57 protein-coding genes and 4 tRNA genes (1 of these 61 cut by a window edge) are annotated in these 57337 nt (G+C 63.2%); 50 read left to right on the top strand and 11 right to left on the bottom strand.

The genetic code is table 11. The features are described from left to right. Window positions 1-112 precede the first annotated feature (112 nt). The 31 genes from GT613_RS07745 (at window position 113) to GT613_RS07895 (ending at window position 26985) form a co-directional block, all read left to right on the top strand. Window positions 113-4435, top strand: coding sequence for a hypothetical protein (locus GT613_RS07745; protein ID WP_009306360.1), 4323 nt, complete (start codon window positions 113-115; stop codon window positions 4433-4435). Window positions 4436-4639: 204 nt separating this feature from the next. Next, on the top strand, window positions 4640-5077 hold the full coding sequence (locus tag GT613_RS07750) for a hypothetical protein (RefSeq protein WP_009306359.1): 438 nt from the start codon (window positions 4640-4642) through the stop codon (window positions 5075-5077). A 1-nt stretch (window position 5078) separates the two neighbouring features. Then, a complete protein-coding gene (locus GT613_RS07755; RefSeq protein ID WP_009306358.1) occupies window positions 5079-5864 on the top strand; it encodes a hypothetical protein in 786 nt (261 codons plus the stop codon). Continuing rightward, the gene (locus GT613_RS07760; protein ID WP_009306357.1) at window positions 5861-6124 is read left to right on the top strand and encodes a PqqD family protein; all 264 of its coding nucleotides are present in this window, start codon (window positions 5861-5863) and stop codon (window positions 6122-6124) included. Before GT613_RS07755 ends, GT613_RS07760 begins: the two co-directional genes overlap by 4 nt. Then, entirely contained in the window at window positions 6121-6576 is a 456-nt protein-coding gene (locus tag GT613_RS07765) for a S24/S26 family peptidase (RefSeq protein ID WP_009306356.1), read from the top strand. The genes GT613_RS07760 and GT613_RS07765 overlap by 4 nt, the downstream gene beginning before the upstream one ends. Then, window positions 6576-8339: an ABC transporter ATP-binding protein gene (locus GT613_RS07770; protein ID WP_009306355.1), complete on the top strand. Its 1764-nt coding sequence runs from the start codon at window positions 6576-6578 to the stop codon at window positions 8337-8339. Before GT613_RS07765 ends, GT613_RS07770 begins: the two co-directional genes overlap by 1 nt. Further along, the gene (locus GT613_RS07775) at window positions 8336-9643 is read left to right on the top strand and encodes a nucleotidyltransferase family protein (RefSeq protein ID WP_009306354.1); all 1308 of its coding nucleotides are present in this window, start codon (window positions 8336-8338) and stop codon (window positions 9641-9643) included. The genes GT613_RS07770 and GT613_RS07775 overlap by 4 nt, the downstream gene beginning before the upstream one ends. A 369-nt stretch (window positions 9644-10012) precedes the next feature. Beyond that, complete coding sequence (gene rplB, locus GT613_RS07780; RefSeq protein ID WP_009306353.1) at window positions 10013-10843, top strand: 50S ribosomal protein L2; 831 nt, start codon at window positions 10013-10015, stop codon at window positions 10841-10843. 22 nt (window positions 10844-10865) lie between these two features. Further along, window positions 10866-11141, top strand: a complete 276-nt coding sequence (gene rpsS, locus GT613_RS07785) for a 30S ribosomal protein S19 (RefSeq protein WP_009306352.1) — start codon at window positions 10866-10868, stop codon at window positions 11139-11141. A gap of 15 nt (window positions 11142-11156) precedes the next feature. After that, window positions 11157-11498, top strand: a complete 342-nt coding sequence (gene rplV, locus GT613_RS07790) for a 50S ribosomal protein L22 (protein WP_009306351.1) — start codon at window positions 11157-11159, stop codon at window positions 11496-11498. Between the two features lie 5 nt (window positions 11499-11503). Beyond that, window positions 11504-12217 carry a 30S ribosomal protein S3 gene (rpsC, locus tag GT613_RS07795; protein WP_009306350.1) on the top strand — a complete coding sequence of 238 codons (714 nt, stop codon included), beginning with the start codon at window positions 11504-11506 and terminating at the stop codon, window positions 12215-12217. After that, window positions 12217-12639 (top strand): 50S ribosomal protein L16, encoded by a 423-nt coding sequence (gene rplP, locus GT613_RS07800; RefSeq protein ID WP_009306349.1) that lies wholly within the window; start codon window positions 12217-12219, stop codon window positions 12637-12639. The genes rpsC and rplP overlap by 1 nt, the downstream gene beginning before the upstream one ends. Beyond that, a complete protein-coding gene (gene rpmC, locus GT613_RS07805; protein ID WP_009306348.1) occupies window positions 12640-12834 on the top strand; it encodes a 50S ribosomal protein L29 in 195 nt (64 codons plus the stop codon). Between the two features lie 27 nt (window positions 12835-12861). Beyond that, complete coding sequence (gene rpsQ, locus GT613_RS07810; RefSeq protein ID WP_009306347.1) at window positions 12862-13122, top strand: 30S ribosomal protein S17; 261 nt, start codon at window positions 12862-12864, stop codon at window positions 13120-13122. A 51-nt stretch (window positions 13123-13173) separates the two neighbouring features. Beyond that, window positions 13174-13542: a 50S ribosomal protein L14 gene (rplN, locus tag GT613_RS07815; RefSeq protein WP_009306346.1), complete on the top strand. Its 369-nt coding sequence runs from the start codon at window positions 13174-13176 to the stop codon at window positions 13540-13542. A gap of 23 nt (window positions 13543-13565) precedes the next feature. Next, window positions 13566-13877, top strand: coding sequence for a 50S ribosomal protein L24 (rplX, locus tag GT613_RS07820; protein ID WP_174262984.1), 312 nt, complete (start codon window positions 13566-13568; stop codon window positions 13875-13877). A gap of 125 nt (window positions 13878-14002) precedes the next feature. Beyond that, on the top strand, window positions 14003-14554 hold the full coding sequence (gene rplE, locus GT613_RS07825) for a 50S ribosomal protein L5 (protein ID WP_009306344.1): 552 nt from the start codon (window positions 14003-14005) through the stop codon (window positions 14552-14554). Window positions 14555-14660: 106 nt separating this feature from the next. Next, entirely contained in the window at window positions 14661-14846 is a 186-nt protein-coding gene (locus tag GT613_RS07830; RefSeq protein ID WP_009306343.1) for a type Z 30S ribosomal protein S14, read from the top strand. A gap of 106 nt (window positions 14847-14952) precedes the next feature. Then, window positions 14953-15351, top strand: a complete 399-nt coding sequence (gene rpsH / locus GT613_RS07835; protein ID WP_009306342.1) for a 30S ribosomal protein S8 — start codon at window positions 14953-14955, stop codon at window positions 15349-15351. 17 nt (window positions 15352-15368) lie between these two features. Further along, window positions 15369-15908 (top strand): 50S ribosomal protein L6, encoded by a 540-nt coding sequence (rplF, locus tag GT613_RS07840; protein ID WP_009306341.1) that lies wholly within the window; start codon window positions 15369-15371, stop codon window positions 15906-15908. Window positions 15909-15945: 37 nt separating this feature from the next. Continuing rightward, window positions 15946-16314 carry a 50S ribosomal protein L18 gene (rplR, locus tag GT613_RS07845; RefSeq protein WP_009306340.1) on the top strand — a complete coding sequence of 123 codons (369 nt, stop codon included), beginning with the start codon at window positions 15946-15948 and terminating at the stop codon, window positions 16312-16314. Window positions 16315-16329: 15 nt separating this feature from the next. Then, window positions 16330-16857, top strand: a complete 528-nt coding sequence (rpsE, locus tag GT613_RS07850) for a 30S ribosomal protein S5 (protein ID WP_009306339.1) — start codon at window positions 16330-16332, stop codon at window positions 16855-16857. Beyond that, on the top strand, window positions 16857-17048 hold the full coding sequence (gene rpmD, locus GT613_RS07855; RefSeq protein ID WP_009306338.1) for a 50S ribosomal protein L30: 192 nt from the start codon (window positions 16857-16859) through the stop codon (window positions 17046-17048). The genes rpsE and rpmD overlap by 1 nt, the downstream gene beginning before the upstream one ends. Before the next feature lie 143 nt (window positions 17049-17191). Then, entirely contained in the window at window positions 17192-17641 is a 450-nt protein-coding gene (rplO, locus tag GT613_RS07860; RefSeq protein WP_009306337.1) for a 50S ribosomal protein L15, read from the top strand. Beyond that, complete coding sequence (gene secY, locus GT613_RS07865; protein WP_009607815.1) at window positions 17635-18915, top strand: preprotein translocase subunit SecY; 1281 nt, start codon at window positions 17635-17637, stop codon at window positions 18913-18915. The genes rplO and secY overlap by 7 nt, the downstream gene beginning before the upstream one ends. 306 nt (window positions 18916-19221) lie before the next feature. Continuing rightward, entirely contained in the window at window positions 19222-20355 is a 1134-nt protein-coding gene (locus GT613_RS07870; RefSeq protein WP_114519568.1) for an Abi family protein, read from the top strand. Between the two features lie 149 nt (window positions 20356-20504). Then, window positions 20505-21131 (top strand): adenylate kinase, encoded by a 627-nt coding sequence (locus tag GT613_RS07875; RefSeq protein WP_009306335.1) that lies wholly within the window; start codon window positions 20505-20507, stop codon window positions 21129-21131. A gap of 93 nt (window positions 21132-21224) precedes the next feature. Then, a complete protein-coding gene (locus GT613_RS07880; protein WP_161172577.1) occupies window positions 21225-23402 on the top strand; it encodes a cytochrome C oxidase Cbb3 in 2178 nt (725 codons plus the stop codon). Window positions 23403-23462: 60 nt separating this feature from the next. Beyond that, entirely contained in the window at window positions 23463-24191 is a 729-nt protein-coding gene (gene nagB, locus GT613_RS07885; RefSeq protein ID WP_009306333.1) for a glucosamine-6-phosphate deaminase, read from the top strand. Then, a complete protein-coding gene (gene nagA / locus GT613_RS07890) occupies window positions 24182-25321 on the top strand; it encodes an N-acetylglucosamine-6-phosphate deacetylase (RefSeq protein ID WP_021410436.1) in 1140 nt (379 codons plus the stop codon). The genes nagB and nagA overlap by 10 nt, the downstream gene beginning before the upstream one ends. 251 nt (window positions 25322-25572) lie before the next feature. After that, entirely contained in the window at window positions 25573-26985 is a 1413-nt protein-coding gene (locus GT613_RS07895) for an L-cystine transporter (RefSeq protein ID WP_114547985.1), read from the top strand. Window positions 26986-27055: 70 nt separating this feature from the next. Here GT613_RS07895 and GT613_RS07900 read toward each other — a convergent pair whose 3' ends face one another. The 5 genes from GT613_RS07900 to GT613_RS07920 all read right to left on the bottom strand — a co-directional run bounded on the left by GT613_RS07900 (window position 27056) and on the right by GT613_RS07920 (window position 30697). Further along, on the bottom strand, window positions 27056-27730 hold the full coding sequence (locus tag GT613_RS07900) for an N-acetylmannosamine-6-phosphate 2-epimerase (protein WP_009306330.1): 675 nt from the start codon (window positions 27728-27730) through the stop codon (window positions 27056-27058). Further along, the gene (locus GT613_RS07905; RefSeq protein WP_009306329.1) at window positions 27727-28677 is read right to left on the bottom strand and encodes an ROK family protein; all 951 of its coding nucleotides are present in this window, start codon (window positions 28675-28677) and stop codon (window positions 27727-27729) included. Before GT613_RS07905 ends, GT613_RS07900 begins: the two co-directional genes overlap by 4 nt. 12 nt (window positions 28678-28689) lie before the next feature. Then, entirely contained in the window at window positions 28690-29682 is a 993-nt protein-coding gene (locus GT613_RS07910; RefSeq protein ID WP_021410433.1) for a dihydrodipicolinate synthase family protein, read from the bottom strand. A 136-nt stretch (window positions 29683-29818) separates the two neighbouring features. Then, a complete protein-coding gene (locus GT613_RS07915) occupies window positions 29819-30256 on the bottom strand; it encodes a hypothetical protein (protein WP_114519573.1) in 438 nt (145 codons plus the stop codon). Between the two features lie 60 nt (window positions 30257-30316). Then, the gene (locus GT613_RS07920; protein ID WP_114519574.1) at window positions 30317-30697 is read right to left on the bottom strand and encodes a hypothetical protein; all 381 of its coding nucleotides are present in this window, start codon (window positions 30695-30697) and stop codon (window positions 30317-30319) included. Window positions 30698-30780: 83 nt separating this feature from the next. Here GT613_RS07920 and GT613_RS07925 point away from each other — a divergent pair, with 83 nt between their 5' ends. Further along, window positions 30781-31011 carry a helix-turn-helix domain-containing protein gene (locus GT613_RS07925; RefSeq protein WP_114513391.1) on the top strand — a complete coding sequence of 77 codons (231 nt, stop codon included), beginning with the start codon at window positions 30781-30783 and terminating at the stop codon, window positions 31009-31011. Window positions 31012-31096: 85 nt separating this feature from the next. On the opposite strand, the gene GT613_RS07930 is transcribed toward GT613_RS07925, so the two are convergent. From GT613_RS07930 to GT613_RS07950, 5 genes are all read right to left on the bottom strand, one after another. Next, window positions 31097-31957, bottom strand: coding sequence for an ABC transporter ATP-binding protein (locus tag GT613_RS07930; RefSeq protein WP_009607794.1), 861 nt, complete (start codon window positions 31955-31957; stop codon window positions 31097-31099). Then, window positions 31954-33981 (bottom strand): dipeptide/oligopeptide/nickel ABC transporter permease/ATP-binding protein, encoded by a 2028-nt coding sequence (locus tag GT613_RS07935; RefSeq protein WP_015760981.1) that lies wholly within the window; start codon window positions 33979-33981, stop codon window positions 31954-31956. The genes GT613_RS07930 and GT613_RS07935 overlap by 4 nt, the downstream gene beginning before the upstream one ends. A gap of 4 nt (window positions 33982-33985) precedes the next feature. Next, entirely contained in the window at window positions 33986-34942 is a 957-nt protein-coding gene (locus tag GT613_RS07940) for an ABC transporter permease (protein WP_009306325.1), read from the bottom strand. A gap of 190 nt (window positions 34943-35132) precedes the next feature. Continuing rightward, window positions 35133-36017 (bottom strand): SGNH/GDSL hydrolase family protein, encoded by an 885-nt coding sequence (locus tag GT613_RS07945; RefSeq protein ID WP_114556843.1) that lies wholly within the window; start codon window positions 36015-36017, stop codon window positions 35133-35135. An 84-nt stretch (window positions 36018-36101) separates the two neighbouring features. Beyond that, entirely contained in the window at window positions 36102-37715 is a 1614-nt protein-coding gene (locus GT613_RS07950) for an ABC transporter substrate-binding protein (protein WP_009607829.1), read from the bottom strand. 341 nt (window positions 37716-38056) lie between these two features. On the opposite strand from GT613_RS07950, the gene GT613_RS07955 reads away from it, so the two are divergent. From GT613_RS07955 to GT613_RS07975, 5 genes are all read left to right on the top strand, one after another. Continuing rightward, window positions 38057-38470, top strand: a complete 414-nt coding sequence (locus GT613_RS07955) for a very short patch repair endonuclease (RefSeq protein WP_233671044.1) — start codon at window positions 38057-38059, stop codon at window positions 38468-38470. 298 nt (window positions 38471-38768) lie between these two features. Beyond that, window positions 38769-42311 (top strand): pyruvate:ferredoxin (flavodoxin) oxidoreductase, encoded by a 3543-nt coding sequence (nifJ, locus tag GT613_RS07960; protein WP_009306321.1) that lies wholly within the window; start codon window positions 38769-38771, stop codon window positions 42309-42311. 134 nt (window positions 42312-42445) lie between these two features. Continuing rightward, window positions 42446-42745, top strand: coding sequence for a type II toxin-antitoxin system RelB/DinJ family antitoxin (locus GT613_RS07965; protein ID WP_009306319.1), 300 nt, complete (start codon window positions 42446-42448; stop codon window positions 42743-42745). 1 nt (window position 42746) lies between these two features. Then, window positions 42747-43211 carry a PIN domain-containing protein gene (locus tag GT613_RS07970; protein ID WP_009306317.1) on the top strand — a complete coding sequence of 155 codons (465 nt, stop codon included), beginning with the start codon at window positions 42747-42749 and terminating at the stop codon, window positions 43209-43211. Window positions 43212-43432: 221 nt separating this feature from the next. Then, window positions 43433-48559, top strand: a complete 5127-nt coding sequence (locus GT613_RS07975; protein ID WP_192935120.1) for a DEAD/DEAH box helicase — start codon at window positions 43433-43435, stop codon at window positions 48557-48559. 122 nt (window positions 48560-48681) lie between these two features. Here the strand turns inward: GT613_RS07975 and GT613_RS07980 are convergent, their stop codons facing one another. Beyond that, window positions 48682-49968 (bottom strand): aminotransferase, encoded by a 1287-nt coding sequence (locus tag GT613_RS07980; RefSeq protein ID WP_009306310.1) that lies wholly within the window; start codon window positions 49966-49968, stop codon window positions 48682-48684. A gap of 181 nt (window positions 49969-50149) precedes the next feature. Here GT613_RS07980 and GT613_RS07985 point away from each other — a divergent pair, with 181 nt between their 5' ends. The 13 genes from GT613_RS07985 to nusG all read left to right on the top strand — a co-directional run. Next, window positions 50150-50332, top strand: coding sequence for a hypothetical protein (locus tag GT613_RS07985; RefSeq protein WP_009306308.1), 183 nt, complete (start codon window positions 50150-50152; stop codon window positions 50330-50332). Window positions 50333-50475: 143 nt separating this feature from the next. Beyond that, a complete protein-coding gene (locus GT613_RS07990) occupies window positions 50476-52062 on the top strand; it encodes a sodium/proline symporter (RefSeq protein ID WP_161172579.1) in 1587 nt (528 codons plus the stop codon). Between the two features lie 273 nt (window positions 52063-52335). After that, entirely contained in the window at window positions 52336-53502 is a 1167-nt protein-coding gene (locus tag GT613_RS07995; RefSeq protein WP_114516336.1) for a C40 family peptidase, read from the top strand. 91 nt (window positions 53503-53593) lie between these two features. Further along, window positions 53594-54106, top strand: a complete 513-nt coding sequence (locus tag GT613_RS08000; protein ID WP_114516335.1) for a YbhB/YbcL family Raf kinase inhibitor-like protein — start codon at window positions 53594-53596, stop codon at window positions 54104-54106. A 10-nt stretch (window positions 54107-54116) separates the two neighbouring features. Continuing rightward, complete coding sequence (locus tag GT613_RS08005; RefSeq protein WP_114516334.1) at window positions 54117-54638, top strand: DNA-deoxyinosine glycosylase; 522 nt, start codon at window positions 54117-54119, stop codon at window positions 54636-54638. Window positions 54639-54835: 197 nt separating this feature from the next. After that, a tRNA-Tyr gene (locus tag GT613_RS08010) sits at window positions 54836-54920 on the top strand. Window positions 54921-54926: 6 nt separating this feature from the next. Beyond that, window positions 54927-55002 (top strand) — tRNA-Thr (locus GT613_RS08015). A 13-nt stretch (window positions 55003-55015) separates the two neighbouring features. Further along, window positions 55016-55092: transfer RNA gene (locus GT613_RS08020), tRNA-Met, on the top strand. Between the two features lie 83 nt (window positions 55093-55175). Beyond that, a complete protein-coding gene (tuf, locus tag GT613_RS08025) occupies window positions 55176-56378 on the top strand; it encodes an elongation factor Tu (RefSeq protein WP_009306296.1) in 1203 nt (400 codons plus the stop codon). Between the two features lie 108 nt (window positions 56379-56486). After that, entirely contained in the window at window positions 56487-56636 is a 150-nt protein-coding gene (gene rpmG, locus GT613_RS08030) for a 50S ribosomal protein L33 (RefSeq protein WP_009306293.1), read from the top strand. Between the two features lie 24 nt (window positions 56637-56660). After that, window positions 56661-56737 (top strand) — tRNA-Trp (locus tag GT613_RS08035). 106 nt (window positions 56738-56843) lie between these two features. Then, window positions 56844-57299, top strand: a complete 456-nt coding sequence (gene secE / locus GT613_RS08040) for a preprotein translocase subunit SecE (protein WP_009306292.1) — start codon at window positions 56844-56846, stop codon at window positions 57297-57299. Between the two features lie 4 nt (window positions 57300-57303). Next, window positions 57304-57337, top strand: the 5' end (the start) of a protein-coding gene (gene nusG / locus GT613_RS08045; RefSeq protein ID WP_009306289.1) for a transcription termination/antitermination protein NusG. 497 nt of this gene lie beyond the right edge of the window; 34 of the gene's 531 nt are visible here — the first part of the coding sequence; the start codon lies at window positions 57304-57306; the stop codon falls past the right edge of the window.

Below are 57337 nucleotides of genomic sequence, written 5' to 3' on the forward strand. Positions count from 1 at the left end.
GTATTCTATTTTCATTGCTCATCATTACCGAGCGATTACGTTTGCTGGAAGGCATACATGCATACGTACTAGCAAAAGACTGAGCAAAAGCAGACGAGAAAGGCGGGGCCGTATGAAGAAAAGAAAAGGAGCGGATCAGCTGCTAGCAGTGGCGCTTAGCGCATCCATGGTCGTTTCCATGAATGCGCCCATTGCCGCATGGGCTGATACGGGCGAGGAAAGTTCTGCCGTGGTCGGTTCGCAGGTGGCGGAAACCGAGCCGGTCGTACCTGTTGAAGAGCAGGTGACCGACTCGAGCGCAGAACCGACGGTTGAGTCGTCCGAGATCGTCGACGTTGTCAAGACGACGGAGACTCCGGTTGCATTTGCAGCTGGAGAAACGCAGAATGCAACTGCAGTGGCCACCATCGACGGCACCGCGTACGACACGCTCGCCGCCGCCATCGCCGCCGTTCCAGATTCGGGGGCCACGCCGACAACCATCACGTTGAACAGCGATGCCACCGGCGGAGTTAAAATCAACGGCGACAAGAACGTCATCCTCGATTTGAACAGCCATACGTACAACGTCGTGCAGGGAGTTGGCTCCACAGGCACCGAGACGAACGGCATGCAGCTTATCAAGGGCAGCACCGTGGTCATCAAGAACGGCACCATGACGGCCAGCGCGAACGCGGGCCTGCACTTCATGATCAAGAACTACGGTGACTTGACGCTCGAAAACGTTGTCGTGCAGGCTTCGGGCCTCGGCAATGGCGACTCGACCGTCAACAACTGCGGCAACCTGACCGTTCGGGGAGCCAATGCGAGTATCGCCGCTCCTCAAGGCGGCTATGCGGTGACTACCGGCAACTATGTCGTCGGCACGCATCCGCGCACCGTTATCGAGGCCGGCGCCATCGACAGCGTGTATACCGAGGGAAGCTTCTGGGAAGCGAGCGGTGCTGGTCAGGATCATAGCAGCTCTACGGTTTCCACCGAGATTACCGGCGGTACGATCGGATCGATCGGCATCAGCTATTGGGATGCGGCGAAAGATCTTGCATGGACGTTTGACGTGGGACCCGATGCTACGATTGGGACCGTCAACGATTTCGCAGCTAACGTGGGAACCGGTTACTACGCAAGCCTCAAAGACGCCATCGCGGCAGCTCAACCTGGTGATACGGTGACCTTGACGAACGACGTGCAGCTTTCTAGGAGCGGAGACGCCTTGCAGGTGTCGGGTGCGGACAAGAGCATCGTGCTCGATCTGAATGGGAAGTCGATCGTCGCCGATGAAACAATCGGCGCCAAAGTGACTGATGGCGCGAAACTTACGGTTAGGGACTCTGCCGAGGGTGGCAAGATCCAGCTCGTCAAATACGGCTTCGAGGTGGTTGGGGATACGAAGTACACCGACGGATCCAAGCCGGATCCGAGCAATGCGGTATCCTCTACGCTTACGCTTGAGGGCGGTACTATCGCGAACAGCGGTGGCTATGCAGCAACCGTGTATCCGTACGGCAACGGTGCGACCCTCAATGTGACCGGCGGTACCATCGAGAACACGTATGCGAACGGAGCCGTCGATGGCGGGTTCGCCGTTTCGGGCAACGGAACTCGCAACGGCTCTCTTGATTACGGCGGCATCGCCGTCAATGTCACGGGCGGCACGATCAAGAGCGCTCAGGATTGCGCCATGTACCTGCCAGGATATGGCGATGTGAGCATCACGGGCGGCACCGTCGAGGGCTGGACCGGAATCGAGATCGATTCCGGCAACCTCTCGATCGGCGGAGACGCGGTTGTGAAGTCGACGTATCAAGGCGACGGCACGCGCAAATACAAGACCAGCGGCGACGGCAACTACAATTTCGGAGCTGCGCTGGCCGTTGTGAGCAAGGGGTCGCAGGCCGCTACGGGCTATTACGGTCACATGAACATTGACATCGCCGGAGGCACGTTGGAAAGCGCAAGCTACTACGCCATCGACGAGTACAATCTTGCTCACGTGCAGGATAATGCCAAGGCAAGCACCCCGTATATCGACTCTCTTGCCATCACCGGCGGGACGTTCAAGGGGTCGGTAGGCGCCATCCTGTCTGATAACATGGCCGGATTCGTTACCGGCGGCACATATTCCAGCGATCCTGTTGCGTACATCCCTGCGGGGTACGAGACGACCCAGACGGTTGACAGCATGTGGGAGGTGGCCGCTGTCGCTGTCGCCAAGGTGGGCGATATCGAGTACGCTTCGTTGCAGGACGCCATCGATGCGACGGCGGACGGCCAGGCCATTTCCCTGATCGCGAATGCGACCGAGAACGTCACTGTACCTGCGACTGCTAACTGCACGCTTGACTTGGCTGGCTACACGCTGAACGGCGGGACGGTTGCAAGCAAGGCCGCGCTGACCAACAACGGTACTTTGGTCATCAAGGATTCGGTCGGCGGCGGTGCGGTGAAGCGCAACGACTCCCAGACGGCGGGCTACTACGTCGTGGACAACCAGGGAACGATGACGGTCGATGGCGGTTCGTTCTCGAACAATTCTGGTTTTTACGATGAAGCGAAGAATACATGGAGCGCTGCTTCGCTGGTGAGGAACGGCGGAGTCGCGGCAGATCGCGCGAACACGCTTATCGTGAACGGTGGCACCTTCGAGCAGCCCGGGTTCATCGTCGTGAAGAACGACGACTACGGCAAGCTGACCGTGAACGGCGGCACTTTCCGCACTCAGGATCAAACGTACACCCAAAAAGATGGCGTACAGGCTACGTCTGTAAATTCGGCGATCCAGAACTGGGGCCAGGCGACCGTCAGCGGCGGCGACATCCAGGGTGCGTTGTGGGTTGATACGTGGAGCAACGATCTGCCATCTAGCGAGATGACCGTGGGCGGCAACGTGCAGTTCAAGGGCAAAGTTGTCATGGGCAGCTACGCTTCCCAGCACGGCATCTCCAAGCAGGCCATTCTGAAGGTGACCGGCGGATCGTTCGACGTCGAGAGCTGGAGCGTTCCGAGCGAAGCCGCTCTGGTGTCCCTGACCGGTGGCACCTTCAGTGCCCAGATTCCGGCAGGATGCGTGGCCGACGGTTACCTGGTGGAGCCGAATACCGATAAAACCGTGTACACCGTGAAGAAGGCCTCTGAGACCGAGAACAAAGTCCAAGTTGTCGACAAAGACGGCAATGCCACGGGTGTTGCCAAGAGCGTCAGCGAAGTAGTTGAGGAAGTGCAGAAGTCGGGCGGCTCGCTGGTTCTGGCGGGCGACGTTGCCGAGACTGGCGGCATCACCATTCCCACCCCTCAAACTGGAACCGAAGCGAAGCCGGTGGCCATCGAGCTGAACGGCAACGATGTTACCACGTCGGGCACTGATGCGGCGGTTAAGGTCGGCAAAGGCGCCGAGCTGGTCATCAGCGATGCGAAGGGTTCCGGCGTGATTTCCTCGACGAGCACTCAGGCTCCTGCCGTGGAGGTTGCCGGTACGGTGACGCTCGACGGTGCCACGGTGACAAGCTCGTCCAACGACGGCATCAAGGTTGCGGCGGGTGCAACGTTGACGGTGAAGAGCGGCGTGGTTGAGGCTAAGGCAGCAACTCCGAAGCTGGAGTCCCGCTCCGCGCGTTCTGCGGCTCCCAGTCAGTACGGCATCTCTGCCGTCGGCGAGCAGGGCAAGACTACCACGCTGAACATCGAGGGCGGCAAGATCTCCGGCGAGGCGGGTGCGCTCGGCATCGGCCAGAACGTGACCTGCTCGGTAACGGGCGGCGTGTTCAACAGCAATGTTTCGCAGTATGTGAATAGCCAGAACTACAAGCAGACCGAGGCAAACGGCCTGTACTACGTTGCTCCGAATGCTGACAATGCGTACAACGTCGCGCAGTTCAAGACGAATGCAGCCGATCCGAGCACGTGGACCGCGCCGACTGCTCCTGAAGGCCAGACGTTCGCGGGCTGGTACGCCGACAGCCAGTACGGCACTCCCAGCACCGCGACCGAGGGCACTGTATACGCGAAGTTCGTGAACATCGCCGACGTGATGAAGTTCAAGGGCGGATCGCTTCGCATGGATGCTACGCCCTCGGTATCAGAAGGCTTGCGTTTTGGGTACTCGCTATTCCTTCCAGAAGAAATGCAGTTTGTGAGCTCTGGTTGGAAGTACACAATTAAAGGCACCGACTACACCAAGGTGGCTGAGCATCAAGCGCTGTATGACTCCGGCGTGATCGATACAAACTTGGTTTTCCTCAATGTTCCCAAGAACGACTATGCGGAAGATATTTCAGTCGAAATGTATGTAACGTACAAAACTTCCGATGGCACTACGGTGACATTTAAAGAACCAACTGCGCAGATTCGTTCAGTGAATAAGGTGGCGCAATTCATCCTAGATTCTCCGAACGCTTCGGCGGAAGAGAAAGAGTATGCACAAAAGATCCTCGCTTAGAGGGACGAGAGAAAGAGTAGGTTTAAGCAATGAAGTATGAAACTCCCAGCATGGAAGTAGTCGAGTTCGAGGGCAAGGACGTTGTGTGCTCCTCCATGCCTGGCGACGATACCGTGGAATTTCCTCACGCACTCTAAAGCATAGCAAGGGCGACAGGGGCGCACGGGTTGCGCCCCTGTCGTGTTGATGAAGGGCGGTTGATCGATGGAACGGAAACATATCGCAATCACCGCTGCGGTTGCCGCTGCGGCGGTCATTCTTGTTGGAGGTATTGGTTTGGCGTGCACCGGCCTGCTAAATGGCGAACCCGACAAGGCGACGCCCGAGAACTCGCTTCCCTCTACGGACAAGCCCGTCCAAGATGCGAAGCAGCAGATAAGCGCGCCTGATGAGTCCGGCGATGCAGTACAGCCTCTGCCAAGCACGGAAGGCTCTTCTGGCGCAGCGGCTTCGGGCGAGGGGCCGGAGGCGGCGGGCGATCAGCCCGCGCCCGAATCGGGCAATGAGAATTCCGGCGGAAATTCTGCCGATAACACAGTGGACTTCGGCTCGCCCGGATCCGACAATCCGTCCGATGAGCAAAAGCCTCCGGCTGAGCAGAGTCCGTCGGGCGATGGAGAGCGTTGGACGGGGTACTACTAAGATGCCGCAATTCTGCCTTCAGCTGGCCGGGCTTTCGGTGTCGGTTGCATCGCAGTACTCACAGGTGGAGCACATGTGTTCAGGCTACGAGGTGCCGAAAGGCGCCTCGAGCGATATCGACGTGCGCATTGATCCGCAGGATATCGACGCCGAGCGCGACGAGGGCGCATGGTCGGACGCCTACCTGGAGACGCTTGCGGTGTATCGGCAGATCGCCGAGGCCTTGCCTGCGTTCGATCGCATGCTGGTGCATGGGGCTCTGCTCTCGTTCCAAGGCGAGGGCTACCTGTTTGCAGCTCCCAGCGGCACGGGCAAGTCGACGCACGCGCTTTTGTGGAAGCGCTTTTTGGGCGATGCGGTCAGTATCGTCAATGGCGACAAGCCCATCGTTCGCCTAACCGGCGAGGGCGACGTCCCCGTAGCGTACGGCACGCCGTGGGCGGGCAAAGAAGGCTGGCATGAAAACGCTTCCGTGCCGCTTCGCGCCGTGTGTTTTCTGCGGCAGGCTCCAACGAACAGCATCGGGCTCCTGGACGCTTCCGGTTGCGTTGGCCGGCTTTTACGGCAAGTGTATCTGCCGTTCGACAGCCGCGCCGCCGCGCGCACGTTGGAACTGTCGGACAGGCTGGTCGGATGCGTTCCGATGTACGAATTGGCGTGCGACGTGTCGCATGACGCCGTTCGATGCAGCTTTGAGACGCTGACGGGGCGGCGCTTCTCGGATTGGGATATAAGCACATCGTGCCTGGATGCGAGCCAGGCATGCAGGGGAAGGAGCGTGACGTGAGGATTAAGGACGGGTTCGTGCTGAGGGACGTGGCCGGGCAGACGGTGGTCATCGCAACGGGCGAGGCCAGCCGCGACTTTCATGGCATGGTGAAGCTGAACGGGACGGGTCGCGTTATTTGGGAAGGGCTTTCTCGCGGCGACGATGCGGAAGATATCGCCCAGGAGCTCGTGAAAAGCTACGACGTGGATCTCGAAACCGCGCAACGCGATGTCGCGTCGTTCGTGGCCACCGCGCAGAAAGCCGGCTTTTTGGCATGACGACGCTGTCGACCATTGCGGAGGTGCTTGAGCGCGAGGGCGTCTATGTGGGGGTTACCAGCGGCGTCAGCATGTGGCCCATGATCCGCGACCGATGCGACACCGTCGTGGTGCGTCCGCCATGCGGTCGGCTTCGGCGCTTTGACGTCGCCCTGTACAAGCGCGATGATCGCTATGTGCTGCATCGCGTGGTGGAGGTGCTGGCTGATTCGTATGTGATTTGCGGCGACAACTGCATAGGCCGCGAACACGACATAACCGATGCCGACGTCCTTGGTGTTCTCACAGGGTTTTACCGAGGCGAAACCCAGGTGAACATGCAAGGGACGGGGTATCGGTGCTACGTGCGCGCGTGGTGCGGGGCGTATCCGGCGCGTCGAGCGCTCATGCGACTTCGTCGCTCGCTCGGTCGCGTCAAGGCTTTCGTTCTCGAAGCGGGTAGGTGCGTCTGATGACGTTGCGTGCAAGCGCCGGAGCGCAGGTCGACGCCTTGCGCGATCGGTTTCGGGTGCAGCGATGGATCGTGCGCGTGGGCGGGCCGGGGACATGGCTGGTGGTTGGCCTTGCGGCTCTGCGTGCGGTGGCGGCGGTCATCGCGGTGGCGTTCGCCCTTGTTATGAGGGCGTGCATCGATCAGGCTGTGGCGGGCTCGTCCCAAGGGTTCTCCGCTGCCGTGTGCGCGTTCGGCGTTCTTCTTGCCACGCAGGTGGGCGTGCTATGCACCTGCCGCGCGCTCTCCGAGGCGGCCCAGGCCACGCTTGAGAATCGGTTTCGCCAGCAAGCGCTTGCGGCGATGCTCGAAGGTGATTTCGGCTTGGCGTCGAGACGACATACCGGTGACGTGTCTGCGCGCATGACGTCCGATGCGCGCGTGGTGGCCGAGGGGGCAACCGGAGCGCTTCCCGAAGCGGCGTCCTCGATCACGCGGTTACTCGGGTCGCTTGCGGTGATGGGCATGCTGGCCCCTCTGCTTGCCGCAGTGCTGGTGGCGGTGGGCTGTCTGGTTGGCGCGGTTTCCCTTGCGTTGCGCTCGCATCAGAAAAAGCTTCATCGTTGCGTGCAGGAGGCGGAAAGCTCCGTTCGTTGCTACGTGCAGGAATGCTTGGAAAGCTTGCTGATGGTGCGTTCGTTCGGGTGCGAGCGCAAGGTGATTGGCCAGAGCCGTCGGGTTATGGACGAGCATCTGAGCTCTCGCATGCGCAAGATGGCGTTCTCGAACGCCTGCAGCACGGGTCTTTCCGCGGCAATGCAAGGCGGATACCTCCTGTGCTTCGCGTGGTGCGGTTGGGGGCTTTTGAATGGCTCGGTCAGCTACGGCACCATGATGGCCGTTGTTCAGCTGACCGGTCAGGTGCAGGCGCCCTTTGCGGGAATGGGATCCCTGTTCTCGCGCTACGCCTCCATGTTGGCTAGCGCAGAGCGTCTCATGGAACTCGATCAGGCCGTCGGACGTTTCTCCTGCGCAGGCGGAGCGTACCCGGGCGGACGCGACTCCGTGGCAGTGCCGGCTTCCTCGTTGGAATCGTTCGGTTTGGACAAGGCCTTCTTTCGCTACGATCAAGACGGCGCGCGCGAGGCTTTGTGCGACTGCTCGTTCGATGTGCACGCGGGGGAGGTAGTGGCGCTTGTGGGGGAGAGCGGCGCCGGTAAAAGCACGGCGATGCGTCTTCTGCTGGGGGCGTATCAGCCTGACGAGGGAAGCGCGTATGTGCGTGCAGAGGGGCGCCGAATTTCGGCATCCTCGGTTCGCCCAGGGTTGTTCGCGTACGTTCCGCAGGGTAATTGCCTGCTTTCGGGCACGGCGCGCGAGGTGGTTGCGTTTGCCGACGGGGATGGCGCTCCCGATGACGCGCGTGTCAGGGACGCCTTGTATGCGGCCTGCGCCGACGAGTTCGTCGACGGCTTGCCCGGCGGGCTCGATGCTCGTCTGGGAGAGCGCGGCGCCGCTCTTTCGGAAGGGCAGAGGCAACGGCTCGCCGTTGCCCGAGCTGTATACAGCGGCGCGCCCGTGTTGCTGCTCGACGAGGCCACGTCCGCGCTCGATACCGCTTGCGAGGAGCGGATGATCCGTCGTTTGCGCGAGCTTCCCGATCGCACGGTGCTCATGGCAACGCATCGGGGCAGGGCGGTGGCTCTGTGCGATCGCGTCGTGCAGGTGGGCGGTCGCGTATCTACGGAGGGCTGCCCGAATCTTGAAAGAAGGAAAAGCTTATGAGGGAAAGCGCGTTCTATTTGATTCACTTGATGTCGTGTGCATTGAACGACGTGCAGCCCTGTTCGCTGCCCGAAGGCGCCTCTTGGGATGAAGTCTACGCGTTGGCGGAGTTCAACAGCGTGGAGGGCTTGGCTTGGACGTCGGCTCGCCGGGTTCGCGATGTTCCGGCAGACATGCTGAAGGAATGGAGCGCGACTGCCGACATGACCTTGTACCGTTGCGTGAGCTACGGCATCGAGCGCGAGGCCGTGCTTGCCGCTTTGGCGGATCGCGGCCTGTCGTGGCTTCCTCTTAAGGGCGCGCTGCTGGTGGATTTGTATCCGTCGCCCCATATGCGATCCATGGCGGACAACGATATTCTGTACGGATTCGTAGAAGAAGACCCTGCCGGTGGGTTTCGGATTGCGGGGGCTACCGAAGCCGACCGCGAGCGCACTACGGCGCGCGCCGTGCGTGTGGCTGTTGAGGTTATGGAGGCGCGCGGTTACCGGACCATATCGAAAACAGCAGGCAATCATGAGTCGTTCGTTAAGAACCCTCACTTCAATTTCGAACTTCACCGCAGGTTGGTATCGCCTTCCAGTCCGCAGGCTGCGTACTACCATAACCCCTGGCAGCGTGCCGTGCCCGTCCGCTTGGATTCGAATGCCGCCGAAGGCGAGGCGTCCGATGCCGGCCGGGGCGGAAGGGGATGGGAGTATCGCTTCTCGGACGATGACTTCTACCTGCACCTGGTTTCGCATGCTTTCAAGCATTATGACGCATCGGGTTGCGGTATCAGGTTTTTGGTCGATCAGCTGGTGTTTCTACGTGCACGCGGCAAGGGTCTCGATCGATCCTATCTTGCAGACGAGCTTTCCAAGCTGGGTCTTCGAGATTTTGAGCAGTGGACGCGCAGGCTGTCGTTTCGCGCGCTGGAGGATCCGCGAGCGGCTTGCCGTTGCGCGCAAGGGCGGGACGCTGAAAGAGGCCCGGCGCAAAAGACAGCGGGTCTTTCGGATGCCGACCAGGCGCGTCTTCTGCGCCTGATGAACGGCGGCACGTACGGTACGTGGCAGACCGTGATGGAGCGACGCCTGGAGGCCATTCGCGCAGACTCTCCCAACGATGACGCTGATGTCAAGAAGCGCTACGTTGCAAGCCGCGTGTTCGTCAGCGAGGAGCAGATGCAAGAAGCCTTTCCGTTCTTCTGGCGTCATGCATGGATGCGTCCCCTGCTCCCGCTTTACCGGATGGGGCGGGGCCTGGTACGCAACCCTAAAAAGATAGCGTGCGAGATAAAGGCGCTGCGTCGCTTGCGCTGATCAGCTGGCCTCGCCGTCCGTTCAAAGCAGGCGAAACCGTCGAAGCCGAAAAGCCCGGACGTTCCCGATGGACGAGCATGGCCGCTCAGCAGTCGAGCGTCCGGCTTTGCTTGCGTATCTTGTGTTCAGGTTGTGTGCAAGGGGGTTCGCGAATGATCGCCAAAAATCGATTCTTGAATACAAAGCGTTTTCTGCGTATAATTCTCGGTTGCGTCTGGACTTAGATGGATACACCCGGACGCGTGGCAACCGGAGTCGCACGTGCCCAGCCTCCCTGCGGCACATCGGCGGCAATCGGAGCCACGAAGAGACGAAGGATTCTCGGTGTACGGAGAGGCGTGCGAGCGAGAATCCGCAGAAAGGAAAGCAATGGGAGTCAAACAGTACAAGCCGACCAGCCCCGGCCGACGCTTCCAAACGGTCTCGGACTTCGCCGAGATCACGACGTCGACGCCGGAGAAGTCGCTGCTTGCGCCGCTGTCCAACAAGGCAGGACGCAACAACAACGGCCGCATCACCACCCGCCATCAGGGCGGCGGTAACAAGCGCCGTTACCGCATCATCGACTTCAAGCGCAACAAGGACGGCGTCCCCGCGAAGGTCGCGACCATCGAGTACGACCCGAACCGCAGCGCCCGCATCGCCCTGTTGCACTACGTCGACGGCGAGAAGCGCTACATCCTTCATCCGAAGGGCCTCCGCGTGGGCGATACCGTCATGAGCGGTGTCGAGGCCGACATCAAGCCGGGCAACGCCCTGCCGTTGGCCAACATCCCCGTCGGTACGCTCATCCACGCCGTGGAGCTGCAGCCGGGCAAGGGCGCCGCTATCGCCCGTTCCGCCGGCACCAGCATCCAGCTCATGGGCAAGGAGGGCGACTACGCCATCCTGCGCATGCCTTCCTCCGAAATGCGCCGCGTGCTCATCACGTGCCGCGCGACGGTGGGCGAGGTCGGTAACGCCGAGCACTCCAACATCAAGATCGGCAAGGCCGGTCGCAACCGTTGGAAGGGCATCCGTCCCAGCGTTCGCGGTACCGTCATGAACCCGGTCGACCACCCGCACGGCGGCGGCGAGGGCAAGAACAAGTCCGCTGGTCGTCACCCGGTCACCCCGTGGGGCGTTCCCACGAAGGGCCATCGCACCCGCAATCCCAAGAAGGCTTCGAGCCGCTTGATCATCCGCCGTCGCAAGAAGTAGCGCAAAGCGTTAAGGAGTAATAGTGAGTAGAAGTTTGAAGAAGGGTCCTTTCGTTGAACCGCGCCTTCTTGATCGTATCGAGAAGATGAATGCGGCGGGCGAGAAGAACGTCGTGAAGACCTGGTCGCGCTCGAGCACCATCTTCCCGGAAATGGTGGGTCACACCATCGCCGTGCACGATGGCCGCAAGCACGTGCCGGTATACGTTACGGAATCCATGGTCGGCCACAAGCTGGGCGAATTCGCCCCGACCCGCACCTTTAAGGGTCATTCCGCCGACAAGGGCAAGAAGAGATAAGAAGGGGTGAAAACAATGGAAGCTAAAGCAATTGCACGCTATGTCCGCGTTTCGCCCCGTAAGGCGCGTATCGTCATCGATCTGATTCGTGGCAAGTCCGTGCCCGCCGCTCGCGAGATCCTGCAGTTCTCCGACCGCGCCATCGCCGAGGTTGTCGCCAAGACGCTGAACTCCGCTGTGGCCAACGCCGAGAACCAGCACCACGTGCGCCCGGAAACGCTCATCGTGAAGGCCGCCTTCGCCGACGAAGGCCCCACGCTCAAGCGCATCCGTCCGCGCGCCAAGGGCTCCGCTTCGCGCATCCGCAAGCGCACGAGCCACATCACCATCATCGTTGCACCGCGAGAGGAGGCATAAGCCGCATGGGTCAGAAAGTAAGCCCCACCGGGTTCCGTCTCGGCATTACCGAGGAATGGCGTAGCCGCTGGTACGCCGACAAGGATTACGCCAAGAACCTGGCAAACGACTTGGCCATCAGGAAGTTTTTGGACAAGCAGCTCGCCCGTGCCGCCGTCTCCAAGATCGAGATCGAGCGCGCCGGCGACAAGATCAAGATCATCGTGACCACCGCCCGTCCGGGCGTCGTCATCGGCAAGAAGGGCGCTGAGATCGACTCGCTGCGCAAGAAGCTCGAGAAGGTCGCCAACGGTCCGGTGTCCATCGAGGTCGTCGAGGTCAAGCGCCCCGAGCTCGATGCTGCGCTCATCGCGCAGTCCGTTGCCGAGCAGCTCGAGGGACGCGTTGCGTTCCGCCGTGCGATGCGCAAGGCCGTCCAGTCCGCCCGCAAGAGCGGCGCCAAGGGCATCCGCATCCAGTGCTCCGGCCGTCTCGGCGGTGCCGAGATGAGCCGTCGCGAGTGGTATCGCGAAGGTCGCGTGCCGCTGCACACGCTGCGTGCCAAGATCGACTACGGTTTCGCCACGGCTGCTACGACGATGGGCTCCATCGGCGTGCAGGTGTGGGTGTACCACGGCGAAGTGCTCCCCGGCCAGAAGGCTCCCCAGCCGGCGCTCGAGGGCAGCTCTCGCCCCAGCCGTCCCCGTCGCAACGATCGTAACGATAGGAGGGCAAAGTAATGCTCGTACCTAAGCGCGTGAAGCACCGCAAGGTGCAGCGTGGTTCCATGAAGGGCAAGGCCAAAGGCGGCACCCGGTTGAACCACGGCGAATACGGCATCCAGGCGCTCGAAGCCGCTTGGATCACCAACCGCCAGATCGAGGCAGCCCGTATCGCCATGACCCGCTACATGAAGCGTGGCGGCAAGGTGTGGATCACGATCTTCCCGGACAAGCCCATCACGAAGAAGCCTGCCGAAACTCGCATGGGTTCCGGTAAGGGCAACCCCGAGGCATGGGTCGCGGTCGTCAAGCCCGGCCGCATCATGTTCGAGATCGGTGGCGTCGACGAGGCCGTCGCCAAGGAAGCGCTCCGCCTCGCCATCAACAAGTTGCCCATCAAGTGCAAGATTGTTTCTCGTGAAACGGAAGGGCAGGAATAAATGAAAGCAGCAGAGATCCGTGAGCTGTCTGCCGACGATTTGCAGGCGAAACTCAAGGAAGCGCGCGCGGAGCTTTTCAACCTGCGCTTCCAGATGGCTACGAGCCAGCTTGACAACACCGCCCGCGTGAAGCAGGTCAAAAAGGACATCGCGCGTATTCAGACCGAGATGCGCGCCCGCGAGCTGAGCGCATAGCCCGTCGGCTAGGAAGGTTGGATACACATGAGCGAAGAACGTAACTCCCGCAAGGTCCGTCAGGGCGTCGTGGTAAGCGCCGTCAACGACAAGACCTGCGTCGTGCAAGTCAAGGAGCGCAAGCCGCACCCCGTGTACGGCAAGATGATGACGACGACGAAGAAGTTCCATGCCCATGACGAGAACAACGAAGCCGGCCTCGGCGACACCGTTCAGATCATGGAAACGCGTCCGCTGTCGAAGATGAAGCGCTGGCGCCTCGTGAAGATCGTCGAGAAGGCCCAGTAGTCTTGCGCGCTCGTCGCGAAAGACTATCGAGATGAAAGTTAGGTTGAAGCAATGATTCAGATGCAAACCATGCTCGCAGTGGCCGATAACTCCGGCGCTCGCAAGGTGCAGTGCATCAAGGTCCTGGGCGGCTCCAAGCGCCGTTACGCGGGACTGGGCGATGTCATCATCTGCAGCGTTAAAGAAGCCGCGCCGAACACCAACGTGAAGAAGGGCGACGTCGTCCGCTGCGTGGTCGTTCGCGTGAAGAAGGAAGTTCGTCGTGCCGACGGCAGCTACATCAAGTTCGACCAGAACGCAGCCGTTCTGATCGACACGAACGGCGCCCCGCGCGGCACGCGCATCTTCGGGCCCGTCGCCCGCGAGCTGCGCGACAAGAAGTACATGAAGATCGTGTCCCTGGCACCTGAAACGCTCTAAGGAGGTGTGCGCAAATGAACAGCATGAACATCAAAAAGGGCGATAAGGTGAAGGTCCTGGCCGGCAAGGACAAGGGCAAAGAGGGCACGATCCTGCGCTCGCTGCCGCAGAAGCAGCGCGTCGTCGTGGAGAAGGTCAACATCGTCAAGAAGGCTCTTCGCCCCACGCAGCAGAACCCGCAGGGCGGTATCTCTTCGGTGGAGGCTCCCATCCACGTGTCGAACGTGATGCTGGTGTGCCCGAGCTGCAAGCAGCCCACGCGCGTCAGCAACAAGCGCGACGAGAACGGCAAGAAGGTCCGCGTCTGCAAGAAGTGCGGCAAGGACATCGACTAGCACATGAAGGCGGCGCGGCGCTTCGGCGGCGCGCCCCTTTGAGCAATGACCCCCTCCGGCCAGGCCGGTTGGGGACGCAGGGTCGGAAATCCTGCGTTTAATTCATCGAAAGGATACAGGAAAACATGACTGCTCCTCGCTTGAAGGAAAAGTACACCAACGAGATCGTGGCCAAGCTCGAGAAGGATCTCGCCCTCGACAACGTGAATAAGGTTCCGCGCCTTGAGAAGATCGTCGTGAACATGGGCGTGGGCGCCGCCGCTGCCGACCACAAGCTGCTGGACGCCGCCATGGGCGACCTGCGCATCATCACGGGCCAGCAGCCCTGCGTGACGCGCGCCAAGAAGTCCATCGCCGGTTTCCACGTGCGCGAAGGCCAGCCCATCGGCTGCAAGGTCACGCTGCGCGGCGACCGCATGTGGGAGTTCCTCGACCGTCTGCTGGCCACGGCGCTTCCCCGCGTGCGCGACTTCCGCGGCATCTCGCCGACCAGCTTCGACGGCCGCGGCAACTACACCATGGGCGTCACCGAGCAGCTTATCTTCTCGGAGATCGATTACGACAAGATCGATCGCACGCGCGGCATGGACATCACGTTCGTGACGACGGCTCCGGACGACGACAGCGCCTTCGCGCTGCTCGACGCGCTGGGCTTCCCGTTCAAGGACAAGGAATAACCCGCGTTGTCCCACCCAAGGCTGCCCCAAGGCAACCTGCGCTGAAACGTGCACTCGAGCCCGTCCGGACGATCGGACGGGCTGGATATAAGAAAGAAGGATTTGCATGGCTAAGAAATCGATGGTCGCCAAGGCCAAGCGCGAGCCGAAGTTCTCGACGCGTCAGCACAACCGCTGCACGCGCTGCGGACGTCCCCGCGCCTACTACCGCAAGTTCGGCCTGTGCCGCGTCTGCTTGCGCGAGTTGGCCAACAAAGGCGAACTGCCCGGCGTGACCAAAGCTTCGTGGTAAGCCACACGACGATTACGCTCGGGTGTGCCACGGTTCAGGCGGAGGCGTTACGGGCGCCGACGAACCGAATCGACAGGCTCATCACGGACCAAAGGAGAAAATCACTATGACCATGACCGACCCCATTGCAGATATGCTTACGCGCGTGCGTAACGCTAACTCTGCCGGCAAGCCGACGGTGTCCATGCCGTCCAGCAAGAAACTTGTCGAGATAGCCCGCATCATGCAGGAAGAGGGCTATGTTCAGGGCTACGACGTCATCGAGGGCGAGCCGCGCGCTACGCTCGAGATCACGTTGAAGTACGGTGACAAGAAGGCCAAGACGATCCGCGGCATCAAGCGCATCTCGAAGCCCGGCCTGCGCATCTACGCGGGCAAGGACGAGCTGCCCCGCGTGCTCGGTGGCCTCGGCACGGCTATCGTTTCGACGAGCAACGGCGTTATGACCGATCGCGATGCCCGTAAAAAGGGCGTTGGCGGCGAAGTCATCGCCTACATCTGGTAGGAAAGGGAGGGATAGATATGTCTCGTATTGGCAAGCTGCCCGTGACCGTTCCTGCCGGAGTCGATGTGACCATCGACGGCACGACGGTGACGGCGAAAGGGGCGAAGGGCGAACTGACCCGCACCTTCCCCGAGATCATGACCATCAAGCGGGAGGGCGACGACATCATCGTCGAGCGTCCGAACGACTCCCGCGAAGCGAAGGCCTACCACGGCCTCGTGCGCACGCTCATCGCCAACATGGTGGAGGGCGTGTCTGCCGGCTTCTCCAAGAAGCTGCAGCTCGTGGGCGTCGGCTACCGTGCCGCGCTCAAGGGCAAGGATCTTGAGATGCAGCTCGGCTTCTCCCATCCCGTGCTGGTGGAGGCTCCCGAGAACATCACGTTCGAGGTGCCCAGCCAGACCGAGATCATCGTGAGCGGTCCTTCCAAGGAGCAGGTCGGCCAGGTTGCCGCGAACATCCGCAAGTGGCGCAAGCCGGAGCCCTACAAGGGCAAGGGCATTCGCTATGAGGGCGAGCATGTCCGCCGCAAGGTCGGCAAGGCCGGCAAGGACTAGGCGCGAGCCGCGAACGACTGAGATCGAAGGGATTATCATGAACAAGCTTCAGAAAAAGCAGGCTGCGCTGGCTCGTCGCCATCGTCGCGTTCGCGGAAAGATCGCCGGTACGGCGGCTCGTCCCCGCGTGTGCGTCACGCGCAGCAACTCCAACATGTACGTGCAGGTGATCGACGACGTCGCCGGCAAGACGATCTGCGGCGTTTCCACGCTCGGCCCCGATTTCAAGGCCACGGGCAAGAGCGGCGCGACCGTCGAGGGCGCTGCCGCCCTGGGCGCGATCGTGGGCAAGAAGGCGCAGGAATCCGGTGTCACGGAAGTCGTGTTCGACCGTGGCGGCAACCTGTATCACGGGCGCATCAAGGCTTTGGCCGATGCCGCTCGCGAAGCAGGCTTGAAATTCTAGAAGGGGTTAAGGTCTATGGCTCGTAACAAACAAGACAACGCCGCGGTCCCCGAGCTTCAGGAGCGCGTCGTCTACATCAACCGCGTGTCGAAGGTTGTCAAGGGCGGCCGCCGCTTCGCGCTCACCGCGCTCGTGGTGGTCGGCGACGGCAACGGTCGCGTCGGCGTGGGCATGGGCAAGTCCCAGGAAGTGCCCATCGCCATCAAGAAGGGCGTCGAGGACGCGAAGAAGAACATGTTCAGCGTGCCGCTGACGGCCGAGAAGACGCTGCCGCACGAGATCATCGGCGAGTACGGCGCCGGTCGCGTGCTCATCAAGCCGGCTACGCCCGGTACCGGCGTTATCGCCGGCGGCGCGGCTCGTGCGGTCATGGAGCTGGCGGGCGTCACCGACTGCTTCGCCAAGTCGCTCGGCACCGACAACGTGATGAACGTGGTCAAGGCCACCGCCGAGGGCCTCAAGAACATGGAGAGCCCCGAGCAGGTTTCCGAGCGTCGCGGCATGTCCGTCTCCAAGATCTACGGCTGGAAGGAGAAGAACTAATGGCTGACGCAAAGAAGACCCTGCGCATCACCCAGGTGAAAAGCTCCATCGGCTACAAGGAAGACCAGGGCAAGACCCTGCGCGCGCTTGGCCTCGGCAAGATCAACCGCTCCGTGGAGCAGGTGGACAACGAGTCCGTCCGCGGCATGATCTTCAAGGTGAAGCACTTGGTCAAGGTCGAAGAGATCTAATCTTCGTGGTACTTGGCAGGTAGGATATAATGATTCGTCGGCGTGCCGCACCGGCACGCCGATGGTCGATTTACGGAAGTTTGCGGGCGGCGAGCGGCCAGCGCCGGGAAGGGTCCCGGACAGCGAAAGAAGGAGAAACTAACATGGAACTCAAGGATCTCAAGCCGGCTGAAGGTTCGCGCAAGCCCCGCAAGCGCGTGGGTCGCGGTCCCGCGTCGGGCACGGGCAAGACGTCCGGTCGCGGTATGAACGGCCAGAAGTCGCGTGCTGGCGGCGGCAAGGGTGCAGGCTTCGAGGGCGGTCAGACGCCGCTCGCTCGTCGTCTGCCGAAGCTCCCGGGCTTCAAGAACATCAACCACGTGGAGTACCTGCCCGTCAACGTGAAGCGTCTCGAGGAGACCTTCGAGGCCGGCGACGTGGTGAACGGCGAAAGCCTCAAGGCCAAGGGCATCATCAAGCATGCCGACGCGCTCGTGAAGGTGCTGGGCGACGGCGAGATCACCAAGGCTCTCACCGTGCAGGTGGATAAGGTGTCTGCTTCCGCCAAGGCGAAGATCGAAGCAGCCGGAGGAAAGGTCGAAGAGCCTTGCTAAGCTCGATCATCGATGCATTCAAGGTACCGGAGCTGCGCAAGAAGATCTTGTTCACTCTGGCTATCCTCGCGCTGTATCGTTTCGGCGCGTACGTGCCGGTGCCCGGCATCCCGTTCAACGAGTTCGCGAACTCGTTCCAGGACTCGGGCGTGTCCATGACCATGCTCGACCTGTTCACGGGCGGTGCGTTGTCGAACTTCTCGGTGTTCTCGCTGGGCATCATGCCCTACATCACGGCATCGATCATCATGCAGCTGATGCAGGGCGTCATTCCCGCCATCGGGCGCTGGGCTAAGGAAGGCGAGACGGGTCGTCGCAAGATCACGCAGATCACGCGTTACCTGACGTTGGGTCTGGGTCTGATCAACGCCATCGGCTACCTGCTGCTGTTCAAGTCGCCGCAGTACGGCGTGGTGTTCTCCACGGAGGTGCCGGAGATCCTCACCGACATCCTCGTCGTGTTCACGCTCGTGGCGGGCACTGCGTTCATCATGTGGATGGGCGAGCTTATCACGCAGCGCGGCATCGGCAACGGCATGTCGCTCATCATCTTCGTGAGCATCGTGTCGCGCGTGCCGAGCGCCATTTTCTCGTCGATGAACCTCACGGCCGATACCACTATGGGCGTCGCGATTACGGTGGTCACCCTGCTTGTGGTGCTTGCCTGCATTCCCGCGATCATCTTCGTGGAGCGTGCGCAGCGCCGCATCCCGGTGAACTATGCCAAGCGCGTGCAGGGTCGCAAGATGATGGGCGGCCAGTCCACCTACATTCCCCTCAAGGTGAATGCGGCGGGCGTCATCCCGATCATCTTCGCGAGCTGCCTGATCTACTTCCCGGCGCAGCTGGCGGCTCTGTTCAACGTGGGCTGGCTGACGGCGGTGGCCGACGCCATCTCCACCGGCTGGGTCAACTGGATCCTCACCGTGCTGCTCATCGTGTTCTTCGCGTACTTCTACACCTCCATGGTGTTCAATCCGGAGGAGACGGCCGACAACCTGCGCAAGCAGGGCGGCTTCATTCCCGGTGTGCGTCCGGGCACGGCGACGGTGACCTATATCAAGAACGTGCTGCATCGCGTCACGCTGCCCGGCGGCATCTTCATCGCCGCCATCGCGGTGGTGCCGACGATCATCTTCTACTTCACCGGCAATACGCTCATCCAGGCGTTCGGCGGCACTTCGATCCTCATCATGATCGGCGTGGCCCTCGACACCATGAACAAGGTGGAAAGCCAGCTGAAGATGCACAACTACGAAGGTTTCTTCAAATAGGGGGATCTGTCGAAGTAAAAGCCCTGATCAAGCGACTGATCAGGGCTTTTTTTATTGCCCCTTCCGACGCCTGTGTACAAGATTTGTACAAACGACGACTATGCGTGCGCCGAACGTGCATAGAACGCTGACGCCGCTCCACTGTTGCCCCTGAACTTTGAAAAGAGGTATGATGCTCGGCATCGTGACCTTGGATAGGGGAGAAGAGAAGGGCATCGTTGTCTTTGATCGGCATCTGCCAAACAGCGAAGCGTGCAGCAATGGAGGAACCCGCCGCGTCTTGGCAGCGAGAGGGAGTGAGTGGGCATGACGCTAGGAAGCAGCCCGTTGTGGTTCGGGTTCGGCTCTTACCCAGCTGAATTTGACAATCTGGACGAACCTGATAACATAGTCTTCGACAGTTCCGGGGGCACCTCTCAACGATGTGCAAAAGCCCCGGACTATTTGTTTATGGACGGATTTCAACCCAAGGTGCCTTCCAAGCCGTTTCTTGGATACGGCGAGCTCATAGAGCATCTGGCAGATAAAGGCATCGAGATCGGCGACGAGAAGTCCGCGCACGCCGTGCTCTCCCGAGTCGGCTATTATCACTTGAATGCGTATCTTCCAGCGGTCAAAAGAACGATCGGTCCGCCTGTCTCGCTTGCATCGGTCTATAACGCCTACGTGTTCGACATGATGATCCAAGCTATCCTGTTTGAATACATATCCTATTTCGAGGTCGCTTTCAGAGCGCAGATGGCGCATGGCCTTGCGCGTCAGTACGGAGAATTCGCCCACCTTGTTCCGGATGCGTTCAAAAACGGAATGGAGCATAAAGACATGGTGCGGCGCTACCGTATTGAACGCGACCGCAAGAGACGGACGGGGGAATCGTTCGTCGTCCACAACATGGACAAGTACGGAGAGCTTCCGGTGTGGGCGGCCGTAGAGCTGATGCCTCTCGGAATGCTGTCCAAGGCTTTCAAGAACATGGCTGCAGGTGATGCCCGCGATACTGTCTGTGATTTCTTCGGCTTCGACTCCCGTGTGCTTTCGAGTTGGGCTCATTCTGTCTCGTTCGTTCGCAATGAGTGCGCTCACCAGGGCATCCTCTATGGTCGCGCCATTCCCAAACCGCCTATGCGCCAAGCTTCAATCGAAGGAATAGATAGCAGGTCGACATTCTGCCAGTTTGCTGTGTTGACAAGTCTTTTCAAGAAGAACATGAGGGACTTGAGCGTTCCCATGATATGCGCCTTGCGAAGGGCAATAGAGCTTCCACCGTTCCCGCTCGCGTGGCTGTTCGGCTTCGAGGACGGTCAGATCGGCGATGCGGAGCCGCCGTGGGTTCGCAAGCTGTGTGAATGCGCCGGGATAGACGGGGACATCACGCGCAGATACATGGAATCGGAAGTCGCAGCCGAGAACATGAGGAACAATTGGGCTACGGAAGGGTAGGGAAGGGATTCGCGACGGTTTGGCGGCGTTTCGCTTGCGATCGAGTCGTTGACGGGCTCTGCCTGTCTTTCTGTTGAAATGCGCGCGTACGGCGTAGGGCTTTGATACAATACGGCGCATCGATTGTATGTCGAAAGGATTGAACCATCATGAATATCGTGTTGTTAGGGGCGCCGGGTGCTGGTAAGGGTACGCAGGCGGCCAAGCTGGTTGAAGAGTTCGGCACGCCGCACATCTCCACGGGCGACATGCTGCGCGCTGCCGTAAAGGCCGGCACGCCGCTGGGGCAGAAGGCGAAGTCTTTCATGGACGCGGGCGACCTCGTGCCCGACGATGTCATCATCGGCCTGGTCACCGAGCGCCTGCAGGATCCGGACACCGAGAAGGGCTTCATCCTCGACGGCTTCCCGCGCACGTCCGCGCAGGCGGTCGCGCTTGACGCCGAGCTGTCCAAGCTGGGTCGTCCGCTGGACGCGGCGCTGCTCGTCGACGTTGACCCCGAGGTCATCGTCAAGCGCCTCACCTCGCGTCGCATGTGCCGCGACTGCAACTACATCGGCACCGCCGCCGACGAGACCTGCCCCAAGTGCGGTGGCGAGATGTACCAGCGCGACGACGACAACGAGGCCACGGTGCGCAACCGCCTCGACGTGTACGAGAAGTCCACGGCTCCGCTGATCGACTACTATCGCGGCTGCGACCTGCTCGTCTCCATCGACGGCGATCGCGATCCGAACGTGGTGTACGCCGACGTGAAGCAGGCGCTTGGTCTGTAAAGCGCGTCCGCGCGCTTTTTGCACGCAATCTTGAAGGCGGACGGGGCTTGAGCTGCCTCGCCCGCCTTTTTTCATCTATAATTCCATACCAATATGCCGACCGTACGCCAGAACATAGCCTATGCCTACAACGGCTTCATGAGCAGGCACCGCTTGGCGGCGGTTCACCTGATCAAGAGCGCGCTTGCCATCGTACTGATCTCGCTTCTGCTCGAGACGTTCCTGTTCAACATCAACTACTTCACGTCGGCGAACTACAACACCATCTCGCTGAACGACAAGCTCACCTTGCAGGAGACCGTTGACGACCAGTACAAGGTGACCGCGGTGAACCACGTGCTGGAGTTCTCGAACCTCAACACCGAGGTACACAACATCTGGCTGAACTTCGACTACCGGCAGCCTGCGCAGGATCTGAGGGTGAAGATCCAGTTCACTGACGACGCGCACCATACGTACTTCGACTCCACGGAGTACACGGTAGGCGTGCCACCGGTGGGGGTGTCCACGTTCAGCGATCAGAGCGAGTACATCAACCTCAACACGACGGGCCTCGTGAAGAACCTGCGTATCGAGATCGCGGGCGACGACGTGAGCTATCCCATCAAGCTGAGCGACATCGTCCTCAACGCGCATCACCCGTTCGACTTCAACACGACGCGCTTCTTCGTCTGCATGGGCCTGCTGGCGTTGGCGTTCGCGTTCCGTCCGGGCTCGGCCATCTACCGCATCGGCATCGTCAGCGAGCCGCGCAAGTCGAAGGCCGCCATCGTCGCAACGGTGGCTATCGAGGTGTGTCTGCTGGGCTCGTTCCTGTTCCTGGGATCGAATCTCGTGGGCGTGGCCACGCAAAGCTACAACAGCGGCTCGTGGGACGGCAAGAGCCTGGTCAACGTATTCGAGGTGGGCGGTGACAACGCGCAGCAGTACGCGGAATTGGCGAAGGCCATGGCTCACGGCCAGCTGTACCTGGAGGAGGAGCCGCCGCAGTGGCTGCAAGACTCCAACGACCCCTACGACAAGGGCGCGCGCGACGAGATGCAGAAGGAGACGGGAGAGCCCTATCTTTTCGACGTGGCGTATTATAACGGGCACTACTACGTGTACTTCGGCGTGGTGCCGGTCATATTGTTCTACCTGCCGTTCTACTTGCTGACGGGCGCGAATTTCCCCACGGCCATCGGCGTGCTGATCGCCGTCGTGGCGTTCGTGCTGGGATGCTCGGCGCTGTTGGACCGGTTCGCGCGCTACCACTTCAAACGGGTGAGCCTGGGGTTGTACCTGTTGCTGCAGATACCGCTGGTCATGTGCTGCGGCGTGCTGTACCTGCTGAAGTTCCCGACGTTCTACTCGCTGCCCATCGCGCTGGGCCTGGCGTTCTCGGTGTGGGGTCTGTACTTCTGGATGAAGGGGCGCGCTTCGGCGGGACCCGAGAAGTGGTACCTTGCGGGATCGCTGTGCATGGCGCTGGTCGCGGGATGCCGCCCGCAGCTGCTGGTGCTGTCGTTGGTGGCGTTTCCGTTGTTCTGGCGCGCGTACATCACCAAGCGCCGGCTGCTCACCCCGCGTGGCGCACGCGAGTTCGCCTGCCTCATCGCGCCCTACCTCGTGGTGGCGGCCGGCCTGATGGCGTACAACCATGCGCGCTTCGGCTCGTTCACGGACTTCGGGGCGAACTACAACCTCACGGTGAACGACATGACGAAGCGCGGGTGGAACATCGGGCGTTTGGCTCCGGCGCTGTTCGCGTACTTCCTGCAGCCGCCCAGCGCCACGGGCGTGTTCCCGTATTTGCAGCCGGCGCCGTTCGATACCACGTACATGGGGCAGACCATCAAGGAAGTCACCTTCGGCGGCATCTTCGCGTGCCTGCCGGTGCTGTGGGTGCTGCCGTTCGCGAAGCGCGTCCTGCAGCTGCGCATGAGCCAGCGCTCCACGCGCACCATCGCAGGCGTCATCGTCGTGCTGCTGCTGGGCGGCGTCATCGTGGCGCTGGCCGATGCGGAGATGGCCGGCATCCTGCAACGCTACTTCGCCGACTTCAGCTTCATGTTCCTGGCCGCGGTGGTGCTGCTCGTGTTCATCGTGAACGAGAACCTGCAGCCCGGTTCGACCGTGCAGAACCTGCTCATGAAGGTGCTGCTCGTGCTGGTGGCCGTGTCGGTGCTGTACAGCGCGCTTCTGTGCTTCGTGCCCGAGACGGGCTGGTACTCCGACGTGTATCCGTGGGCGTACCGCGACATCATCGAAACCGCGCAGTTCTGGACATAGATCCGTATCCGTATCTGTATCCGTATCCGCATCCGTTCGATCCGAGAGAAGAGAGGTTCCATGGAATTCATCATCGCCGAGAGCACCGAGGATATGAGCCGGCGCGCAGCCGACCGCATCGCATCGTTCGTCGAGGCCGATCCGTCGTGCGTGCTGGGGCTGGCCACGGGCACGACGCCCATCGGCTTGTACGCGTGCCTCGTTGACGATTGCGCGCAGGGCAAGATCAGCTTCGCCGACGTGACCACGTTCAACCTGGACGAGTATCGCGGCCTCGATCCCGAGCACGATCAGAGCTACCGCTACTTCATGAAGAAGCACCTGTTCGATCATGTGGACATCGATCAGGCACGCACGCATGTGCCCGAGGGCTCGAACCCCGATGCCGAGGCCGTGTGCGCAGTCTACGAACAGGCCATCGAAGAGGCGGGCGGCATCGATTTGCAGCTGCTCGGCCTCGGCCCGAACGGGCACATCGGCTTCAACGAGCCCGAGGACACGTTCCCGAAGGCCACGCACTGCGTGGATCTCACCGAGAGCACCATCCAGGCGAACAGCCGCCTGTTCGACCGCGTTGAAGACGTGCCGCGCCAGGCGTACACCATGGGCATCGGCACCATCATGGCCGCGCGCAGCGTGCTCGTGGTGGTGGAGGGTTCCCACAAGGCCGAGATCGTGAAGAAGGCGTTCTTCGGCCCGGTCACGCCCGAAGTGCCGGCGTCCATCCTGCAGTTCCATCCCGACGCCACCGTCATCGTCGATCCGGCAGCGGGTGCGCTGTGCAAGTAAGGGGCGGCTCGGTTCTGACGGGCGCGGGATTCGCGTCCGCCGACATCGTCATCAAAGGCGAGCGCTTCGCGGCTGTCGACCCGCAGGGCACTGCGGCGACGGCGGCTGACGGTCAGGTGCTCGACGCGTCGGGATGCTACGTCGTTCCGGGCCTCATCGACCTGCATTTCCATGGATGCGTGGGGCACGACTTCTGCGACGGCACCGAAGAGGCCATCGACGCCATCGCGCGGCACGAGGCCTCGTGCGGCGTGACGGCCATCTGCCCGGCCACGATGACCTATCCCGAAGACGTGCTGGCTCCCATCATGGATGCCGCGGCCTCCTACGAGGCGAAGCGCGACGGGGCGGCGCTCGTGGGCATCAACATGGAGGGTCCCTACATCTCGCCCGGCAACATCGGCGCGCAGAACCCTGCCTACCTCCATCTGCCCGACGAGGCGATGTTCCGTCGCTTGCAGGAACGTTCGGGCAATCTCATCAAATTGGTCGACGTGGCGCCCGAGGTGGACGGCGCGCTCGATTTCATCCGCTCGGTGTCGTCCGACGTGCGCGTGTCCATCGCGCATACGCAGGCCGACTACGATACCGCGTGCGCGGCCATCGAAGCCGGCGCTCGGCAGATGACGCACCTGTGCAACGCCATGCCGCCGCTGCACCACCGCAAGCCCGGCCCCATCGGCGCGGCGTTCGACCATTCAGAGGTGATGCCCGAGCTTATCGCCGACGGGGTGCATATCCATCCGTCCATGGTGCGTCTCCTGTTCGCCGCTTTCGGAGCCGATAGGGTCATCCTTATCAGCGACTCGATGATGGCGACGGGCCTCGACGACGGCGAGTACTCGCTGGGCGGCCAGGATGTCACCGTGCGGGGCAACGTCGCCACGCTGCGCAGCGGCACTATCGCGGGCTCGGCCACCGACCTCATGGCGTGTGTGCGCGTCGCCGTACGCGACATGGGCATCCCGCTGGATGCAGCCGTTCGGGCCGCCAGCGCCAATCCTGCCCGCGCGTTGGGGCTGGAAGGGGAGCGCGGCAGCATCGAGGTCGGCAAGATCGCCGACGCCGTGGTGCTCGATGAGAACCTCCGCGTGCGCCACGTGATCCTGCGAGGCGAGCTGCTGGGGTAGCTTTCTGCGTTCATCGCGCCGGGCGAGGGCTCGGCAGCGGGGCGAAGGGTTCCGTGCGGAGGCGACCGACGCTCTCGGCCGCTCTGTGCAGAGCCCTTCGCCCTTTGCCGTTTTTTCGGGGGGGGGGCGGCAGCCGGCGGCGCTACCGTTCGGTGACGCTTCATTCTCTTTGACGGCTTTCCGGTTTCTTCTTGGCATGCTCGTCCTATACTCTACTTTTTTCGTCGGATAAACGAGGAAGGGCGTTGCCTATGTCGATGGAGGTGCTGGTGCCCGTCGCAGGTATCTTGGCGGTGTTCGCTGCCATGCTCGTCTTGCTCAAGATCATGCGATCGAAGGGCCTAAGCTTCACGGCGAGGGTGTTCACCGCGCTCGGGCTGGGCGTCCTGCTAGGTTTGGGAATCCAGCTGTTGCTCGGCCGCGACGGGGATGCTGCCACGACGGCGCTCGACTGGATATCCATCGTGGGACAGGGTTATATCGGCTTGTTGAAGATGCTCGTCATGCCGCTCGTGTTCGTGGCCATCGTCGGGGCGTTCACGCGCGCGGAGGTCACCGAACACTTCGGGCGCATCGCCTTCGCGGTGTTGGCCGTGCTGCTGGGCACGGTGACCGTTGCGGCCGTGCTAGGCTGGGGTGCGACGGTTCTGACCGGGCTTGCGCATGCGGGCTTCCTCGATGCCGCGACCCCCGATGCCGCCGAGCTTTCGTCGCTCGCCTCCCAGCAGAGCGAGGCTGCCAGCCTTACGCTGCCGCAGGAAATCCTCTCGTTCATCCCGACGAACCCCTTCGCCGACCTCGCGGGCGCCCGATCCACCTCCACCATCGCGGTCGTCATCTTCTCGGCTATCCTCGGCGTTGCGTATCTCAGGTTGCGCGATAAAGACGTTGAGCAGGCAGACTTCTTCAAGAGCCTCATCGACAGCCTGTACGGCATCGTCATGCGGATAGTGGCCATGGTGCTAGGGCTCACCCCGTACGGTATCCTCGCGCTCATCGCGAAGGTGATGGCCGCGAGCGATTACCGCGCCATCCTCGGACTGGGAAAGTTCGTGCTCGTGTCTTACGGCGCGTTGCTGGCGGTGCTGTGCGTGCATTGTCTCATCTTGCTGGCGAACCGCGTGAATCCGGCGACCTACTTCAAGAAGGCGTTTCCCGTGCTCAGCTTCGCGTTCGTATCGCGTTCGAGCGCGGGCGCGCTGCCGCTCAACATCGAGACGCAGCATAAAGCCCTGGGCGTGGACAGCGCGTCGGCGAACCTCGCGGCAAGCTTCGGCATGTCTATCGGGCAGAACGGGTGCGCGGGCGTGTACCCGGCGATGCTGGCCACCATCGTGGCACCTACCGTAGGCATCGACGTGCTGTCTCCTACGTTCTTCGTGCCGCTCATCGCCGTGGTGGCCATCAGCTCGTTCGGTGTGGCAGGAGTGGGCGGGGGAGCGACGTTTGCCTCGCTCATCGTGTTGGGGACGATGGGGCTTCCTATCGAGGTGGTGGCCGTCCTCGCATCCGTGGAGCCGCTCATCGACATGGGTCGCACCGCCCTCAACGTCAGCGACTCCATGGTGGCGGGCATTACAGCCTCGCATGTTGCGGGCGGCCTCGACCGCTCGGTTCTGGACGATCCGGAGGCGCGTGTCACCGCCGAGGCGCACGTGAGCTGACGGGCATGAAAAAAGCCCTGGAGGGGGGGATGATCCCCTCCAGGGCTTCGCGCATCGGATTCGGCGCGTCCTAGCCGATGGCGTCGGCGAACCAGGAAGTGATGGACTGCGGGTGGGTGATGGCCGTCCCCACCACGATGGCGAAGGCTCCCGCCTCCATGGCCGCCTGCGCATCGGCGAGCGTGTGGATGCGACCCTCGCAGAACACGGGCACGTCGCCCGCTGCGGCGACGGCCTCGCGCAGGAACTCGAGGTCGGGGCCGGCGGTTTTCTCGCGGCCGCCGGGCACGTAGCCCGCCAGGGTGGTGGACACGATGTCCGCACCGGCTTCGAGCGCCCGTTGCACGTCGTCCATGCAGGAGCAGTCGGCCATGATCAGCGTTTCACCGCGCAAAGCCTCCACGGTCTCCTCGAAGGTGCGACCGTCGGGGCGGGGGCGTGCCGTGGCATCGATGGCCACCACGTCGGAGCCGGCGGCGATGCAGGCGCGCGCGTGGCGCAGCGTCGGCGTGATGTAGACGCCGTCGTGCCCCTCTTTCCAAAGGCCGATGACGGGGATTTCCACCTGGCCTTTGATGGCGGCGATGTCGGCAAGGCCTTGGCAGCGGATAGCGGCTGCGCCGCCGCGTTCGGCGGACAGGGCAACCTGCGCCATGGTTTCGGGGTGGCGCATCGGCTCGCCCACGTAGGCCTGGCAGCTGACGATGAGCTTGCCTTGCAGGGAGGAAATCAGGGGATCGGTCATGATCGTCCTTTCAGGGTATCGAGCAGGTATTCGGCGGCTCCGATGAGCGGGGCTCGGCTGCCGAGCGCGGCATCGACGATGGGCAGGCCGTGCATCACGGAAGGCGCCTGTCGCTCGAAGCCTTCTTGCAGGGCGGCTCTCCAGGCTTTTCCGGCGTTGCATACCGAGCCTGAGAGCACGACAAGTTCCGGATCCAGCAGATCCGTCCAGGTTGCGATGGCTTCGCCGAGCACCGCGCCCGCCTCCAGAATGATGCGGCGTGCCAGCTCCTCGCCGTCTGCGGCGCGCCTGGCTATCTCGTCTCCCGCAAGGCGTTCGCCTCCTGCTGCGACGTAACGGGCTTCGATTCCGCTGCCGGCCGCGATGGATTCAAGCTCGCTGGCGGTGCCGCAGGCGCGCGGCGTGCCCAGCGCATCGGGGCAGGGCGTTCGCCCCAGCTCGCCTGCGAACCCGTGCGCGCCTAGCAGCACGCGGCCGTTCGCCACGATGCCGCCGCCGAGCCCGGTGCCCGCTGCGATAACGAAGCAGGTTTGAGCGCCGCGGGCAGCGCCCCAACGAGCTTCGCCGAGCGCATGAGCCTTCACGTCGTTGAGCACGGCCACGGGAAGGCCGAGCGACGCGCTCAGACGCTCGGCTACGGGCTGACCGGTCCAGCCGGGCATGAGCTCGTTGGCGAACGCGATGCCGCCCGTGCGCACGTCCACGAGCCCGGCCGTCCCCACGCCGATGCCGACAACGTCGTCTTCGGCATCGGCTACCACGTCGGCCACGAGCGAGGCCAGGGTGTCCAGCACGGCGCTGCCGCCGCGCTGGGCTTCCGTGGGAACGCTGCGCAGGGCGTCCACCGTCGGCGCCGCATCGGCGGCGGAATAGCGCACGAGCGCACCCGCCATCTTCGTGCCGCCCACGTCGAAGGCGGCAATCGTGCATGGATGTTCGACGCTCATGCGGCGCTCACGCTACTTGCAAGCCGGAGCGCCGGGCGAGACGGGGCACGCATCCCAGTGCGCCTGGCGGATCGGCGCGTCGGCGTCCATGAGTCCCGCGCGCTTCAGCACGGCGACGATCTGCTCCACGTCCTCGCCTTCGAGCGCGCACACGGGCTCGCGCATCTGGTTCGTGTTGAACACGCTCATCTGCCACAGCGCCGTCTTGAACGCGCCCACGCCCGCGCCGAAGCCCACGGTGGCCTTCACCTCGCGCGTGACGTACATGAGGCGTGCGAGGTGATTCTGGATCTCGCGCACGCGCTCCCAGTCGCCGGCTTGCGCGGCGCGCCACTGCTCCACGTAGCTTGCCGGATCGATGTTCGCCAGACCCGGAACCGAGCCGTCGGCACCGCCCAGGTAGGCGCCGTCCACGACCACCTCGTGGCCGGTCAGCACTTGCAGCGGGTGGCCGGCGTCCTCGTTCTGCAGGCACAGCCAGCGGAACGACACGTCGTCGCCCGAAGAGTCCTTCACGCCCTGCAGCACGCCGTCCTCGCCGAGGCGCACGAGCATCGTGGGATCGAGCTTCGTGTGCACGCAAGCGGGCAGGTCGTAGGCAAACAGCGGCAGGTCGGTGTGCTCGCGGATGGCGCGGAAGTGGCGTTCCACCTCTTTGGGACCGCCGAGAGCGTAGAAGGGGGCGGTTGCCACGAGGGCGTCCACGCCGTAGCCCGTCGCGCGCTTGGCCTGGTCGACCACGCGCATGGTTTCCATGTCGATGATGCCCGTGAGCACCGGCACGCGGCCGTGCACCATGGCGATGGCCTCTTGCAGAACGTGGTAGCGCTGCGCGTCGGTGAGGAAGGCAACCTCGCCCGAGGATCCCAGGAAGAACAGACCGTCGACGCCCGCGTCGATCATGCGGTTGATGGAGCGCTCGAGCGCCTCGAGGTCGAGCTGGCGCTTCTCGGTCAGCGGAATGACGACGGGGGGAATGACGCCGCGAAACGGTGAATCAGTCATAGGAGCAAGCCTCTCTCTGTTCGTCGGTAAACGGTAAAAGGGTAAACTCCCTCAGCGTAAGCGTCAACGCAAGAGGGCAGGTCGCCACATAAAAAGCGCCCCCGGTTCAACCGAGGGCGCAGGGGGGATCTTGTTGTTAGACGATTTCGATCAGGCAATGGGAGCGATTGGTGTAAAGGCTGTATAGTCCTGCCGGGACATCGGACAAATTGCAAATGAAGTAACCTTCTTTTGTTTTCTCGCAAGGCGCGCTGATGCTGGAATCGTATCGTGGAGCCCTTTCATTTATTCTCGTTTTTTCTTGCACAATACAATAGGGAGTGTCTATTTCGATTGATTTCTCGACCCACTTAGTTCCTTCGTAGTATCCGACCGTGTAGCTGTTCTTTTCAGAGGTTGTCCAAATGCCGTCAAGATGGTGTCCGTTTGAACCGAGGCTTCCGCCGTCGATGTACATGTCGTACTTGACGATGCCATGCTCTGCGGGTGTAGACGCATGTCCATCGATTTCCTCGAATTTTCCATCCTGCAGGCCGAAGCCCGGCCAATAACCCATGTTCAACACGGGGAACATCTGGAGTGAGTCTAGGCCTTCTGTCGTAAGCAGGCGGTACCCTTCGCTCCGATTGATTTGTTATACGGTGTGTTCACCTCCTCTTTCTCCGGAATACATTGCTACTGTCGAGTCTGTGACGTCCTCTCCGTCTGCATCCGTCCATTTGCTAGCGCGTTCTTGGAAGGAGTAATCGCCTTGGAGAGCTGTGCACACGCCGTTGTGCTCGATAAATAGCATGTCCTTCGTTGTGCTTACCTCGTCGAGGGTGTATGTGGCATCGTTCGAGTCGCTTTTCTCGTCGATGTCGGCAGACAGACTCTCGTTCTGATCCGCGTATTCTCCGGATGGGGAAGGTTCGGGGTTGCTCGGTTGGCTTTCGTTTGCACCCGGTGCGCATCCGTACATATTGCAAATGATTACCAGTGCGGCTGCTGCCGCTACGTTCCCCTTGGCTGCCATGTCTCCTCCTCGAAATGCATGCTCTTATTGAGTGTTGGATTATGACCCAACATAGAGGAAATATTATCACATAGGCTGCACCTATGGAAGAAAGCCCGATCAAATGCCAAATGGAGAAAAACAGGGTAGAGCTGGGTGCAGCTATAAAAAAGCTGCGCGTCGGTCAGGGGCTTTCTGTGCGAAAATTCGCGCTCATGGTTGAAATGGATTACTCGCATATCAGCGCAATCGAAAATGGCCGCGCGAATGCCACGGTTGATTCTTTATATAAGATCGCAAATGGGTTGGGTGTTTCGATCAGGGATCTCTTCTAGCTTCTCTCAAAAGGATTCGTGCAAACGAAGAGCCGCCGGACTGCTGCCCGACGGCTCTTCTAGTCAGTTTATTGAGCGAGCGTGCTTACTTGCCCAATTCGGGATGCAGAAGCGACGGAGCCGCTCCCAGAAGCAGCTTGGTGTAGGCGTCTTTCGGGTGCTCGAACACGTCCTTCGCCGCGCCGCGCTCCACGGCCTCTCCGGCGTTCATCACGATGATCTGGTCGGAGATGTAGCGCACCGTCTGGATGTCGTGGCTGATGAACACCATGGACAGGCCCAAGTCGCGCTTGAGGTCCATGAGCAGGTTCAAAATCTGCGCGCGCACCGACACGTCGAGGGCGCTGGTGGGCTCGTCGGCGATGATGGCGTCGGGCTCAAGCGACAGGGCGCGCGCGATGGCCACGCGCTGGCGCTGGCCGCCGGACAGCTGGCCCGGCAGGGCATCCAGCACGGAGTTCGGCAGGCCCACCATCTCGATGAGGTCGAGCACGCGGCGCTCGCGGGACGTCTTGTCGCCCACCTTGTGCACCACGAGCGGATCCATCAGCTGGTCGTGCACGCTCATGCGCGCGTTCAGCGCCGTGGCCGGATCCTGGAACACCACCGAGATCACGCGGCCGATGAGACGGCGCTGCGCAGCCGAGCGCTTCGTCACGTCCTCGCCCTTGAAGAACACCTTGCCCGACGTGGGCTGTTGCAAACCGCACATCACGTTGGCCGTGGTGGACTTGCCGCAGCCGGATTCGCCCACGATGCCCAAGGTTTCGCCGGGCATGAGCTTGAGGGTGAGGCCGCGCACGGCCTGCACCTTGTTCGGATGCAGGATGGAGCCCGTGCGCGTTTTGAACGTCACTCGGATGTCGTCGAGGAAGATGATGGGGGTGGGTTCGCCCGCTCCCGTTGCGGGCTGGACGCCCGCGTTCACGCGTTCCTGCTCGCTCATATGATGGCACCTCCTGGGACGTACGGTTTGATGCCGAGGCGCTTGAGCTCGCTGTCGGGCAGCTCGGCGTAGTAGTGGTCGGAGTCGGACACGCGCTTGAGCACGGGGCGCAGCTGGGACACCTTGTCAGGATGGCTGGAGCGCGGCGTGAAGCGGTCGCCCTCGGGGAAGTCCTTCGGGCTGGGGACGCTGCCGGGCACCTGGTGCAGGCGCGTTCCGCCGGCTTCGATGGACAGCACCGAACCCAAGAGACCGCGGGTGTATTCGTGCACGGGATGGCACAGGATGTCGGATACCGGACCCTGTTCGACCACCTGGCCGGCGTACATGACCGTGATGGAGTTGGCCACCTCGGCGACGAGCGCCAGGTCGTGGCTCACGAACACCATCGCGAAGCCCAGCTCCTTCTGCAGCTTGTTCAACAGGTCGATGACCTGCTTCTGCACGGTCACGTCGAGAGCCGTAGTGGGCTCGTCGGCGATGATGAGCTTCGGGTCGCGCGTCAGCGCCATGGCGATGAGCACGCGCTGGCGCTGGCCGCCGGACAGTTCGTGGGGGTAGGAGTCAAGCGTGCGCTTCGGATCGAGTCCCACCAGCTCCAGCAGCTCCTCGGCCGTGCGGGTTCCTCCGCGCTTCGTGAGCTGCTTCATCTGGGCTTTGATCAGCATGGACGGGTTCAACGAAGAGAGCGCGTCCTGATAGATCATGGCGATTTCGCGACCGCGCAAGGCGTTCATCTGCTTCTGATCCATGTTCAGCAGGTTCTGGCCGTCGTAGAGGATCTCGCCGGACACCTTAGCCTTCGGATCCAGCAGCCCCATGATGGTAAGGGAGGTGATGGACTTGCCGCAGCCGGACTCGCCCACAAGACCCATGGTCTGGCGCGGGCGCACCACGAAGCTCACGTGGTCGACCACGTTCACGTCGCCGTGGCGCGGGAACTTGATGCACAGATCCTTCACTTCCAGAATAGGCGGCACGTCGGTGCGCGCCTCGAAGCGGTCGGTGCGCGTCTTCTCAATCGCCTGAAGCTCGCTGAGGCGCTGTTCGAGCATCTCCGCCTGGGCGGCGTATGCCAGCGTGGGGTCGGCCACGAGCTTGTCGGCCTCGCGGTTCGCGCGGACGGCGGCGTCATCGGCCTTGACCGGGGCCTTGGGCGCGGCGGCCATGGCATCGGTGATGCCCTCGGACAGGATGTTCAGGCACAGCACGGTGATCATGATGGCCAGACCCGGGAACAGCGCCTGCCACCAACGACCGGCAAGCACGCCGCCGCGGGCGTCGGACAGGATGTTGCCCCACGTGGGCGTGGGCTCGGGAATGCCGGCCGAGATGAACGACAGCGACGCTTCGAACACGATGGCGTCGGCCACCAGCACGATGGTGAACACCATGACCGGGGCGATGCAGTTGCGGATGACGTGCTTCACGAGGATCCAGGGGGCGCGGGCACCGGAAACGACGACGGCGCGCACGTAATCCTGATTGTACTCGCTCACCACGTTGGCGCGCACGATGCGGGCGATCTGCGGGATGTACAAAAAGCCGATCGCGAAGATGAGCGAGGGCACCGAGTTGCCGAACACGAGTACGAACGTGGCGGCCAGCGCGATACCGGGGAAGGACATGATGACGTCCAGGATGCGCATGATGACCTCGGACACCCATTTGCGCGCCACGGCGGCGACGGCGCCGATGATGGAGCCGCACACGAGGGCGAAGGCGGTGGCGCCCAGGCCGATGATCAGCGAGTAGCGCGCGCCGTACATCATACGCGACAGCACGTCGCGGCCCTTGTCGTCGGTGCCGAACAGGAACTGGGCATCGGGGGCTTGGCGTGCCGTGAAGATCTCAAGCGGGTTGTGCGGCGCCAGGATGTTGGCGAACACGGCGATCATGACGATCAGGATGAGCACGACGAGCGAGATGCGCGATCCGATGCTCATGGCCTTCCACCGGCGGAAATGCACCTTGCCGGGATTGGCTTCCATCTTATCAGTGAGGTTTCCTCGAAGTTTGACCATGTTGCTACACCGTCCTGATTCGCGGATCGATCAGGATATAAAGCATATCCACGATGATGTTGATGATGATGAAGGTGATGGCCACGCACAGCACGACGCCCTGCACGAGCATCGTGTAGCTGGACTGGATGCCTGAGAGGATGGCCATGCCCATGCCCGGGAGGTTGAAGATGACCTCGATGACCACGGCGCCGCCGATGAGGTAGCCGATGCGCAGGCCGAGCACCGTCACGGGCGTGATCAGCGCGTTGCGCAGCACGTTGCGGGCCACCACGACGCGCTTCGGGATGCCGGCGCCCAGCGCGGTGCGCACGTAGTCCTTGTCCAACTCTTCCACCATGGACGTGCGGATGACGCGCGTCAGCTGGCCGGCCACGGGAACGCCCAGCGCGATGGCAGGCATGGCCATGCGGGCCAGCCAACCGCCCGGATCGGCCGTCAGCGAGGGCAGCGGGCCGGAGGCGGGCAGCACGTGCAGCATCGAGGAGAACAGCAAAATCATGAGCACCGCCAGCCAGAACGACGGCGTGGCGATGCAGGCGATGGAGAACACGCGGATGATCTGGTCGGGCCATCGATCCCGATACAAGGCCGAGATCACGCCGAGGATCACTGCGATGACCACGCCGATGATGAGGCCGAAGAACGTCAACTGCAACGTGACGGGCAGAGCTTCGCCGATGCGATCGGCCACCGAGGCGTTGTTCGCGCCGTAGGTGCCGAGGTCGCCTTGTACGAGGCCGACGATGAAGTTACCGTATTGCACGAGGATGGGATCGTTCAATCCGTGCTCCTCGCGATACTGCTCGGCTTGGGCTTCAGTGGCGTTCTCGCCAAGGACCGAATACGCTTGGTCGATAGGAGAGAGTGCCATGATGAAGAAGACGAGGATGGTGACACCGAAGATCATGATCGGCAACGCTATGAGGCGTCGTCCGATTAATCGTAGCAGGTTGCTCACCGTATCCCCCTTTCGCTTCGTGGGCTCGAAAGCCCGCTTGCACTGACAAACTGCTGCCTGCATCGCGCGCGCAGGCGCGGTAAGGCGTAGACAACCAATGGTATTTTATATGATTCGCACTGATTATGCGGAGAAATAAGAACGATCTTGCTTCGTGTCCGACGCCGTCGGTACGACCTCGCCGCTCGAGTTAGGACGGATTCCGTTCGCATACGAGAAACCAGCTGCTCCCGGTTCCGCGGGCATGCTCGCATCCGACGCATGCCTCGCCGGGACATAGCTCCCCGGAGCGAAACGTTTCGTCGAACAGGTCGGCGGGCAGCAGTCGTTCATCGGGTTCGGCACCTTCGATGCACGACGCGATCAAAGCGGACAGCTGGCGCATTCCCCGTGCGGTGGGGTGGGTGCCGTCGACGGCCTCGTAGTCTATGCCGAACGCCTCGAGGTCGGCCACGTTGCAGCCGTGCTCTCGCGCAGCAACGCGAATGGCGTCGTTGTAGCTCTTGAACGGTGCGCCGCGCAAGTTCCATGCGAACGTGGGGCTCGGGCATCCGGCCACGCGTCCGGGGCAGAGCGTGCAGCACCATACCTCGGCTTGCGGGTAGGCTGCGCGCATCCGTTCCAGCAGCAGCCCGTAGGCGGCGCGGAAGCGGTCGATCGCGCCGGGCGCGGCGGCTGCCGGGGCGTGCGGTTCGATGGCGTCAAGATCGAGCGCGACGGGCACGGCGTTGCCGCGGCCGGCGGCTTGCGCCGTCGCGCCGCCCCAGCCGTAATCGTTGATGCCCATGAACACGATGACGACATCGGGCTGCACGCCGTCTTCGGCCAGCGCGTCGATGCGTTCTTGGCTGTTTCCGGCAGGGAAGCCGGCGCCTTCCACGAGGCTTCCGGAGAACGAGCTGTTCGCCAGCAGCCGTCCGCCGAGGCGTTCGATAACTTGGGACCACCAGGTGTCGGCGCTCGACGTCACGCCGGTCTGCTCGCAGCGTTCGCCCTGGTAGTACACGGTGAATCCGTCGGGGTTGCATCCATCGAACGTGCTGATGGAATCGCCGAGAATGGAAAAGGATCTCATAGGGCCTCTTTCTCAAAAGCAAGGGCTCGCTCCTTGCGGAGCGAGCCCTGGGGTTGCCTTGCTCTACGGGTTCACAGCGCGCGCTTACGCCTTCACGCTCGCACCGAGGAACACGAGGCCCGTCGTGGCGATGGGCTCGAAGCCGGTGATCTGCGTCTCCTGGTAGCCCGTGGCCAGCTCGCGGTGGAACAGCGGGTACAGCGGAACTTCCTCGGCCAGAAGGTCGAAGCACTTGTTCCACAGCTCCTGCTGCTCGTTGCCGGTGGCCTCGCGAGCCTGCTGCATGAGGGTCTGCAGCTCGTCGAACTTGCCGTCGCCGGCCTTCTTCCAGCAGCTGCGGCCCTGGGTCCACACGTTGTCGCCGTACCACCAGGACATCAGCAGGTCGGGGTCGTTGCCGAAGCAGGTCGGGTCGCCCGGGGTCAGCATGACGTCGTAGGGCAGCACGTCGGCCGACTCGGCCAGAGACGCCCAGTCGATCTTCGTCTCGTTGATGGTGCAGTTCACGCCGATGGCATCGAGGTCGTTCTTGATGCCGGCGGCCAGGTTCTTCACCCAGTTGTTGTTCGTCATCAGCTCGAAGCTCAGGTCGGTGACGCCGGCCTCGGAAAGCAGGCTCTTGGCCTTCTCGGGGTCGTAGGTGTACACCGTGGAAGCCTTGTGGTAGTTCTCGTGGCTCTCGGGCAGGAAGCTCGTCACCTTCGCGGCATGGCCGGCCATGGCGTTGGAGATCAGCTTGTCCACGTCCACGGCATAGTAGAACGCCTGGCGGACGCGCTTATCGTCGAACGGCTTCTTGAGCGTGTTGAACATGAAGAACGGCTGGTTGAAGCCCTGGATGTAGTCGACGGACGCGCCGGCGGCCATGAGCTGTTCGGCGTTGGCGTCGGGCACGTTCTCCATAACCTGGACCGTGGCCTCCTGCAGCGCGGTGGTGCGGGAGGTGTCGTCGAGCAGGATGTCCCAGTGCATCTTGTCGGCCGTAGCGGCGTACTTGCCGTTGTAGTTCGTGTTCGGCACGAACTCGATGGAGCCGCCGTCGTCGCCGTTGATGGTGTCGTACACCCACGGGCCGGAACCGATCGGCTTCGTCTTCAGATCATCCTCGGTCAGCGAGGCGGGGAACACCTTGACCACGCTCAGACGGCCCTTCAGCAGGCTGTCGAAGGGGTACTTCAGCGTGAAGGAGACGGTCTTGTCGTCCTTCGCAGACACCGTGTCGATGAATTCGAGGAAGGCGCCGTAGGTGGCGTCGGCCATGTTCTTCTCGAACGCGTTCACCACGTCGGCGGTGGTGACGTCCGTGCCGTCGGAGAACTTGGCACCGTCGCGCAGGGCAACCTCGTACTCGGTGTCGGAGACCTTCGTGGGCTCGCCGGCGGCAAGCGCGTTATAGGTCTTGTAGGTGTGCAGATCGAGGTCGTACAGGCCCTCGAACACATGCCACGTGGCGGCCAGCATCAGCGCGGAGCTGTTGCCGATCGGGTTGACGTTCGTGCTCGTGTAGGCCATGGCGCCGGTCAGCGTGCCGCCCTGGGCCGCTGCGCCGGCGTCGGTGCCGGCATCGGTCGACGGGGTGTCCGTCGTTTCGCCGCCGCCACCGCAGCCGGCCAGAGTCAGGCCTGCTGCAGCCGCCGCGACGGCGCTGCCCGCCAAGAACGTGCGGCGAGACAAAGTTGCTTTCAAAGGCTGTTCCATTGGTTTCCCTCCATTTCGGTATCGGGGCAGGAGGCCCCGAACGTACGTGCGTGCTTGCGCACGCGCACAACAGCAGTGCCCATTATCCGGGAAAACCCCCAGAAAATAAAGAACTTGTAAGATCAATGTTCTTATATTTGTTCAAATACGAGAATAATTCACCAGGGGAAATACGTGGTATCATGCGCCGCATGATACGAAAGAGCGATAAAAGTAACAGTTGGCTAACGGCGTTCCTCAGCCGCGAAAATCGACCGTTTCCCGCACTGGTTGTCCGTCTCTCGCGTCCAGCGTTGCCCGCGCCCGCCAAGTTGCTGGCGCCGCCCGCTTCGAACGAGGCCGTGCGCAAGTCCATGAAGGGTAACAAGCGCAGCAACACGAAGCCCGAGCTTCTGGTGCGCGAGCGCCTGCGCGCGGCTGGCCTGACGGGGTATCGGCTGCAGTGGAAGGTGCCGGGGCACCCGGACGTAGCGTGGCCGGGCAAGAAGGTGGCGCTGTTCGTCAACGGGTGCTTCTGGCACAGGTGCCCGCACTGCAAGCCCAGCATGCCGAAGAGCAACGTGGAGTACTGGGTGGTGAAGTTCGAGCGTAACGTCGAGCGCGACGAGCGCAGCCGCGCCGCGTTGGAGGAGCTAGGCTGGACCGTCCACGTGATCTGGGAATGCCAGCTCAAGAAGAAGACGATCGACGACACGTTCGCCGCGCTGCTCCCCGCTCTCGCCGAGGAGCTAGGAAAAGAACTCAAGGGCATCTAGCGAGAAGGCTGGCGCACGGTGGTCTGGCGCTCGAACGGTCCTGCTCGCGCAAACAGCTCGCTGGGCCGTTCGGCTCGTGCGGAACCGCGCCCAGACCGCCGCGCGCAAACCTTCCGCCGCCTACCGACGGGGGCGACCGCGGCGTGCCGCCCATCGTATTCGTCGCACCGCAACGCGATTTCGGGCTGGTATCATGAATGCCGTGTATTCTGTCAGGCGAAGCAAGCTGAGCAAGAGCAGAAGGTCGGGGCCCCGATGCGCCTTTGTCGGGTGAGCATCCCCTTCGAAGGAGAGGAATATGACGAGAGAATTCAAATCTATGGACGGCAACAACGCCGCCGCGTACGTCTCCTATGCGTTTACCGAGGTGGCGGGCATTTACCCGATCACTCCGTCGAGCCCCATGGCCGACCTGGTGGACCAGTGGTCCGCTGCCGGCAAGAAGAACATCTTCGGCACCACAGTGAAGGTGTGCGAGATGCAGTCCGAGGGCGGCGCCGCCGGCGCGGTGCACGGCTCGCTGGCCGCAGGCGCGCTGACCACCACCTACACGGCTTCCCAGGGTCTGCTCCTCATGATCCCCAACATGTACAAGATGGCCGCCGAGCAGCTGCCGTGCGTGTTCCACGTCAGCGCGCGCACGCTGGCCACCCAGGCGCTTTCCATCTTCGGCGACCATTCCGACGTCATGGCGTGCCGCCAGACGGGCTTCGCCATGCTGGCCGAGACGAACGTGCAGGAGGTCATGGACCTGTCGGCCGTGGCGCACCTGTCCGCCATCAAGGGCCGCATTCCTTTCATCAACTTCTTCGACGGCTTCCGCACCTCCCACGAAGTGCAGAAGATCGCCGTGTGGGACTACGAGGATCTCGCCGACATGTGCGACATGGAGGCTGTGAGCGAATTCCGCGAGCATGCGCTGAACCCCGAGCGTCCGGCCATGCGCGGCAGCCATGAGAACGGCGACATCTTCTTCCAGCATCGCGAGGCGTGCAACGGCGTGTACGATGCGCTGCCCGCCATCGTCGAGGACTACATGCACCAGGTGAACGCCAAGCTGGGTACGAACTACGAGCTGTTCAACTACTATGGCGCGCCCGACGCCGACCGCGTGATCGTGGCCATGGGCTCGTTCTGCGACGTGGTCGAGGAGGTCGTGGACTATCTGAACGCCCAGGGCCAGAAGGTGGGCCTCGTGAAGGTGCGCCTGTATCGCCCGTTCGTGAGCGAGAAGTTCATGGCCGCGCTGCCCGCGACGGTGCAGAAGATCGCGGTCATGGACCGCACGAAGGAGCCGGGCGCGCTCGGCGAGCCCTTGTATATGGACGTCATCAACGCGCTCGCGCACGAGGGCCGCGCCGATCTCACGGTGGTAGGCGGCCGCTACGGCCTGGCGTCGAAGGACACCCCTCCGTCTTCGGTGTTCGCCATCTACCAGGAGCTGGAGAAGGACGCGCCGGCGCGCGAGTTCACCGTGGGCATCGTCGACGACGTGACGAACCTGTCGCTTCCCGAGGATCCGAACAGCCCGAACACCGCAGCCGAGGGCACCATCGAGTGCAAGTTCTGGGGCCTCGGCGGCGACGGCACGGTGGGCGCGAACAAGAACTCCATCAAGATCATCGGCGACCACACCGACAAGTACGTGCAGGCATACTTCCAGTACGACTCGAAGAAGACCGGCGGCGTGACCATCAGCCACCTGCGCTTCGGCGACTCGCCTATCCGCAGCACCTACTATGTGAACAAGGCCGACTTCGTGGCTTGCCACAACCCCTCCTACGTCACCAAGGGCTTCCGCATGGTGAACGACGTGAAGCCGGGCGGTGCGTTCATGATCAACTGCCAGTGGACGCCCGAGGAGCTTGAGCACCACCTGAACGCCGAGGCGAAGCGCTACATCGCCAACAACGACATCAAGCTGTACACCATCAACGCCATCGACCTCGCCGCTGAGATCGGCATGGGCAAGCGTACGAACACCATCCTGCAGTCGGCGTTCTTCACGCTGGCCAACGTGATCCCGCAGGACGAGGCGCTGCAGTACATGAAGGACGCCGCCACGAAGTCCTATATGAAGAAGGGTCAGGACGTCGTCGACATGAACCATCGCGCCATCGACGCGGGCGCCACGGCGTTCGTGCAGGTGGAGGTGCCTGCAAGCTGGGCGAACGCTGTGGACGAGAACGAGGCTCCGACGCTCGAGGGTCGTGCCGAAGTGGTGAAGATGGTGCGCGAGATCATGGAGCCGGTCGGCCGTATGGACGGCGACCGTCTGCCGGTGTCGGCGTTCGTCGACCACGCCGACGGCCAGTTCGAGCAGGGCGCGGCCGCCTACGAGAAGCGCGGCGTGGCTGTGAGCGTGCCCGCGTGGGATGCCGCCACGTGCATCCAGTGCAACCAGTGCGCTTTCGCGTGCCCGCATGCCACCATCCGCCCGTTCGCCCTCACCGAGGAAGAGGCTGCTGCGGCTCCCGCCGCTACCGTCATGGTGCCTGCGAAGGGCAAGGCCGCTGCCGGCCTGCAGTACACGCTGGCCATCTCGCCGCTCGACTGCATGGGCTGCGGCGTGTGCGTGAACGTGTGCCCGTCTGACTCGCTGGCAATGGTATCCACGGAAAGCCAGCTGGCGCAGCAGGACGTGTTCGACTACTGCGTGGACAACGTGTCCGACAAGCCCGCGCTCGAGGATGCCACGGTCAAGGGCAGCCAGTTCAAGCAGCCGCTGCTGGAGTTCTCCGGCGCCTGCGCCGGTTGCGCCGAGACGGCGTACGCCAAGCTGGTCACCCAGCTGTTCGGCGATCGCATGTACGTCGCGAACGCCACGGGTTGCTCGTCCATCTGGGGCGGTCCGGCCGCTACGTCGCCGTATACGGTGAACGCCGAGGGTCGCGGGCCTGCGTGGTCGAACTCCCTGTTCGAGGACAACGCCGAGCACGGCCTGGGCATGTTGCTGGGTCACGAGGCGGTGCGTGACCGCCTGGTCGGCAAGTTGGAAGCCATGGCAGCTAACGACAAGACGCCGGCTGAGACCAAGGATCTTATCGCGGCGTACCTCGACACCATGGCCGATGGCGAGGCGAACGCCAAGGCCGTCGAGGCGCTCGTTCCCGCGCTCGAGGCTGCTGCCGAGAACGGTTGCCCGGAGGCGCCCGAGATCCTGCAGAACAAAGAGTACCTGAACAAGAAGTCCGTCTGGATCTTCGGCGGCGACGGCTGGGCCTACGACATCGGTTACGGCGGCCTCGACCACGTGCTGGCATCCGGCGAGGACGTGAACGTGTTCGTGTTCGACACCGAGGTGTACTCCAACACCGGCGGTCAGGCTTCGAAGGCAACCAACATCGGCCAGGTCGCCCAGTTCGCGGCCGCGGGCAAGGATGTCAAGAAGAAGAGCCTCACCGAGATCGCGATGGCGTACGGCTACGTGTACGTGGCGCAGGTTGCCATGGGCGCCAAGCCGGCCCAGACCATCAAGGCCATCGCCGAGGCCGAGGCCTATCCCGGACCGTCGCTGATCATCGGCTACTCGCCGTGCGAGATGCACTCCATCAAGGGCGGCATGGCGAACTGCCAGGACGAGATGAAGAAGGCCGTCGACTGCGGCTACTGGAACCTGTTCCGCTTCAACCCGGCCGCCGAGCCCGGCAAGAAGTTCACGCTGGACTCCAAGGAGCCTGCGGGCGGCTACCAGGAGTTCCTCATGAACGAAGCGCGTTATAGCCGTCTGACCCGCGAGTTCCCTGAGCGCGCCAGCGAGCTGTTCGAGCGCAACGAGAAGGCGGCCATGGACCGCTACGAGCACCTGCTCAAGCTCAAGGACGTCTACGCCGAAGCGTAAGCCGTTTTCAAGGAACACGATGAACGAAAGCCCCCGACGCGAACGAGCGTCGGGGGCTTTTTGCGTCCGAGAGTTGTTCTTCGTTGATGTTGTACGAAAATGGTTGTACAATTGAGCACACGAAAGGAGTCGGCATGGACGATTCTATGGTTACGGCACGCATGCTGGATGAAAAGAAGCGCAAAGGCGCTCGCATCCTTGCGCGAGAGGGTCTCAGCGCTTCTCAAGCGATCAACCTCATGTACGACAAAATGATCGAGGAGGGGGAGGCGGGTTTCCTTCGAGCCGATTCGAGCCGTATCGGCGATGAGGCGAAGTGGGCCGCTGCTTCTCGCTTCGTCGATTCTCTATCCTCGAAGCGCGCTTCTCGTTTCGACGATATGACTAAGGCAGAGGTGAGGATGGAGCGCCTGCGTTCGAGGGGCATGATGTGATATGGCTCGCATGAAGCTCCTGTTGGACACCAATGTCGTTATCGATTATCTGCATGAGCGCGAGCCATATTACGAAAAGGCGCGCTTGCTCATGACGGCGGGCCGTGTGGGGGAATTCAGTCTCTGGATCACCTCGTCGCAGGTGACCGATCTTATCTACATCCTCTCGGAGGGCGGGAAGCGCTCGCTGTTGTCGCATGTGCTTGAGCAGCTGCGAGGGATGCGGACGTTCGTGAACGTGCATGCCGTCAGCGATCGGGAGGTCGATCGGATGCTGGCAGCCTCGTGGAAGGATCCGGAAGATTCGCTTATCTTTGAATCGGCATTGGAGATGCGCGCCGATGCAATCGTCACGCGCAATCAGAAAGATTTCGAGTCATCGGTGATCAAAGTGGTGGACTGCGACGAATTCTTCGTCTGGATGCGCAAGGACTTCGGATTGGACTACGAAGAGGTGGTCATCTAGCGAGATGCGTGATCGGACGCATATGAGTGAAACGTGGTCGGCTTCCCCTTCGGGGTGAAGCCAATTGCGATTCGTGCCCAGTGCGTCTATCCGCACCGCGATGCGCAGAGCTTCGGGCCGTCGTGCGAACGGGCGGGTATCAGCCGCCCGTTGCGCAAGACGGGCGGGCGCTCATGCGCTACCATGGGGGCACCCGATTTCAGAAGGAGCCGACGCACGCCATGGACGAAGCACGCGAGCCCACCCCTCATGCCCTGACGCGATTCTCCGACGAGGTGCGCGGCTGGTTCCTCGATGCCTTTCCCGAGCCCACGCCGTTGCAGGAGCGTGCCTGGGACGTTATCGAGGGCGGCGAGAACGCGCTGGTCATCGCACCCACCGGCTCGGGCAAGACGCTTGCTGCGTTCCTGTTCGCCATCGACGAGCTTATGCGCGAGAAGGCGGCGACGGCGGATTTGCCGAAGAAGGAGCGTCCCGGCAAGGGCGTGCGCGTGCTGTACATCTCGCCGCTGAAGGCGCTCGGGGCGGACGTGGAGCGCAACTTGCAGGCGCCGCTCGCCGGCATCGCGGCGCGCATGGCGGCCGCAGGCGGCGCGATGCCCGAAGTGCGCACGGGCATGCGCACGGGCGACACCACGCCCGATCAGCGCCGTAGCCTGCAGCGCAACCCGCCCGACATCCTCATCACCACGCCCGAGTCGCTGTACCTCATGCTCACGTCGCAGGCGCGCGAGACGCTGCGCACCGTGGAAACCGTCATCGTCGACGAAGTGCACGCGTTGGCGGGAAGCAAGCGCGGCGCGCACCTGGCTTTGAGCCTCGAGCGCCTCGACGACCTGCTGGACGAGCCGGCGCAGCGCATCGGGCTGTCGGCCACCGTGCGTCCGCGCGACGAGATCGCGCGCTTCCTGGGCGGGCCCCATCCCGTGCGCGTCGTCGCCTCCGAGGGGCGGCCCGACATGGACGTGCGCGTGCGCGTGCCCGTGCGCGACATGACCGCCGTGCCGACGTTCGGGGGAAGCGACCTGACGGGGGGCGGCGCGGGAAAGCGCGGGGGAGGGCCGCGCCGCGCGCCTGCGGAGGAAGCGTGGAAGTCCGACCGCGCCCTGCGCGCCGCCATGGCGAAGTCCTCGCTCCCGGCGAGCACGACGAGTCCCGACAGCCGTCTCGGCTCGTCTTCCATCTGGCCCTACATCGAAGCCTCCATCCTCGACGAGGTGCTGGCGCACCGCACCACCATCGTGTTCGTGAACTCGCGCGGGCTGTGCGAGAAGCTGACGGCGCGCCTGAACGACCTGTACGCGAAGCGCATGGGCATCGCGCGCGGCGTCGATGCGGACGCCCCGGCGGCGCCCATCCGCTCGGATCTGGGCTCTACGGCGGACATGTCCACGGGCGCGCCGGCCGTCATCGCGAAGGCGCACCACGGATCGGTGTCGAAGGAGAAGCGCCTGCAGGTGGAGCGCGAGCTGAAAGCGGGCGAGCTGCCGTGCGTGGTGGCCACCTCGTCGCTGGAACTGGGCATCGACATGGGATCCATCGATCTCGTGCTGCAGGTGGCGGCCCCGCCGTCGGTGGCCAGCGCCCTGCAGCGCATCGGGCGCGCGAACCACCAGGTGGGCGGCCGCTCGACGGGGTCCATCTTCCCGCGCACCCGCACCGAGATCATCGACGCGGCCGTGGCGGCCGAAGGCATGTACGAGGGTCGCATCGAGCAGACGGCGCTCGTGAAGAACGCGCTGGACGTGCTGGCCCAGCAGACGGTTGCGGCGGTGGCCATGGACGAGCTGGCGGCGGACGACTGGTTCGACACCGTGCGGCGCGCGGCCCCGTATTCCGAGCTTCCGCGACGGGCCTTCGATTCGGTGCTGGGCATGCTGGCCGGCCGCTACGCGACGGCCGATTTGGCCGAGTTCTCGCCGCGCATCGTGTGGGATCGCGAGCGCGGGCGGCTGCTGGCGCGTCCCGGCACGCAGCGCCAGGCCGTCATGTCGGCGGGCACCATCCCCGACCGCGGGATGTTCTCGGTGGTGTTGCCGGAAGGCGACGGCGCGCAAGGCCGGCGGCGCGTGGGCGAGCTGGACGAAGAGATGGTGTACGAGTCGCGAGTAGGCGACATCATCACGTTGGGCACCAGCTCGTGGCGTATCAGCGAGATCACGCGCGACCGCGTGATCGTGGAGTCCGCGCCCGGGCGCTCGGCCCGTCTGCCGTTCTGGCATGGCGAAGGCGTGGGGCGGCCCGCCGAGACGGGGCGCATGCGCGGCGCGTTCTTGCGCGCGGTGGCCGCGGGCATCGAAGGCGACGATGCGGAGGCGGAGGAGGGGGGCTTCGGCGTGTCCTGTGCGGTGAGCGAGCGCTTGGCCGCGGATGGCCTCGACGACGATGCGCAGCGCAACCTCGTCGAGCTGATCCGCTCGCAGCGCGCGGCGACGGGCATCATCCCCGACGACAAGACGCTCGTGGTGGAACGCTGCGAGGACGAGCAGGGCGACTGGCGCGTGCTGCTGCATTCGCCGTACGGCCGCCGCGTGCACGAGCCCTGGGCGATGGCGGTGTCCGACCGCATCATGGCGATCTACGGCTACGATGCGCAGGCCATGGCGGCCGACGACGGCATCGTCCTGCGCATCCCCATGACCGAGACCCGCCTTCCCGGCATCGAGCTGTTCGCGTTCGACTCCGACGAGCTCGACCGCATCGTGCGCGATCGCGTGGGCTCCACGTCGCTGTTCTCGGCGCGGTTCCGCGAATGCGCCGCGCGCGCCCTGCTGATGTCGCCCATCGCGCCGGGCAAGCGCGCCCCGCTGTGGCAGCAGCGCCTCAAGGCCGGCCAGCTGCTGGAGGCTGCCCGGCGCGAGCGCGAGTTCCCCATCCTGGTGGAAACGGCGCGCGAGTGCTTGCAGGACGTGTACGACATGAGGGCGCTGCACGAGCTGATGGAGCAGGTGCAGGCGGGATCGGTGCGCTTGGTGGAGGCGCAGACGTCGGTGCCGTCGCCGTTCGCGGCGCCGCTTCTGTTCGGGTACGTGGGCGAGCACCTCTACGCGGGCGACCTGCCGCACGCCGAGCAACGCGCGTCGCTGCTGTCGCTCGACCCCACGCTGCTGGGCGAGCTGCTGGGCTCGACCGACTTGGGCGACGTGCTGGACGCGGACGTGATAGCCGGCGTGGAGGCCGGCTTGCAGCGCCTTGCTCCCGATCGGCGCATGCGCGGCGTCGAGGGCGCGGCCGACTTGCTGCGCGTGCTGGGGCCTCTGTCCGTCGAGGAGGCGGCGTTGCGCATGCGTTCGGACGCCGAAGCGGACGACGACGGGGCAGCGGACGAAGGGGGCGGCGAAGTGGCCACCGAAGAGGAAGCGCATGCGCTGCTCGAAGAGCTGCAGCGCGCCCATCGGGCGTTTACGGTCGTGTTGGGCGGCAAGGAGCTCTGGGCGGCCGTCGACGATGCGGCGTTTCTGCGCGATGCGCTGGGCGCGACGATCCCCCCGTGGGCCGACGCGCTCAACCGCCCCGCCAGCCAATCCGGCCAAGCGCAAGCCCCCTTACGTGATCCCGAGCGAAGCGCGCAGCGCGAAATCGAAGGATCCCGTGCGGCGTCGGCCGAAAGCGATGGCGGCGAGGATGCGCTCCACCCCCTGGACGAACTGCTCGCACGCTACGCGCGCACGCACGGCCCCTTCTCCGCCGAGGCCGCGGCGGCGCGCTTCGGCATCGGGGTCGCCGTCGCCCGGGACGGCCTCGCCCGCCTCGCCTCGGCGGGGCGCCTCATGCAGGGCCGCTTCGGGGAAGACGGGGACGGGCGGGCGCGCGCCTGGGTCGAGACGGGTGTGTTCCGGCGTCTGCGCTCGCTGTCGTTGGCGGAAGCGCGCCGCGCCGTGCAGGCGGTGAGCCCGAGCGCGTTCGCGCGCTTCCTGATCGACCTGCAAGGAGCAGGGCCGCTGGGCGAGGAGCGATTCGAGGGCATCGACGGACTCGCCCAGGTGATCGCCCAGTTCGAAGGCGTGTTCCTGCCGGCTTCGGCCTGGGAGGCGCACGTGTTCCCCAGCCGCGTGCGCGACTATCGTCCCGGCATGCTCGACGAGCTGCTGGCTTCGGGCGACGTGGTGTGGGCGGGCGCTCGCCGCGAAGGCGACGAGGGCGATGGACGTGAGCGAGCATCGCGACCTCGCAGCTCCCGCGAGCGCGAAGCCGCAGGCCTCGTCGCGTTCTATCCCACCGATTCGCCGTTCGCGCCCGTACGGCCCGATCTGGCCGATGCGCCGTCCGACGGGCCGAAGCCGGAAGACTCGGCGGCGCCGTCGGTCGAGGCGGCCGTGGTGGAGGCGCTCGGGTTCGGAGGCGGCTTGTTCTTCCGCCAGATCGTCGATGCGGTGCGCCGACGGCTTGCGCCCGAGTTCGTCGACGAGGCGGTCGTAGCCTCCACCATGCGCGAGCTCATGTGGGACGGGCGCGCGACGAACGACACGTACGCGCCGGTGCGCGCCTCGCTCGAAGGCGCGGGCGCTGCTGCGGGCAAGCCGCGCAGCGCGCCGCGTCGACGCGTGAGCAGCCGCCGGTCCGCCATGCGCACCGTCGATTCTCCGACGATGCGGGGCATAGCGTCCGCGCAGGCCGCGGTGGGCGCGGCTCTGACGGGGCGGTGGTCGCTCATCATGCCGTCGCCGGAGAACGACACGGTGCGCGCCATCGCGCTGGTGGAATCGATCCTCGATCGCTACGGCGTGCTGTCTCGCGACGTGGTGCAGCTGTCGGGCGTGCCCGGTGGGCTGGGCGCGTTGCTTCCCGTGCTGCGGCAGATGGAGGACGTGGGGGATGTGCTGCGTGGCGCGTTCGTGCAGGGCCTCGGCCCCGCGCAGTTCGCCGCGCGCGAGACCATCGACGTGCTGCGCACCTACGAGGCGGGCGACGGCGAGGCCGATCCACGCGAGCCCGTCGTGCTCGCCGCCGCCGATCCCGCGTGCCTGTACGGCGCCGGCCTGCCTTGGCCGCCGGTCGCGCGCGCCGATGCCGAGGGCGCGGAGGAGCATGAAGCCCGTCCGACGCGTCGCGCGGGCAGCCTCGTCGTCGTGCTGGGCGGCGTGCCGGCGCTCTACGCTGCGGCGGGGTTGCGCTCGCTGCTGTCGTTCACGGACGACGGAGACGCGCTCGCCCGGGCCGCGCGGGCCCTCGTGGCGTACGAGAAGCGCTCCCTCAGGCGCGCCGGAGCCGAAGGCGCCCGCAAGAAGGTGGTCGTGGAAACGCTCAACGGCCGATCGATCCTGGATTCCCCGCTTGCCGAAGTCCTGCAAGATGCGGGGTTGGTGCGCCTTCCCGACGGCATGCGCCTCTACGTCTCGCCGTTCTGACGGTTCCGACGGCTCCGGCGGCCTACGGACTGCGCCAACCTGTGCGCCTTACATGCCCCGAACAAGAAAAGGAGCCGCCCGAGGGCGGCTCCTTCCGAACGATCGCAAGCCGGGCGTGCAGTCTAGCCCAGCAGCTTCTCCACGTAGGCCAGCTTCACGCAGACGGTGAATACGTCCATAGCCTCGTCCAACTCCTCCAGCGGCGGCAGGGTGGGGGCGATGCGGATGTTGCTGTCGTTCGGATCCTGCTTGTACGGGTACGTGGCGCCTGCGCCCGTCATCGTGACGCCTGCTTCCTTCGCCAGGGTCACGACGCGCTTGGCACAGCCTTGCGGTGCGTCGAACGACACGAAGTAGCCGCCGCGCGGGTTCGACCACGAGCAGCCGCCCACCTCGTCGAGTCCCTCCTGCAGCTTGGCGTTCACCAGCTCGAACTTCGGGCGCAGGATGGCGGCGTGCTTGGCCATGTGCGCCGCCAGGCCCTCGGCGTCGCGCAGGAAGCGCACGTGGCGCAGCTGGTTCAGCTTGTCGTGGCCGATGGTCTGCACGCCCACGCGTTTCTTGATCTCGGCGATGTTGGCCGGGCTCGCCGCCAAGGCGGAGATGCCCGCGCCGGGGAACGTCACCTTCGAGGTGGAGGCGAACTTGAAGCAGCGGTCCTCGGTTCCCGCTTCGCGACAGGCGGCGGCGATGTCGAGCAGCTGATCCTGCTCGGCCGCGTCGTCGAACAGATGGTGCACGCAGTACGCGTTGTCCCAGAAGATGCGGAAGTCGTCGGCGGCGCACTCCATGGCGGCCAGGCGGCGCACCGTCTCGTCGGAATACGTCGTGCCGCCGGGGTTCGAGTACTTCGGCACGCACCAGATGCCCTTCACGGAGGCGTCGGAGGCGGCGATGCGCTCGACCTCGTCCATGTCGGGCCCTTCGTCGGTCATCGGCACGGGGATCATCTCGATGCCGAACTCCTCGGTCACGCCGAAGTGGCGGTCGTAGCCGGGAGCGGGGCAGATCCACTTCACCGTGTCCAGCTTGCCCCACGGCTCGGAGCCCAGCGTGCCGAACATCCAGCAGCGCGCCACGGTGTCGTACATGATGTTGAGGCTGGCGTTGCCGAACACGATGACGTTGTCCGGCTCGTCGTCCAGCATGCAGGCCATGAACTCCTTGGCCTCGGGAAGGCCGAATCCCACGCCGTAGTTGCGGCAGTCGGTGCCGTCGGCGGCCACGCAGTCCTCCATCGTGGTCACGGTTTCCAGCAGCGGCATGCTGAGGTCGAGCTGCGCCTTGGCGGGCTTGCCGCGCGCCATGTTCAGCGCCAGACCGCGCGCCTTGATCTCGCCGTACTCGCGCTCCAGCTCCTCCTTGAGCGCTGCCAGCTGAACGTTATCCATCTCCGCGTACGTGGGCATCGTGCTTCCTTCCATTGTGAGTCGTGCGTACGATCCCCAGTATAAGGTTAAGGGGAAAGGCCGTCGATAGCGTTTTCGCCGAACGACGGTCCGGTGTCCCGCGTGCAACGGCTCCGCCGCCCTCCGCTGCGCCGGAAGCTCCGCGCGCTACGATGCGGGCATCCGACGAAAGGAGGCCCTCATGCCCATACCCGACCCGCGCGCCAACGAGAAGAAGGAAACCTACATCTCGCGCTGCATGGAGCACATCACCCGCTACGAGAAGGACAAGTTCCCCGATCAAGACCAGCGCGCCGCCATCTGCTACTCCACTTGGGATCGCTGGCAGAAGGACCACGGCCACCCCGAGAAAGCCGAAAAGTAGGCTTCGTTCCAAGTCCCTTCATCCTGCATGAGGCGGGGCGGCGGGGGCGATGACCTGCCTCCGCCGCAATTAGTCGCGCTTCGACCCGCGCCGTTGTCGTATAATTCCCTCATTTCGCATAGAGAAGAGGGGAGGAGACACCTGTGGTTTCCAACGATTTTTGGGTCGTATTCGCGATGCTCCTGTATTTCGTCGCGGTGCTCACCATCGGGTTCGTGTACGCGAAGCGCTCGAACTCGTCGACGGCCGAGTACTTCCTCGGCGGCCGCGGGGTGGGGCCGTGGCTCACGGCGCTGTCGGCGGAGGCGTCCGACATGTCGGGCTGGTTGCTCATGGGCCTGCCGGGCGTGGCCTACTTCACCGGTGCGTCCGACGCCATGTGGACCGCCATCGGTCTTGCCATCGGCACGTATCTCAACTGGAAGTTCGTGGCGAAGCGTTTGCGGAAGTATTCCGTGGTGGCGGGCGATTCCATCACGCTGCCGGAATTCTACAGCAAGCGCTTCCATGACCGTAAGAACATCGTGTCCACGGTGGCCGCGCTCATCATCATGGTGTTCTTCTGCGTGTACGTGGGCAGCTGTTTCGTCACGTGCGGAAAGCTGTTCGCCACGCTGTTCGGCCTCGACTACGCCACGATGATGGTGCTCGGCGCCATCATCGTGTTTTTGTACACGCTGGTCGGCGGCTACCTTTCGGTGGTCACCACCGACTTCGTGCAGGGCGTGCTCATGTTCTTCGCGCTGGCCACCGTGTTCGTGGGCGCGGTCGCCTGGGCGGGCGGCGTCGACAACACCGTCGCGTTCCTGCAGAGCATCCCCGGCTTCCTCAGCGGCACCCAGATAGCGGTGCCCCTCGTGGACGACGCAGGCAGACAGCTCGTGGAGAACGGGGCTCCTCTGTTCGGCGACGCGGCCGAGTACCCGCTCATCACCATCGCCTCGATGCTGGCGTGGGGCCTCGGCTACTTCGGCATGCCGCAGGTGCTCGTGCGCTTCATGGGCATCCGCTCGGCCGACGAGGTGAAGAAGTCGCGCGTCATCGCGGTCGTGTGGTGCGTCGTGTCGCTGGCCTGCGGCATCTGCATCGGCTTGGTGGGCCGCGTCATCATCCCCGTCGACTTCGCCACGCAGGCCCAGGCCGAGAACGTGTTCATCGTGCTGTCCCAGATGATCCTGCCGCCGTTCATGTGCGGCGTGGTGGTGTCGGGCATCTTCGCGGCGTCGATGAGCTCCTCGTCCTCGTACCTGCTGATCGCCGGCTCCTCGGTGGCTGAGAACATCTTCCGCGGGGTCGTCAAGAAAGACGCCACCGACCGCCAGGTCATGATCGTTGCGCGTCTCACGCTCATCGCGGTGTTCATGTTCGGCATCATCGTGGCGTACGACGAGAACTCTTCTATCTTCGGGGTGGTGTCCTACGCTTGGGCGGGCCTCGGCGCCTCGTTCGGCCCGCTCACCCTGTGCGCCTTGTATTGGCGCCGCGCCAACATGCAGGGTGCGCTGGCCGGCATGATCACTGGCACGGTCACGGTGCTCGTCTGGCACAACTTCATCAAGCCTCTCGGCGGCGTGTTCGGCATCTACGAGCTGCTCCCCGCGTTCGTCCTGTCGTTCGCCGCCATCGTCATCGTGTCGCTGCTCACGCCCGCCCCGTCGGAGGCGGTCGCGAACGAGTTCGACCATTACATGGACGAAGGGGGAGCCGCCGTCGAAAAGGTCGTGCAGTAGTCGGATCGTTCACGGTTGCACAACATCTAGAGGAGGCCACCACAACACTTGGTGGCCTCCTCTTTTTCCCGTCATGCCTGATGGAGGGCTTGTTTGTGGTTTCGTGACGGGAAGGATACGGCTGCGGCACTTCGACATCGTCCCATGTGGCGGCTTTGAACTGGGCTTATGAAACGCGTTCACAACCTTTTTTGACCATCGGCGCGAACGTGGTATCATGCGTTCAGCTTTTGCCCATACATACTACGTGCTCAATCTAGGAGGATTTCATACATGAGCGAGCATACAATCGGACTGAGCAGGCGAACATTCCTCACCGGCGCGGCCGCGCTCGGCGCCCTTTCCGTTCTGGCTCCGACGACCGCGTTCGCAGAGACGGCTGCTGAGAAGCAGGCCGAGGCCGATGCGGTGCGCAACCAGCTGATCGGCTTGCAGGCCGATCTCGAGGCTGCCGAAATCAGCTATTACTCCGCCCTCGACGAGCGCGATGCCGCGCAGAAGGCGATGGAGGATCAGCAGGCCAAAATCGACGACGCTAACAGCCAGATCAGCGATCTGCAGGACAAGCTGGGCACGCGTGCCCGCAACATGTACCGCAACGGATCCACGAGCTTCGTCGATTTCGTCCTGGGTGCCGCCTCGTTCGAAGAGTTCACCCAGAATTGGGATCTTCTCAACAAGATGAACGAGAACGACGCCGATATGGTCGACCAGACGAAGACCTTGCGCGAAGAGCTGCAGGCTGCCAAGGACGAATTCGCTCGCCAAGAGCAAATCGCCTCGGCCAAGGCTGCGGAAGCCAAGCAGATCCAAAGCGATGTCCAGGCCAAGGTCGACCAGGCTACCGAGCTGGTCAGCTCCCTCGATGCCGAAGCGCAGGAGCTCCTTCAGCAGGAGCAGGCTGCGGCGGCGGCCGCTGCGGCGGCGGAGGCTGCGGCCGAGGCCGAGCGTCAGCGCCAGGCGGAGCAGGCGGTGAATCCCGGCGGCGGCGGCGGCGCTAGCGGCGGTTCAGGTTCCGGCTCCGGCGGCGGAAGCGGTTCGTCCGGCGGCGGCGGTGGCGGCGGTTCTGTAGTGTATCCGTCCCGTCCGGTCGGTTCCTACGACTCGGTCGTGGGCTACGCTATGAGCCGTATCGGCTGCCCCTACATCTGGGGTGCCGAAGGCCCCGACTCCTTTGACTGCTCCGGCTTGGTCACGTGGGCGTACCGCCAGGTGGGCATGTATCTGCCGCACCAGAGCGAGGCGCAGTACGCGGCAGCCGCGCGCGTTGTATCGGTTTCCGAGGCGCGTCCGGGCGACGTGCTGTGGCGCTACGGTCACGTCGGCATCGCGGTGAGTGCAGGCGGCTCGCACTACGTGCACGCTCCCACCTTCAACGCGTACGTGCGCGACACCGATCCGCTGTCGTGGGCGCAGTTCACGAACGCGCTGCAGTTTTAAGGCTTCATACGATCACTAAGGGAGGGCTTCGGCCCTCCCTTCTTCTATACCACGGTGCCAACCGTTGGTTCCGCGCGAAAGGAGATCGACCATGCGCATATTCGTCGGGCTCGACAACGGGCTGCTGCCCGATCGCTTCGGCAAGCACGCCCCCGAAGCGTACCAGCTGGACGGGCATCCCGTCCGCTCGTTTCCCATAGAAATCGCCGACGTGCCCGAAGGCGCGCGCTCGCTTGCGCTCACGTTTCTCGACTACGACGCCGTCCCCGTGGGCGGCTTCTGCTGGATCCATTGGCTTGCGTGCGACATCGCGCCGGACACGACGCTCGTTCCCGAGAACGCCAGCGCCTCGGGCGAACTGGCTTGCGTACAGGGCTCGAACAGCGATTGGTCGCCTCTGGCAGGCAGCCATACCGACCCGCGGATCATCCACCGCTATGCCGGGCCGTACCCTCCCGACAAGACGCACGACTACACGCTGACCGTGTACGCGCTCGATTGCGAGCTCGGTTTGTCCGAGGGCTACTTCCTCAACGAGTTCAGGCGCTCCGTTCGCGGGCATGTGCTGGACGAGGCTTCGCTCGAGCTGCCCAGCCGCGCATAGGGGAGGGCTCGTGGAAGCCGTTCGCATCGAGCATCCGCTCGAACCTATATATGCAGTCGATTCGCGCGTGCTCGTGCTGGGAACCATGCCTTCTCCGAAATCGCGCGAGATCGGATTCTACTACGGGCATCCGCAAAACCGGTTCTGGAAGGTGATGGGCGCGCTGTTCGACGAGCCCGAGCCGCTCGGCATCGAGGGACGCACGGCGTTTCTCTATGCGCACGGCATCGCTCTTTGGGACGTTCTGTCGTCCTGCGCTATCGTCGGAGCTTCGGATGCGAGCATCGTCGACCCCGTTGCGAACGATCTTTCGCGCATTGCCGAGGCGGCGCCGCTCGAAGCCGTGTTCACCACGGGCTCGAAGGCGACGGCGCTCTATCGCCGCTTCGGCGCGCCGCAGCTTCCCGGCCTTGCGCACACGGGACTTCCTTCCACCAGTCCTGCGAACGCGCGCATGCGCCTCGACGATCTCGTGAAAGCGTATTTGCCGATTCGCGAAACTTTGGTACGCCGGGACGGCGGCGGGCGATGAGCTTCTGCGAGGTCGTTGCTCGATTCGCTGGGCGGAGAGGTCGAGAAAAGGAGGAATCGTGGAGACACGCCCGGGGGCGTGTAGACAGTTGACACGCCGATGTTCCTAGCGTATTATTCTCCTGCTCGCGCGTTCGGGTTCACCGAAAAGCGCGGCAGGCAGCTTGATAAATACACATGAATTAAGCAGCGAATTATGGGCGTGTGCCCGAGTGGCTAAAGGGGACGGGCTGTAAACCCGTTGGCTATGCCTACCTAGGTTCGAATCCTAGCGCGCCCACCATTTTTCGCCTGTGTAGCTCAGTCGGTAGAGCACTTCCTTGGTAAGGAAGAGGTCGTCGGTTCAAGTCCGATCGCAGGCTCCATTTTTTGCTACCTGGCGGTGTAGCTCAGTTGGTTAGAGCACACGGTTCATACCCGTGGCGTCACTGGTTCAAATCCAGTCACCGCTACCATTGTATTATTTCGCGTCCGCTTTGTCGGACGCGTCGTTATTTTGTTTTCGTTTCGCGAAAATATCCTATAAGGAGGATGAAACATGGCTAAGGAGAAGTTCGAGCGTTCCAAGCCGCATGTTAACATCGGTACCATCGGCCACGTCGACCACGGTAAGACGACCCTGACGGCCGCCATTTCCAAGACGCTGTCCGAGAACGACGGCTCGCACGGCTCCGCTCGTGCCGACTTCACGGCGTTCGAGAACATCGACAAGGCTCCCGAGGAGCGCGAGCGCGGTATCACGATCTCCATTGCTCACATCGAGTACGAGACGGATTCCCGCCACTACGCTCACGTCGACTGCCCCGGTCACGCTGACTATGTCAAGAACATGATCACGGGTGCTGCTCAGATGGACGGCGCCATCCTCGTTATCGCCGCCACCGACGGCCCGATGGCCCAGACCCGCGAGCACATCCTGCTCGCCCGTCAGGTCGGCGTGCCCTACATCGTGGTCTTCCTGAACAAGTGCGACATGGTCGACGACGAGGAGCTCCTCGAGCTCGTCGAGATGGAAGTTCGCGAGCTGCTCGACTCTTACGAGTTCCCGGGCGACGACACCCCGATCATCCGCGGCTCCGCTCTGAAGGCCCTCGAGGGCGACAAAGAGTGGCAGGAAAAGGTCTGGGAGCTCATGGACGCCGTCGACTCCTACATCCCGACGCCGGAGCGCATGGTCGACAAGCCGTTCCTGATGGCCGTCGAGGACACGATGACCATCACCGGCCGTGGCACCGTTGCCACCGGTCGTGTGGAGCGCGGTACGCTGCATGTCAACGACCCGCTGGAGATCGTCGGTATCAAGGAGACCCAGAACACGGTCTGCACCGGTATCGAGATGTTCCGCAAGCTGCTCGACGAGGCTCAGGCCGGCGACAACATCGGCTGCCTGCTCCGCGGTGTCAAGCGCGAGGAGATCGTTCGCGGCCAGGTTCTCTGCAAGCCCGGTAGCGTGACCCCGCACACCGAGTTCGAGGGCCAGGTCTACATCCTGACGAAGGAAGAGGGCGGCCGCCACACGCCGTTCTTCGACGGCTACCGTCCGCAGTTCTACTTCCGCACGACGGACGTGACGGGTGTTGCCCACCTTCCCGAGGGCACCGAGATGGTCATGCCGGGCGACAACGTGGAGATCAAGGGCGAGCTCATTCACCCGATCGCCATGGAAGAGGGCCTGCGCTTCGCTATCCGCGAGGGCGGCCGCACGGTCGGCTCCGGTCGCGTTACGAAGATCATCAAGTAACACCGTTTTAGCGTGATCCGACGGGGCCCGCTCCAAGCGGGCCCCGCTCATGAAAATTCATGTGTATGAGATCCAAGCTCGTTTCAGTTGAGGCATAAAGGAGAATTCATGCGTACGTTGGTCACTTTGGCGTGCACGGAGTGCAAGCGCCGTAACTACACGACCAAGAAGAACAAGCAGAACAATCCTGATCGTATCGAGTTGAAGAAGTACTGCAAGTGGTGCAAGTGCCACACGGTGCATAAAGAAACCCGATAGCGCGTCAGAGGTTTGCACGAGCATAGGCCAGTAGCTCCAATTGGTAGAGCGGCGGTCTCCAAAACCGCATGTTGGGGGTTCGAGTCCCTCCTGGCCTGCCAGCTCGAGTATATGAGCAGCTTGCATCAGGTTGCTTGGATGAGCAGCTTGTGATCAGGCTGCTTGTTTGGCGTTTACACGGATACGAATCCCCGGTTAAGGAATCAGATGGCGAAGAAATCAAAGACACAGCGAGCGAAGGCATCTGCCGCACGCGCAGCCCGCAAGGAGCAGGCGCTGAAGGAAGAGGCCGCTGCCAAGGCGAACAAGAACGCCGAGGCCGATGCTGCTGCGACCGAGGCGCCTAAGAAGCGGTTCTTCAAGAAGGCCGAGAAAAGCGACGCGGCCGTGGACGGCGGCAAGCAGGCGAAGGCCTCTGCGAAAGCCGTCGAGAAGAAGGTCGAGAAGGCTCCTGAGAAGAAGCCTGCAAAGAAGCGTCGTTTCGGGTTTCTCAAGGACGTTCGCTCGGAGCTCAAGCGCGTCACGTGGCCGACCAAGCAGGACGTCCTGCGCTGGAGCGTCGTCGTGGTAGTCGCGCTCGTGTTCTTCGGCGTGTACGTTGCCGTGCTCGACAACGTCGTCATCACGCCGCTGCTGATTGCAATTTCCGGTTTGGGGGTCTAAGCGCATGGCGAAGAAGTGGTACGTCCTGCACACGTATT

Source organism: Eggerthella sp. BIOML-A4 (assembly GCF_009875575.1).
GTDB lineage: Bacteria > Actinomycetota > Coriobacteriia > Coriobacteriales > Eggerthellaceae > Eggerthella > Eggerthella lenta.

Coding starts and splice junctions, on each gene's coding strand:
- rplX (WP_174262984.1), top strand. CDS start 13,566: ATGAACATCAAAAAGGGCGATAAGGTGAAGGTCCTGGCCGGCAAGGAC.
- tuf (WP_009306296.1), top strand. CDS start 55,176: ATGGCTAAGGAGAAGTTCGAGCGTTCCAAGCCGCATGTTAACATCGGT.
- GT613_RS07755 (WP_009306358.1), top strand. CDS start 5,079: ATGCCGCAATTCTGCCTTCAGCTGGCCGGGCTTTCGGTGTCGGTTGCA.
- secE (WP_009306292.1), top strand. CDS start 56,844: ATGGCGAAGAAATCAAAGACACAGCGAGCGAAGGCATCTGCCGCACGC.
- rpmG (WP_009306293.1), top strand. CDS start 56,487: ATGCGTACGTTGGTCACTTTGGCGTGCACGGAGTGCAAGCGCCGTAAC.
- GT613_RS08000 (WP_114516335.1), top strand. CDS start 53,594: ATGCGCATATTCGTCGGGCTCGACAACGGGCTGCTGCCCGATCGCTTC.
- GT613_RS07925 (WP_114513391.1), top strand. CDS start 30,781: ATGGAAGAAAGCCCGATCAAATGCCAAATGGAGAAAAACAGGGTAGAG.
- GT613_RS07900 (WP_009306330.1), bottom strand. CDS start 27,730: ATGACCGATCCCCTGATTTCCTCCCTGCAAGGCAAGCTCATCGTCAGC.
- rpsH (WP_009306342.1), top strand. CDS start 14,953: ATGACCATGACCGACCCCATTGCAGATATGCTTACGCGCGTGCGTAAC.
- GT613_RS07745 (WP_009306360.1), top strand. CDS start 113: ATGAAGAAAAGAAAAGGAGCGGATCAGCTGCTAGCAGTGGCGCTTAGC.
- GT613_RS07910 (WP_021410433.1), bottom strand. CDS start 29,682: ATGACTGATTCACCGTTTCGCGGCGTCATTCCCCCCGTCGTCATTCCG.
- GT613_RS07995 (WP_114516336.1), top strand. CDS start 52,336: ATGAGCGAGCATACAATCGGACTGAGCAGGCGAACATTCCTCACCGGC.
- GT613_RS07915 (WP_114519573.1), bottom strand. CDS start 30,256: ATGTTCCCCGTGTTGAACATGGGTTATTGGCCGGGCTTCGGCCTGCAG.
- GT613_RS07920 (WP_114519574.1), bottom strand. CDS start 30,697: ATGGCAGCCAAGGGGAACGTAGCGGCAGCAGCCGCACTGGTAATCATT.
- GT613_RS07830 (WP_009306343.1), top strand. CDS start 14,661: ATGGCTAAGAAATCGATGGTCGCCAAGGCCAAGCGCGAGCCGAAGTTC.
- GT613_RS07985 (WP_009306308.1), top strand. CDS start 50,150: ATGCCCATACCCGACCCGCGCGCCAACGAGAAGAAGGAAACCTACATC.
- GT613_RS07765 (WP_009306356.1), top strand. CDS start 6,121: ATGACGACGCTGTCGACCATTGCGGAGGTGCTTGAGCGCGAGGGCGTC.
- GT613_RS07870 (WP_114519568.1), top strand. CDS start 19,222: ATGACGCTAGGAAGCAGCCCGTTGTGGTTCGGGTTCGGCTCTTACCCA.
- rplF (WP_009306341.1), top strand. CDS start 15,369: ATGTCTCGTATTGGCAAGCTGCCCGTGACCGTTCCTGCCGGAGTCGAT.
- GT613_RS07875 (WP_009306335.1), top strand. CDS start 20,505: ATGAATATCGTGTTGTTAGGGGCGCCGGGTGCTGGTAAGGGTACGCAG.
- rpsC (WP_009306350.1), top strand. CDS start 11,504: ATGGGTCAGAAAGTAAGCCCCACCGGGTTCCGTCTCGGCATTACCGAG.
- GT613_RS07905 (WP_009306329.1), bottom strand. CDS start 28,677: ATGAGCGTCGAACATCCATGCACGATTGCCGCCTTCGACGTGGGCGGC.
- GT613_RS07965 (WP_009306319.1), top strand. CDS start 42,446: ATGGACGATTCTATGGTTACGGCACGCATGCTGGATGAAAAGAAGCGC.
- GT613_RS07970 (WP_009306317.1), top strand. CDS start 42,747: ATGGCTCGCATGAAGCTCCTGTTGGACACCAATGTCGTTATCGATTAT.
- GT613_RS07770 (WP_009306355.1), top strand. CDS start 6,576: ATGACGTTGCGTGCAAGCGCCGGAGCGCAGGTCGACGCCTTGCGCGAT.
- GT613_RS07950 (WP_009607829.1), bottom strand. CDS start 37,715: ATGGAACAGCCTTTGAAAGCAACTTTGTCTCGCCGCACGTTCTTGGCG.
- rplP (WP_009306349.1), top strand. CDS start 12,217: ATGCTCGTACCTAAGCGCGTGAAGCACCGCAAGGTGCAGCGTGGTTCC.
- GT613_RS07935 (WP_015760981.1), bottom strand. CDS start 33,981: ATGGTCAAACTTCGAGGAAACCTCACTGATAAGATGGAAGCCAATCCC.
- GT613_RS07945 (WP_114556843.1), bottom strand. CDS start 36,017: ATGAGATCCTTTTCCATTCTCGGCGATTCCATCAGCACGTTCGATGGA.
- rpsE (WP_009306339.1), top strand. CDS start 16,330: ATGGCTCGTAACAAACAAGACAACGCCGCGGTCCCCGAGCTTCAGGAG.
- rplE (WP_009306344.1), top strand. CDS start 14,003: ATGACTGCTCCTCGCTTGAAGGAAAAGTACACCAACGAGATCGTGGCC.
- rpmD (WP_009306338.1), top strand. CDS start 16,857: ATGGCTGACGCAAAGAAGACCCTGCGCATCACCCAGGTGAAAAGCTCC.
- GT613_RS07880 (WP_161172577.1), top strand. CDS start 21,225: ATGCCGACCGTACGCCAGAACATAGCCTATGCCTACAACGGCTTCATG.
- rplO (WP_009306337.1), top strand. CDS start 17,192: ATGGAACTCAAGGATCTCAAGCCGGCTGAAGGTTCGCGCAAGCCCCGC.
- GT613_RS07980 (WP_009306310.1), bottom strand. CDS start 49,968: ATGCCCACGTACGCGGAGATGGATAACGTTCAGCTGGCAGCGCTCAAG.
- GT613_RS07930 (WP_009607794.1), bottom strand. CDS start 31,957: ATGAGCGAGCAGGAACGCGTGAACGCGGGCGTCCAGCCCGCAACGGGA.
- GT613_RS07975 (WP_192935120.1), top strand. CDS start 43,433: ATGGACGAAGCACGCGAGCCCACCCCTCATGCCCTGACGCGATTCTCC.
- nifJ (WP_009306321.1), top strand. CDS start 38,769: ATGACGAGAGAATTCAAATCTATGGACGGCAACAACGCCGCCGCGTAC.
- rplV (WP_009306351.1), top strand. CDS start 11,157: ATGGAAGCTAAAGCAATTGCACGCTATGTCCGCGTTTCGCCCCGTAAG.
- nagB (WP_009306333.1), top strand. CDS start 23,463: ATGGAATTCATCATCGCCGAGAGCACCGAGGATATGAGCCGGCGCGCA.
- rplN (WP_009306346.1), top strand. CDS start 13,174: ATGATTCAGATGCAAACCATGCTCGCAGTGGCCGATAACTCCGGCGCT.
- rplB (WP_009306353.1), top strand. CDS start 10,013: ATGGGAGTCAAACAGTACAAGCCGACCAGCCCCGGCCGACGCTTCCAA.
- rpsQ (WP_009306347.1), top strand. CDS start 12,862: ATGAGCGAAGAACGTAACTCCCGCAAGGTCCGTCAGGGCGTCGTGGTA.
- GT613_RS07895 (WP_114547985.1), top strand. CDS start 25,573: ATGTCGATGGAGGTGCTGGTGCCCGTCGCAGGTATCTTGGCGGTGTTC.
- GT613_RS07775 (WP_009306354.1), top strand. CDS start 8,336: ATGAGGGAAAGCGCGTTCTATTTGATTCACTTGATGTCGTGTGCATTG.
- rplR (WP_009306340.1), top strand. CDS start 15,946: ATGAACAAGCTTCAGAAAAAGCAGGCTGCGCTGGCTCGTCGCCATCGT.
- rpmC (WP_009306348.1), top strand. CDS start 12,640: ATGAAAGCAGCAGAGATCCGTGAGCTGTCTGCCGACGATTTGCAGGCG.
- GT613_RS07750 (WP_009306359.1), top strand. CDS start 4,640: ATGGAACGGAAACATATCGCAATCACCGCTGCGGTTGCCGCTGCGGCG.